The 57,671-nt window shown below is 73.2% G+C and carries 44 protein-coding genes, 1 tRNA gene and 1 riboswitch (1 of these 46 running past the window's edge); of the genes, 14 read left to right on the forward strand and 31 right to left on the reverse strand.

What is annotated here, in order from left to right; translation table 11 throughout:
• Positions 1-148: 148 nt before the first annotated feature.
• Both AB0399_RS26715 and AB0399_RS26720 read right to left on the reverse strand, forming a co-directional pair.
• Positions 149-325, reverse strand: a complete 177-nt coding sequence (locus AB0399_RS26715) for a hypothetical protein (protein ID WP_366413074.1) — start codon at positions 323-325, stop codon at positions 149-151.
• Between the two features lie 26 nt (positions 326-351).
• Positions 352-2,658 (reverse strand): MMPL family transporter, encoded by a 2,307-nt coding sequence (locus AB0399_RS26720; RefSeq protein ID WP_366413075.1) that lies wholly within the window; start codon positions 2,656-2,658, stop codon positions 352-354.
• Between the two features lie 218 nt (positions 2,659-2,876).
• Here AB0399_RS26720 and AB0399_RS26725 point away from each other — a divergent pair, with 218 nt between their 5' ends.
• On the forward strand, positions 2,877-3,458 hold the full coding sequence (locus AB0399_RS26725; protein WP_328464749.1) for a TetR family transcriptional regulator: 582 nt from the start codon (positions 2,877-2,879) through the stop codon (positions 3,456-3,458).
• Between the two features lie 109 nt (positions 3,459-3,567).
• Here the strand turns inward: AB0399_RS26725 and hutI are convergent, their stop codons facing one another.
• The 4 genes from hutI to hutU all read right to left on the reverse strand — a co-directional run bounded on the left by hutI (position 3,568) and on the right by hutU (position 9,375).
• Positions 3,568-4,764, reverse strand: coding sequence for an imidazolonepropionase (gene hutI / locus AB0399_RS26730; RefSeq protein WP_366413076.1), 1,197 nt, complete (start codon positions 4,762-4,764; stop codon positions 3,568-3,570).
• 200 nt (positions 4,765-4,964) lie between these two features.
• A complete protein-coding gene (locus AB0399_RS26735; RefSeq protein ID WP_366413077.1) occupies positions 4,965-6,368 on the reverse strand; it encodes a formimidoylglutamate deiminase in 1,404 nt (467 codons plus the stop codon).
• Positions 6,359-7,558 (reverse strand): allantoate amidohydrolase, encoded by a 1,200-nt coding sequence (locus tag AB0399_RS26740; protein WP_366413103.1) that lies wholly within the window; start codon positions 7,556-7,558, stop codon positions 6,359-6,361. The genes AB0399_RS26735 and AB0399_RS26740 overlap by 10 nt, the downstream gene beginning before the upstream one ends.
• Positions 7,559-7,710: 152 nt before the next feature.
• Positions 7,711-9,375 carry a urocanate hydratase gene (gene hutU / locus AB0399_RS26745; protein WP_329368930.1) on the reverse strand — a complete coding sequence of 555 codons (1,665 nt, stop codon included), beginning with the start codon at positions 9,373-9,375 and terminating at the stop codon, positions 7,711-7,713.
• A 162-nt stretch (positions 9,376-9,537) separates the two neighbouring features.
• On the opposite strand from hutU, the gene AB0399_RS26750 reads away from it, so the two are divergent.
• On the forward strand, positions 9,538-10,875 hold the full coding sequence (locus AB0399_RS26750; RefSeq protein ID WP_329368928.1) for a diaminopimelate decarboxylase: 1,338 nt from the start codon (positions 9,538-9,540) through the stop codon (positions 10,873-10,875).
• Positions 10,876-10,906: 31 nt separating this feature from the next.
• Here the strand turns inward: AB0399_RS26750 and AB0399_RS26755 are convergent, their stop codons facing one another.
• Positions 10,907-11,449, reverse strand: coding sequence for a hypothetical protein (locus AB0399_RS26755; protein ID WP_366413078.1), 543 nt, complete (start codon positions 11,447-11,449; stop codon positions 10,907-10,909).
• Positions 11,450-11,654: 205 nt separating this feature from the next.
• On the opposite strand from AB0399_RS26755, the gene AB0399_RS26760 reads away from it, so the two are divergent.
• The gene (locus tag AB0399_RS26760) at positions 11,655-13,277 is read left to right on the forward strand and encodes an LPXTG cell wall anchor domain-containing protein (protein WP_366413079.1); all 1,623 of its coding nucleotides are present in this window, start codon (positions 11,655-11,657) and stop codon (positions 13,275-13,277) included.
• 97 nt (positions 13,278-13,374) lie between these two features.
• On the opposite strand, the gene AB0399_RS26765 is transcribed toward AB0399_RS26760, so the two are convergent.
• The 4 genes from AB0399_RS26765 to AB0399_RS26780 form a co-directional block, all read right to left on the reverse strand.
• The gene (locus AB0399_RS26765) at positions 13,375-14,403 is read right to left on the reverse strand and encodes a MurR/RpiR family transcriptional regulator (RefSeq protein ID WP_366413080.1); all 1,029 of its coding nucleotides are present in this window, start codon (positions 14,401-14,403) and stop codon (positions 13,375-13,377) included.
• A 65-nt stretch (positions 14,404-14,468) separates the two neighbouring features.
• On the reverse strand, positions 14,469-14,960 hold the full coding sequence (locus AB0399_RS26770) for a hypothetical protein (protein ID WP_366413081.1): 492 nt from the start codon (positions 14,958-14,960) through the stop codon (positions 14,469-14,471).
• A 233-nt stretch (positions 14,961-15,193) separates the two neighbouring features.
• Positions 15,194-17,377: an MMPL family transporter gene (locus AB0399_RS26775; RefSeq protein WP_329368918.1), complete on the reverse strand. Its 2,184-nt coding sequence runs from the start codon at positions 17,375-17,377 to the stop codon at positions 15,194-15,196.
• Positions 17,378-17,596: 219 nt separating this feature from the next.
• Positions 17,597-18,955, reverse strand: a complete 1,359-nt coding sequence (locus AB0399_RS26780; protein ID WP_366413082.1) for an acyl-CoA synthetase — start codon at positions 18,953-18,955, stop codon at positions 17,597-17,599.
• 89 nt (positions 18,956-19,044) lie between these two features.
• Between AB0399_RS26780 and AB0399_RS26785 the strand changes: the two genes are divergently transcribed.
• Positions 19,045-19,464: a hypothetical protein gene (locus AB0399_RS26785; protein ID WP_329368914.1), complete on the forward strand. Its 420-nt coding sequence runs from the start codon at positions 19,045-19,047 to the stop codon at positions 19,462-19,464.
• A 412-nt stretch (positions 19,465-19,876) separates the two neighbouring features.
• Here the strand turns inward: AB0399_RS26785 and AB0399_RS26790 are convergent, their stop codons facing one another.
• Entirely contained in the window at positions 19,877-21,265 is a 1,389-nt protein-coding gene (locus tag AB0399_RS26790) for a cystathionine beta-synthase (protein ID WP_329368913.1), read from the reverse strand.
• Positions 21,266-21,459: 194 nt separating this feature from the next.
• Here AB0399_RS26790 and AB0399_RS26795 point away from each other — a divergent pair, with 194 nt between their 5' ends.
• The 4 genes from AB0399_RS26795 to AB0399_RS26810 all read left to right on the forward strand — a co-directional run bounded on the left by AB0399_RS26795 (position 21,460) and on the right by AB0399_RS26810 (position 26,677).
• Positions 21,460-22,563 carry an SGNH/GDSL hydrolase family protein gene (locus AB0399_RS26795; protein WP_366413083.1) on the forward strand — a complete coding sequence of 368 codons (1,104 nt, stop codon included), beginning with the start codon at positions 21,460-21,462 and terminating at the stop codon, positions 22,561-22,563.
• A 520-nt stretch (positions 22,564-23,083) separates the two neighbouring features.
• Positions 23,084-24,493 (forward strand): NAD(P)/FAD-dependent oxidoreductase, encoded by a 1,410-nt coding sequence (locus AB0399_RS26800; RefSeq protein WP_366413084.1) that lies wholly within the window; start codon positions 23,084-23,086, stop codon positions 24,491-24,493.
• A gap of 398 nt (positions 24,494-24,891) precedes the next feature.
• The gene (locus tag AB0399_RS26805; RefSeq protein ID WP_366413085.1) at positions 24,892-26,367 is read left to right on the forward strand and encodes a cyclopropane-fatty-acyl-phospholipid synthase family protein; all 1,476 of its coding nucleotides are present in this window, start codon (positions 24,892-24,894) and stop codon (positions 26,365-26,367) included.
• 224 nt (positions 26,368-26,591) lie between these two features.
• Positions 26,592-26,677, forward strand: a tRNA-Leu gene (locus AB0399_RS26810).
• A 352-nt stretch (positions 26,678-27,029) separates the two neighbouring features.
• On the opposite strand, the gene AB0399_RS26815 is transcribed toward AB0399_RS26810, so the two are convergent.
• Together AB0399_RS26815 and AB0399_RS26820 are read right to left on the reverse strand one after the other, a co-directional pair.
• Positions 27,030-27,446, reverse strand: coding sequence for a hypothetical protein (locus tag AB0399_RS26815; RefSeq protein ID WP_366413086.1), 417 nt, complete (start codon positions 27,444-27,446; stop codon positions 27,030-27,032).
• 141 nt (positions 27,447-27,587) lie between these two features.
• Positions 27,588-28,460 carry a bifunctional DNA primase/polymerase gene (locus tag AB0399_RS26820; protein WP_329368636.1) on the reverse strand — a complete coding sequence of 291 codons (873 nt, stop codon included), beginning with the start codon at positions 28,458-28,460 and terminating at the stop codon, positions 27,588-27,590.
• 341 nt (positions 28,461-28,801) lie between these two features.
• Between AB0399_RS26820 and AB0399_RS26825 the strand changes: the two genes are divergently transcribed.
• Both AB0399_RS26825 and AB0399_RS26830 read left to right on the forward strand, forming a co-directional pair.
• Positions 28,802-30,805 (forward strand): hypothetical protein, encoded by a 2,004-nt coding sequence (locus AB0399_RS26825; RefSeq protein ID WP_366413087.1) that lies wholly within the window; start codon positions 28,802-28,804, stop codon positions 30,803-30,805.
• Positions 30,806-30,924: 119 nt separating this feature from the next.
• Positions 30,925-31,713: a Bax inhibitor-1/YccA family protein gene (locus AB0399_RS26830; protein ID WP_366413088.1), complete on the forward strand. Its 789-nt coding sequence runs from the start codon at positions 30,925-30,927 to the stop codon at positions 31,711-31,713.
• A gap of 86 nt (positions 31,714-31,799) precedes the next feature.
• Here the strand turns inward: AB0399_RS26830 and AB0399_RS26835 are convergent, their stop codons facing one another.
• Positions 31,800-32,033 (reverse strand): DUF4287 domain-containing protein, encoded by a 234-nt coding sequence (locus tag AB0399_RS26835; protein WP_328464787.1) that lies wholly within the window; start codon positions 32,031-32,033, stop codon positions 31,800-31,802.
• A gap of 134 nt (positions 32,034-32,167) precedes the next feature.
• Between AB0399_RS26835 and AB0399_RS26840 the strand changes: the two genes are divergently transcribed.
• A complete protein-coding gene (locus AB0399_RS26840) occupies positions 32,168-32,494 on the forward strand; it encodes a hypothetical protein (RefSeq protein ID WP_366413089.1) in 327 nt (108 codons plus the stop codon).
• A 63-nt stretch (positions 32,495-32,557) separates the two neighbouring features.
• On the opposite strand, the gene AB0399_RS26845 is transcribed toward AB0399_RS26840, so the two are convergent.
• The 9 genes from AB0399_RS26845 to AB0399_RS26885 all read right to left on the reverse strand — a co-directional run bounded on the left by AB0399_RS26845 (position 32,558) and on the right by AB0399_RS26885 (position 42,777).
• Positions 32,558-33,436: a hypothetical protein gene (locus tag AB0399_RS26845; protein ID WP_329368630.1), complete on the reverse strand. Its 879-nt coding sequence runs from the start codon at positions 33,434-33,436 to the stop codon at positions 32,558-32,560.
• 332 nt (positions 33,437-33,768) lie between these two features.
• Entirely contained in the window at positions 33,769-34,989 is a 1,221-nt protein-coding gene (locus AB0399_RS26850) for an acetyl-CoA C-acetyltransferase (RefSeq protein WP_329368628.1), read from the reverse strand.
• A gap of 317 nt (positions 34,990-35,306) precedes the next feature.
• Positions 35,307-36,260 carry a Ppx/GppA phosphatase family protein gene (locus AB0399_RS26855; RefSeq protein ID WP_366413090.1) on the reverse strand — a complete coding sequence of 318 codons (954 nt, stop codon included), beginning with the start codon at positions 36,258-36,260 and terminating at the stop codon, positions 35,307-35,309.
• Entirely contained in the window at positions 36,257-36,772 is a 516-nt protein-coding gene (locus AB0399_RS26860; protein ID WP_328464797.1) for a DUF501 domain-containing protein, read from the reverse strand. The genes AB0399_RS26855 and AB0399_RS26860 overlap by 4 nt, the downstream gene beginning before the upstream one ends.
• A 116-nt stretch (positions 36,773-36,888) precedes the next feature.
• On the reverse strand, positions 36,889-37,398 hold the full coding sequence (locus AB0399_RS26865) for a septum formation initiator family protein (protein WP_329368624.1): 510 nt from the start codon (positions 37,396-37,398) through the stop codon (positions 36,889-36,891).
• A 99-nt stretch (positions 37,399-37,497) separates the two neighbouring features.
• Complete coding sequence (gene eno, locus AB0399_RS26870; protein ID WP_366413091.1) at positions 37,498-38,844, reverse strand: phosphopyruvate hydratase; 1,347 nt, start codon at positions 38,842-38,844, stop codon at positions 37,498-37,500.
• Positions 38,845-39,042: 198 nt separating this feature from the next.
• A complete protein-coding gene (locus AB0399_RS26875; RefSeq protein WP_366413092.1) occupies positions 39,043-39,750 on the reverse strand; it encodes a transglycosylase family protein in 708 nt (235 codons plus the stop codon).
• A gap of 5 nt (positions 39,751-39,755) precedes the next feature.
• Positions 39,756-39,963, reverse strand: a riboswitch (cyclic di-AMP (ydaO/yuaA leader).
• Positions 39,964-40,254: 291 nt separating this feature from the next.
• Positions 40,255-41,313, reverse strand: a complete 1,059-nt coding sequence (locus tag AB0399_RS26880; protein ID WP_366413093.1) for a transglycosylase family protein — start codon at positions 41,311-41,313, stop codon at positions 40,255-40,257.
• A 171-nt stretch (positions 41,314-41,484) separates the two neighbouring features.
• A complete protein-coding gene (locus AB0399_RS26885) occupies positions 41,485-42,777 on the reverse strand; it encodes a cytochrome P450 (RefSeq protein ID WP_366413094.1) in 1,293 nt (430 codons plus the stop codon).
• A gap of 180 nt (positions 42,778-42,957) precedes the next feature.
• On the opposite strand from AB0399_RS26885, the gene AB0399_RS26890 reads away from it, so the two are divergent.
• Positions 42,958-43,545, forward strand: a complete 588-nt coding sequence (locus AB0399_RS26890) for a Uma2 family endonuclease (RefSeq protein ID WP_366413095.1) — start codon at positions 42,958-42,960, stop codon at positions 43,543-43,545.
• A gap of 53 nt (positions 43,546-43,598) precedes the next feature.
• Here the strand turns inward: AB0399_RS26890 and AB0399_RS26895 are convergent, their stop codons facing one another.
• From AB0399_RS26895 to AB0399_RS26920, 6 genes are all read right to left on the reverse strand, one after another.
• A complete protein-coding gene (locus AB0399_RS26895; RefSeq protein ID WP_366413096.1) occupies positions 43,599-44,300 on the reverse strand; it encodes an endonuclease V in 702 nt (233 codons plus the stop codon).
• A gap of 5 nt (positions 44,301-44,305) precedes the next feature.
• Entirely contained in the window at positions 44,306-45,403 is a 1,098-nt protein-coding gene (locus AB0399_RS26900) for a nucleoside triphosphate pyrophosphohydrolase (protein WP_366413097.1), read from the reverse strand.
• Between the two features lie 128 nt (positions 45,404-45,531).
• Entirely contained in the window at positions 45,532-46,209 is a 678-nt protein-coding gene (locus tag AB0399_RS26905; RefSeq protein WP_366413098.1) for a SurA N-terminal domain-containing protein, read from the reverse strand.
• A 167-nt stretch (positions 46,210-46,376) separates the two neighbouring features.
• Positions 46,377-47,117, reverse strand: a complete 741-nt coding sequence (locus AB0399_RS26910) for an HNH endonuclease family protein (RefSeq protein WP_366413099.1) — start codon at positions 47,115-47,117, stop codon at positions 46,377-46,379.
• A gap of 69 nt (positions 47,118-47,186) precedes the next feature.
• The gene (locus AB0399_RS26915; RefSeq protein ID WP_329368605.1) at positions 47,187-48,719 is read right to left on the reverse strand and encodes a serine/threonine-protein kinase; all 1,533 of its coding nucleotides are present in this window, start codon (positions 48,717-48,719) and stop codon (positions 47,187-47,189) included.
• Positions 48,716-49,462, reverse strand: a complete 747-nt coding sequence (locus AB0399_RS26920) for a hypothetical protein (protein ID WP_366413100.1) — start codon at positions 49,460-49,462, stop codon at positions 48,716-48,718. The genes AB0399_RS26915 and AB0399_RS26920 overlap by 4 nt, the downstream gene beginning before the upstream one ends.
• A gap of 402 nt (positions 49,463-49,864) precedes the next feature.
• Here AB0399_RS26920 and AB0399_RS26925 point away from each other — a divergent pair, with 402 nt between their 5' ends.
• On the forward strand, positions 49,865-51,565 hold the full coding sequence (locus AB0399_RS26925; RefSeq protein ID WP_366413101.1) for a DUF2079 domain-containing protein: 1,701 nt from the start codon (positions 49,865-49,867) through the stop codon (positions 51,563-51,565).
• A gap of 89 nt (positions 51,566-51,654) precedes the next feature.
• Here the strand turns inward: AB0399_RS26925 and mfd are convergent, their stop codons facing one another.
• Positions 51,655-55,251, reverse strand: coding sequence for a transcription-repair coupling factor (gene mfd, locus AB0399_RS26930; RefSeq protein WP_329368599.1), 3,597 nt, complete (start codon positions 55,249-55,251; stop codon positions 51,655-51,657).
• A gap of 224 nt (positions 55,252-55,475) precedes the next feature.
• Between mfd and AB0399_RS26935 the strand changes: the two genes are divergently transcribed.
• Positions 55,476-57,671, forward strand: the 5' portion of a protein-coding gene (locus tag AB0399_RS26935) for an N-acetylmuramoyl-L-alanine amidase (RefSeq protein WP_366413102.1). The gene runs 1,044 nt beyond the window's last position; only the first 2,196 of its 3,240 coding nucleotides appear in the window; the start codon lies at positions 55,476-55,478; its stop codon lies beyond the right edge, outside the window.

Genomic DNA, 57,671 nt, shown 5'->3' on the forward strand with positions numbered 1-57,671 from the left:
TCATCCGACAACACCAACTCGGCCTTCGGCCGACCCGTCCGCACCACAGACACAGCCTACCGTTATGAACAGAACTCCCGACTCAGAACACTAGGGCCCGCCCGCCCCGGCGGCCCACCGGCCCCGCAGAACGCCCCCGGCGGGGTGGTCAGCGGGGCCGGTTGCCGTACTCGGACCTGCTCGTCTCGATCTCCTCGTGGTGCTCGACGGCCCAGCTCGCGAGCGCCGCGCGGGCGGGCGGGATGAGGCTCTTGCCCAGGGCGGTGAGACGTCCCCGCTCCGACCGCCGGCCGTCCCGGTGCCCGCCGGGCACCGGGACGGCCAACCACCCGCTCGTCCGCGCGCCTGCCGCTACCGGCCCGCCACGTTCGACTTCTCCGCCGCCTTCGCCGCCTCGGCGCCGAAGTCCCCTTCGGCCAGCCGCTTTTCGAGGCGCTGCCCCTCGATGTCCGAGTCGGGCACCCAGCGGCCGAACCACTTCGGGTGGTACCAGATCCGCCCGCCGATGAGGGCCATCACCGCGGGGACCAGCGTCAGCCGCACCACGAAGGCGTCGAGGAACACGCCGACCGCGAAGCTGAAGCCGATCGCCTGGATGGTCGGATTGCTGGTGAACATGAAGGCCACGAAGATCGAGAACATGATCAGCGCGGCCGCGGTGACCACCCGGGCCGACAGCGCGGTGCCGCGCTGCACGGCCGCGCGGGCGTCGCCGTGCCGGGTGAACTCCTCCTTGATCCGCGAGACGACGAACACCTCGTAGTCGCTGGACAGTCCGAAGATGATCGCGAGCATGATGATCGGCAGGAAGCTGATCGTCTCGCTCGGGGTGATGCCCAGCAGGTGCCGGCCCCAGCCCCACTGGAAGACCGCCACCTGGGCGCCGAGCGCGGCGGCCATCGACAGCAGGAAGCCGACGATCGACTTCAGCGGCACCAGGATGGTCCGGAAGGCGAAGGTCAGCAGGACGAACGCCAGGCCGACGACGGCGATCAGGAAGACCGGCAGCGCGCTGGAGAGCTTCGCGGACACGTCGATGTTGGAGGCCGTGGTGCCGCCGACGAGGATGTGCGCGCCGGTGCCGGACTCGATCGTCGTCCGGTTGTCGCGCAGGGTGTGCACCAGGTCCTGCGTGGCGGAGTCGTTCGGCCCGGACTTCGGGATCACCCGGATCAGCGCCACACCGTTCTGCGCGGCGATCGGGGTGGCCTGGACGACGTCCGCCTGCCGGCCGAGCGCGGCGGAGATCTTCAGCGTGTCCGACGGCGAGGAGACGTCCTGGGCGACGATCAGCAGCGCGCCGTTGAAGCCGGCGCCGAAGCCCTCGGTGGTCAGGTCGTACGCCTTGCGCTGGGTGTTGTCGGTCGGCTGCGAGGCGCCGGACGGCAGACCGAGCCGGATGCTCGTGGCGGGGATCGCCAGCACGCCGAGCAGCACCACGCCGACGACGGTGACCAGCACCCGGTGGCGTACGACGAACCGCGACCAGCCGGCGCCCGCGGTGCTGTTCGGGTCGGCGGCGGTACGGCGGGCCACCCGCTCGGCGTGCGCGCCGAACTTCGGCAGCCGGCTGAAGCGGGCCACCCGGCGCCCGGCGAAGCCGAGCAGCGCGGGCAGCAGGGTGAGCGCGATGAGCAGCGCCACCAGGACCGAGGCCGCCGCGGCCAGGCCCATGACGGTCAGGAACGGGATGCCGACCACGGTCAGCCCGCACAGCGCGATGATCACCGTGAGCGCGGCGAAGACCACCGAGCTGCCCGCGGTGCCCATCGCCAGTGGCACGGACTCCTCCGGCGGCACGCCGCGCAGCAGGTTGGCGCGGTGCCGGGACAGGATGAACAGGCCGTAGTCGATGCCGCAGGACAGGCCGAGCATCAGGGCGACGGTGGTGGAGGCGGAGGCGATGGTGATGACCGAGGCCGCTGCCGTGACGCCCATCAGGGTGGTGATCACCCCGATGATCGCGCTGATGATCGGCATGCCGGCGGCGGCGAACGCGCCGAAGGTGACCATCAGAATCCCGAACGCGATCACCAGGCCGATCAGTTCGGGCGTCTCGGAGACCTCGAAACGCCAGCCCGGGAAGACGCTGCCGTTGTACTCGACCTCCAGGCCGGCGGCGCGCACCGGCTTCATCACGTCCTGCATGGCGTCGAGGTTGGCGTCCTTGACGTCCGGTGGCTTCGCGGTCCACTGGACCTGGCCGAGGGCGATCCGGCCGTCCTTGGAGACCAGGCGCCCGGTGAACGGGTCCACGGACTTCGACACCTGCGGCACGGACGACAGCTTGGTCATCGCCGTACGGATCTCGTCCCGGGCGGCGGGCGTGGTCAGCGTGGCGCCCTTCTTGGCCGCGAAGACGATGGTGCTCTGCCCGCCGCTGAACGCGGGGAGCTTGGCACTCAGCACGTCGGACGCCTTCTGCGCCTCGGTGCCCGGGATCGTGAAGTCGTCGTTGGTCTTGCCGCCGCTCACCTGGGCGATCGTGACGGCGGCGATCGCGGCCACCAGCCACAGCACGAGAACGAGGACCCGTCGCCGGTAGGAGAAGCGGGCGAGGCGGTACAGATAGCTGGACATAAGTGACTTCCCCACGTCTCCCGTACATCCGAACGGCAGGTCGGCGTGGTTGCCGACCTGCTCGACGACGCTAAGCATTCACTAGCCGCTCGTCAAGTGAATGACTGGCCAGCGGCAGGTGATTCACCAGCCGGAGGCCGGTGAAATCGTCATGCCGCGATCAGCCGGACGACGCGGGCGCGCAGGTGGGGCGGCAGGTCCGGCGGCAGGGCGGCACCTCGGTGTGCGATCTGGTGACGGCGGGTCCGGTGGCTTGTATGCTGCGGACTCAAGGGGGACGAAGGAGGAACGCAGCCATGGCGACGTCGGCCAAGGGCCTGACCAGTCGCGCGGCGCAGGCCGAGCAGACACGGCAGCAGATCCTCGACACGGCCCAGCGGCTCTTCTCGGAACTCGGCTACAGCGCCACCTCGCTCCAGATGATCGCCGACGAGCTGGGTCTGACGAAGGCGGCCGTCTACTACCACTTCCGGGCGAAGAACGACATCCTGCACGCGGCCCTGATGCCCGGCATCGAGCGGATGGGCACGCTGCTGGACGAAGCGGCGGCGCTGCGCGGCCGGCGGGCCAGGATCGAGCACGTGGTGCACGGCTTCGTGGACTTCCTCGTCGCCAACCGGCAGAACATGGTGATGGCCTCCACCGACCCCGAGCGGCCCGTGCACCCGGAGAAGACCCAGGTGCTCACGATGCGCGAGCGCGGCCTCCACCTGCTCTTCGGCGAGCAGCCCAGCGGCGCCGAACGGCTCGCCTACAACGCGGTGTTCACCGTGCCGGACTGCCTGGCCGAGCTGATGGACCTCACCGACCGCGAACTGCGCGAGGCCCTCACCTCGACCCTGCTGCGCATCCTGCGGGTGCCGCCCGCCAGGGCCTGAGCCCCCGGCCGCGCGCAGCGGCGTACGGCCGCGGCATCAGTACCGGCACCGGGACCGGCACCGGCACGCACGGAGCCCGCCGCCGTACGGTCACGGCACCCGCACGCGGTCACAGCGGCGACTGGTCCGGGCGGACCCGCTCGCCCCCCTGCCACACCGCCGCGGTGAGCGGGACGCCGGGCCGGTAGGCGAGGTGCACATGGGTGGGGGCGTCCAGCAGGTGGAGGTCGGCCCGGGCGCCGGGGGCGACCGTCCCGACGTCGGTACGGCGCAGAGCGCGCGCGCCGCCGTGGGTGGCCGCGCGGACCGCCTCGTCGGGGGTCATGCCCATGTCGCGGACGGCGACGGCGACACAGAAGGCCATTGAGGACGTGAACGACGATCCGGGGTTGCAGTCGGTGGACAGCGCGACGGTCGCGCCCGCGTCGAGGAGGCGCCGGGCGTCGGGGTAGGCGGCGCGGGTGGAGAACTCGGCGCCGGGCAGCAGCGTGGCGACGGTCCCGCCGCTCGCGAGAGCGTCCACGTCGGTGTCCGTGAGATGGGTGCAGTGGTCGGCCGACGCGGCGCCGAGTTCGACGGCGAGCAGGACCCCCGGGCCGTGGCCGAGCTGGTTGGCGTGCACGCGCGGGGTCAGGCCGCGGGCGAGCCCCGCTTCGAGCACCGCGCGCGCCTGGTCGCCGTCGAAGGCGCCCCGCTCGCAGAACACGTCCACCCAGCGGGCGTGGGGCGCGCACGCGTCGAGCATCGGGCCGGTGACGAGGGCGACGTACCCGGCCGGGTCGTCGGCGTACTCGGGGGCGACGACGTGGGCGCCGAGGTAGGTGGTCTCCGGGGTCTGCTCGGCGGCGATCCGCAGCGCGCGGGCCTCGTCGTGGACGGTGAGGCCGTAGCCGGACTTGACCTCGACCGTGGTGGTGCCCTGCCGCCGGGCCTCGGCGAGGTAGCGGGCGAGGTTGCGGGCGAGCTCGGCGTCGGAGGCGGCCCGGGTGGCCGCCACGGTGGTGCGGATGCCACCCGCGCTGTACGGGCGCCCGGCCATCCGCGCGGCGAACTCCGCGCCGCGCTCGCCCGCGAAGACCAGGTGCGCGTGGGAGTCCACGAACCCGGGCAGCAGTGCGCGGCCGCCGGCGTCGACCCGATTGTCAGTGGTGGGTGCTTTGCTGGAAGCACCGGTCCAGACGACGCGGTCGCCCTCGATGACGACGGCGGCGTCCTGGATCAGGCCGAGAGGGTTGTCCGCGCTGGTGAGGGAGGGGTCGTTGGTGATCAGGCTGCCGATGTCGGTGATGACCGTGCTGACCGTCATGGCCTGCTCCTTCGTGGTGCTCGCGTGGGCGTGGGCGCCCGCGGTGGCGCGGGTGCCCGCCGGGGTTCGGAGCCGTTTCGCGGGGGCACGGGGGTCCTCCGCGGCGCGGCCGCGACCGGCGGGTTCCGGTGTCCCCGCGGGTCGAGGTGGCGGCTCGGCGGGCGACGACCGGACGGGCTTCGCACGCGCGCGCCCCGCCTTCAGCCGCGCACGGCGGCGATCGCGGTGGCCAGCGCGCCCGCCACGTCCGGCACGAGCAGGTGCCGTCCGTCCGCCACGACCTGACGGCCCGCCACCACCGTGTGCCGGACGTCCGCCGCGGTCGCCGCGAATACCGCGGTCTCGGCGGCGAGCCGGGGCGGTGGCCCCGCGGTACGGACCGAGTCCAGCGCGATCGTGGTGAAGTCGGCGAGCGCGCCCCGCTCAAGGCGGCCCGCCTCGGGCCAGCCGAGGCAGGCGTGGCCGTCGGCGGTGGCCGCGCGCAGCAGATCGGCGGCGGACCAGTGGCCGCGGGTCCGGGTGCGCAGCCGCTCGTCCAGCTCCATCGCGCGGGCCTCCTCCAGCAGGTCCACCACGGCGTGGCTGTCGCTGCCCAGGGTCAGCGGACTGCCGGCCCGCTGAAGCGCGGGCGCGGGGCCGATCCCGTCGGCGAGGTCGCGTTCGGTGGTGGGGCACATGCACACCGTGGCGCGGGCCCCGCCGAGCACCGCGATGTCGTCGTCGGTGAGGTGGGTGGCGTGCACCGCGGTGGTGTTCCGCCCCCACAGGCCCGCGTCGGCGAGCAGCCGGGCCGGGGTGCGGCCGTGCACGGCCAGGCACGCCTCGTTCTCGGCGGGCTGCTCGGACAGGTGGACGTGGACCGGCACGTCCCTGGTGCGCTCCGCGAAGGCGGCGTAGCCGTCGCGGTCGGAGAAGGCCCGCACGGAGTGCAGGGCCGCGCCGATCCTGGCGTGCTCGCCGCCCCGGAGCCGCGACCAGCGGTCGTACCACCGGTCGGCCGTGCCGTCGCCGAAGCGCCGCTGTACGCCTTCCAGCGGGAGGTAGCCGTCCGCTGTCAGGCCGCCGCGCAGGTAGGCGGTGTCCAGCAAGGTGATCCGGATGCCCGCGTCGGCGGCGGCCGCGATCAGTGCCTCGCCCATCGCGTTGGGGTCGGCGTACGCGGTGCCGTCCGGCTGGTGGTGGAGGTAGTGGAACTCGCCGACGCAGGTGATGCCCGCGAGCGCCATCTCGGCGTAGACCGCGCGGGCCAGGTCGAAGTAGGAGTCGGGGGTGAGGTGCAGGGCGGTGGCGTACATGGTCTCGCGCCAGGTCCAGAACGAGGTCGGCGGACGCGCAGCGCCGACCGCCGGGTCACTCCGCCCCGGCGGAGGCGTGCCGGGATCGCCGCCGGCCTGGGCGGTGCCGCGCAGCGCGCGGTGGAAGGCGTGGCTGTGCGCGTTGGCCAGCCCCGGCACGGTCAGGCCGCGCAGCACGGTGGCGGCCGGCGGCGGGGTGACGGCGCCGGTGCGCACCTCGGTGATCCGGCCGCCGTCGGCGGTCAGCAGCACGCCCGGCTCGACCAGCGGGTCGAGCCAGGCGTGCTCCAGCCAGTACGTCACCGGCACGCGAGCCCCTCCAGTACGTCGGCGAGCGCGGTGACGCCCGCGGCGCAGTCGTCCTCGGCCGCGAACTCCGCCGGCGAGTGCGAGACGCCGGTGGGGTTGCGTACGAACAGCATGGCGGTCGGCACCGCCGTGGCGAGGATTCCGGCGTCGTGTCCCGCGCCGGTCGGCAGCACCGGGGCCGGCGTCGCGTCCGCGCCGAGCAGCGCGGCGAGCCGGTCGCGCAGGGCGTGCGCGAACTCGACCTCCGGGGTGAAGGACTCGCGGACCACGTCGACGGCGACGCCGTCGCGGGCGCCGCTGTCCCTGGCGGCCCGCTCGATCCCGGCCACGACCGCGGCGAGGGTCTCCTCGTCGGCGGCGCGGGAGTCGAGCCAGCCGCGGACCAGGGAGGCGATGGCGTTGACGCCGCCCGGTTCCACGGCGATCTTGCCGAAGGTGGCGAGCGCGCCGGCCAGCCGGGCCTGCTCGCGGGCGGCGAGCACCGTGCCGGCGTAGGTCAGCATCGGGTCGTGCCGGTCCTCCAGCCGGGTGGTGCCCGCGTGGTTGGCCTCGCCGCGGAAGTCGAAGCGCCAGCGGCCGTGTGGCCAGATCGCGGAGGCCACGCCGACCGGGTGGCCGCCGAGGTCGAGGGCGCGGCCCTGCTCCACGTGCAGTTCGACGAACGCGCCGACGCGGGCGAGGCGTTCGGGGTCGGCGCCGATGGCGTCGGGGTCGTGTCCGGCCCGCTCCATGGCGCGGGCGAGCGTGACACCGTCGGCGTCGCGCAGGTCGCGCGCGTCCTCGGCGGTGAGCCGGCCCGCGGTCAGCCGGGAGCCGACGCAGGCCAGGCCGAAGCGGGCGCCCTCCTCGTCGCCGAAGTTCACCACCGCGAGCGGCCGGCGCGGCGCGGCGCCCCGCGCGCGCAGCTCGTCGATCGCGGCGAACGCGGAGACGACGCCGAGCGGGCCGTCGAAGGCGCCGCCGTCGGGCACGGAGTCCAGGTGCGAGCCGGTGACCACGGCGTCGCCGGCCGCGGGGTCGCCGAGCCAGGCCCACTGGTTGCCGTTGCGGTCGAGTTCGTAGTCCAGGCCGCGGACGCCGGCCTGCTCGCGGAACCAGGCGCGGCAGTCGGTGTCGGCGGGTGTCCAGGCGTAGCGGCGGTAGCCGCCGCTGCCGGCGTCGCGGCCGACCGCGGCCAGCTCCCGCCACATCGTCTGGAACCCGGGGGCCCGCACCGGCGGCTCCGCGGCCGGGTCATGTCGCCGCCCGGGTGCCGCGGCGGGCCGGTGCCGGTCCTCCGGGCGCTGCGGGTCCCGGCCTTCCGCGCCCGGGTGTTCCGCGCCCGGGCTCCGCGCGGCGTCGCTCATGTGGCGTCGCCTTCCCGCATGGGCACCCGCACGCCCCGCTCCTGGGCCACTTCCTCGGCGCGGTCGTATCCGGCGTCCACGTGGCGGATGACGCCCATCCCGGGGTCGTTGGTGAGCACCCGGCGGATCTTCTCCGCGGCGAGCGGCGTGCCGTCGGCGACGGTGACCTGCCCGGCGTGGATGCTGCGGCCGATGCCGACGCCGCCGCCGTGGTGGATGGAGACCCAGGACGCGCCCGAAGCGACGTTGACCATGGCGTTGAGCAGCGGCCAGTCGGCGATGGCGTCGGAGCCGTCGAGCATGCCCTCGGTCTCCCGGTAGGGGGAGGCGACGGAGCCGGCGTCCAAGTGGTCGCGGCCGATGACGACGGGCGCCTTGAGGGTGCCGTCGGCGACCATCTCGTTGAACCGCTCGCCGGCGCGGTCCCGTTCGCCGTAGCCGAGCCAGCAGATGCGGGCGGGCAGGCCCTGGAAGTGGACGCGTTCGCCGGCCAGCTTGATCCAGCGGGCCAGCGACTCGTTCTCGGGGAACAGGTCGAGGATCGCCCGGTCGGTGTGGTGGATGTCGGCGGGGTCGCCGGACAGGGCGGCCCAGCGGAAGGGGCCCTTGCCCTCGCAGAACAGCGGGCGGATGTAGGCGGGCACGAAGCCGGGGAAGGCGAACGCCCGCTCGTATCCGGCGAGTTTGGCCTCGCCGCGGATGGAGTTGCCGTAGTCGAAGACCTCGGCGCCGGCGTCCTGGAAGCCGACCATCGCCTCCACGTGCCGGGCCATGGACTCGCGGGCCCGCTGGGTGAAGTCGGCGGGCTTCTCGGCCGCGTAGTCGGCCATGTCGGCGAAGTCCATGCCGAGCGGGAGGTAGGCGAGCGGGTCGTGCGCGGAGGTCTGGTCGGTGACCACGTCGACAGGGGCGCCCATGGCGAGCAGTTGCGGCACGACCTCGGCGGCGTTGCCCAGGACGCCGATGGACAGCGGGCGGCGGGCGTCGCGGGCCTCGGTGGCCAGGCGCAGCGCGTGGTCGAGGGAGTCGGCGCGCACGTCGAGGTAGCGGTGCTCGATCCGGCGGTCGATGGCGCGCGGGTCGCAGTCGACGCAGATCACCACGCCGCCGTTCATGGTGACCGCGAGCGGCTGGGCGCCGCCCATGCCGCCGAGGCCGGCGGTGAGGGTGATGGTGCCGGCCAGGCTGCCGCCGAACCGCTTGGCGGCGACGGCGGCGAAGGTCTCGTAGGTGCCCTGGAGGATGCCCTGTGTGCCGATGTAGATCCACGAACCCGCGGTCATCTGCCCGTACATGGTCAGGCCGAGGGCTTCGAGGCGGCGGAACTCCTCCCAGTTGGCCCAGTCGCCGACCAGGTTGGAGTTGGCGATCAGCACCCGGGGCGCCCACTCGTGGGTCTGCATGACGCCGACCGGGCGGCCGGACTGGACGAGCATGGTCTCGTCCTGCTTCAGGCCGCGCAGGGTGCGCACCATCGCGTCGAAGGAGTTCCAGTCGCGGGCGGCCTTGCCGGTGCCGCCGTAGACGACGAGCTTGTCGGGGTGCTCGGCGACCTCGGGGTCCAGGTTGTTCTGGAGCATCCGCAGCGCGGCTTCCTGCTGCCAACCCTTGGCGCTCAGTTCCGTGCCGCGCGGTGCGCGTACCGGCCTCGGTCCGGTCATCGGGCAAGCCTCCTCGTGGTGGCGGCGTGGTGGCGGAAGACGGTGCGCGCGCCGCCGGGCGGCGCACCCGTAGCAAGATATTCACATCCTCGTCTGATGAATACCTCTAGTCAACAGGACCCGGGTGGAAGTCCCGCGCGGGAAGGTGGTGGGATGGCGGGCATGACGGATGAGCTGGGGATACGGCGGGGGCACGCGCTGCGGGCCGCGGTGGAGCAGGGGCTGGCCGGGGAGGCCGAACCGGTGGTCGGGTTGCTGGACATCGCGGGCATCGCCGCCTCGGCGACGGCCCTGCATGCCGCGTTCGCCACCCCTGGTGTGACCGTGACCCATACCTTCGCGGTGAAGGCCGCCTCGCTCGTGCCGGTGCTCGGGCTGCTCGCCGAGTGCGGGCTGGGCGCGGAGGTGGCCAGCCCGGGCGAACTCGCGCTGGCCCGCGCGGCCGGCATCCCGGCGGAGCGGACCGTGCTGGACTCCCCCGCCAAGACCCTCGCCGAACTGCGCGAGGCGCTCGAACTCGGTATCGCGGTCAACGCCGACAACCCCGAGGAGCTGGCCCGGATCGACCGGCTGCGCGAGTCGGCGCCCGCCGGCTCGCCCTTCGCCTCGCCCGTCGGCCTCCGGGTCAACCCGCAGGTCGGCGGCGGCAGCATCGGGGCGATGAGCACGGCCACCGCCACCTCCAAGTTCGGCGTGGCGCTGCGCGACCCGGGCGCGCTGGAGTGGGTCCTGGACGCGTACGCGCGGCGGCCGTGGCTCAACCGGCTGCACACCCACACCGGTTCACAGGGCGTGCCGCTGGAACTGATGGTCGCCGGGGTGCGGGCGGCCTACGAGCTGGCCGAGCGGATCAACGCCGCCGCCGGACGGCAGCAGGTCACCGCGCTCGACATCGGCGGCGGCCTGCCGGTGAACTTCGGCTCCGACGCGACGGTGCCGTCCTTCGCCGACTACGCCGACCTGCTGCGCGCCGAGATCCCCGGGCTCTTCGACGGGCGCTACGGCATCGTCACGGAGTTCGGCCGCTCCCTGCTCGCCAAGAACGGCACGGTGCTGGCGCGGGTCGAGTACGCGAAGTCCGCCGGCGGGCGGCCCATCGCCGTCACCCACGCCGGCGCCCAGGTGGCCACCCGTACGGTGTTCGTGCCCGACTCCTGGCCGATCCGCGTGCTCGCGCTGGACGCCGAGGGCGCGGAGAAGACGGGCGAGCCGGTGGTCCAGGACGTGGCCGGGCCTTGCTGCTTCGCCGGCGACCTCGTCGCCAAGGGGCGCGCCCTGCCGCTGCTGGAGGCCGGCGACCATGTGGCGCTGCTCGACACCGGTGCGTACTACTTCTCCAACCACTTCGCCTACAACTCCCTGCCGCGCCCCGCGGTGTACGGGTACTGCGTCCTGCCCGACGGCGCGGTCGCGTTCTCGCCGGTGCGGGCGGCGCAGACCCAGGAGGAGCTTCTCGCGGAGAGCGGCGCCGGATTCCCGTCCCTGCGGCTGCGGTCGTAAGGACGCCGGGGCGGCGCGGCGCCCCCGGGGGTCAGGCGCGGCGCCTGCCGCCCCCGGGAGCCGCGTCGCCGGCGGCGATCCCCGTGAGCTGGTAGAGCGCGGGGTTGCCGTCGGGACGGAACCACAGCAGGGCGTCGTGGGAGCGCTCGATGCGGGCGACCCGGCGGGACCGCAGCCACAGCCCGGCGCCGACGCCCCCGAGGAGCATGCCCGCCGCGCAGGGCAGGACGACGTTCGCGGCGGCGGCGACCACGAACACCAGCAGCAGCCACCAGCGGCGGCGGCGCAGCCACGCCCGGGCGGTGACCCTGCGGTCCTGGAGGAAGACGGACTTCGCCGCACGCGAGGCGGCCTTGGCGCGTTCGGCGTGCCGGCGGCCGCGGACGAGGAAGGCCGTCACCGCGGCGATGACGAACAGCGCGGCACCAGCCAGCACACCGATCCGGCGGCCGGTCGGGCTGAACGTCACGGCGGTGCCCGGCACGGCCGCGATCACGCCCAGCCACCACAGCCAGATCGCCGCCACCCGCACCGCCACCGCCACCCGCGCCAATGTGTAGGCCCCGCGCACCACGTCGCGCTCCCTCCGTCGTCGTCCCGGCCCGCCGTCCCGGTGGTACGGCGGCGCCGGCCAAGCGCTGGGGAGGGAGACTACTTCGCGATTCTCAGATTTTCGTTAAACCAGATGTCATTCCGCTGAGCACAACCTTTTGCCGGGGCCGAGGGTCGCAAGGGGTGTTCCGTACCACCATGCTCCAAGGGACTTGGGGGAAGATCCCGTGATTCCGCTCCTCAAATGGCGCCGTTCGGCCGCCGCGCTGACCGCCCTCGCGGTCGCGCTGCTCGGCGCCGCCGCGGCGCAGGCGCCCGCGCATGCGGCCGAAGGGCCCACCCTGGCATTTCAGATACAGAAGACCAGCGTGGGGGTGCCGCAGCCGGACAACTCGGGGGACCCGCCGCAGATCAGTTGGGCGCTCGCCCCGCCGAAGAGCGGTCCGACCGTCACGAACGTGGTCGTCTCACTGGACCTCTCCGGGATCAGCTCCTTCATCACCGCCGACAACGGGTACCCGGATGACACCGTCACCTGGAAGAGCGCCGAGCTGGGCGTCGGCGGTACGGGCGGGCTGGTCGACCTCCACGCCAAGCCGGGCGCCGCGCTGGGCACCACGGGCACCGCGGTTCTGTCCGGCACCGCGGACAACGCGACGATCACCCCTCTCACCGTGCGGGTCACCGTCGGCGCGGTCGGGCTGGTGGTCAACAAGCCGACCCAGGTCGACCACGCCAAGCCGGGCGACAGCCTTGAAGCGCCCCTCACCATCGCGAACACCGGGCAGCTCCCGGCCGACGGGGCCGACCTGCGGGTGACCACCACCGAGGGGCTCGGCTACGCGCAGCACTTCTCCAACTGCGTCTACAGCAAGCAGACCATCGACAACGGCTATGCGACGCTGAACAACAACGCGGTCTGCCACTTCGCCACCACCATCGAGCCCGGCAAGAAGTACCGGCTCTCCGCCCCGGTGGGCATCGACGTGACCAGCAGCGCGCTGTGGGACCTGGTCCGCTTCACGGTCAGCCCGAAGCCCGGCACGCCGACCGGCAACAACGTCCGCGCGGACGGCCCGGTGCTCTCGCTCGTGCCGGACGGCGCGGCCCCCAGCGGCGGGACGAACACCTCCGACTGGACGATCGACACCGACAACACCGCGGACATCGCGGCCGGCGGCGACACCGTCAGCGGCAAGCCCGGCGACACGGTGCAGGTCATCGCGTCGATGCGGAACAAGGGCCCGGCCACCGTGGACATCGAGACCAGCGACGACCAGCTCGGCGTCATGTTCGACGTCCCCAAGGGCACCACCGTGGTGAAGATCCCCAAGGCCTGCTACACGTGGGGAGAGGGCGGTCCCCACGACCAGAAGCTCGGGGCGCCCAAGTACATCTGCTGGGTCAACCCGCCGCTGCGGGTCGGCGCGACCGTGAAGATGCCGTTCACTCTGCGGATCGACGCCGACGCGCCCGCGCTCGCCACGGGCACGGTCCGGGCCACCACCGTCTACGACAGCAAGCTGCCCTTCGACCCCGACGTGACGAACAACACGGCCGCGGTGACCGTCCACGTCAAGGGCGGAGCGACGACCACCCCGACCTCCTCGGCCGGCACCACCAGCACGGGCGGCACTTCGGGCGGCAACCACCTCTCCACCCAGACCGGCGCCGGGAGCACGGCCGGCGCAAGCTCCGGCACCTCCGGCTCCACCGGCACGCTCGCCTCGACCGGCGGCAACGGCACCCAGTTGCTCACCTGGCTGGGAGCGGCCGCCCTCGCCTTCGGCGCCGCGGCCTTCGCCCTCGCCCACAGCCGCAGGACCCGCCGCACGACCACCGGCTCCTGACCGGGGCGGCCACGCTCCACACACCAGCAGGACCCGGCAGACCAGCGGCACCGGCACCGGCACCGGCACCAGCACCACCCGCGGCCCGCGGGGGCGTTCACTCCATGAACACCCCGCGGGCCGCGGCATGCGCGTCGAACTCCTCCAACCGCGCCTGCGCGTCCGGCAGGTCGTCGCACATCGACTCCAGCAGCACCCGGCCCAGCAGCATCGGCGCGCACGCCGTGTCGAAGGCCAGCCCGGTGCCGACGGCAGCGGGCAGCAGCAGGTCGCTGTGCGCGGCCACCGGTGCGAACGCGCTGTCCGCGACGGTCACCACGGTCAGCCCGGCCGCCCGCGCGTAGCCGAGCGCGTCGGCCACCTCCCGCGGGTGCCGGGGCAGCGCGAAGCACAGCAGGGCGCTCGCGCCCGCCCGGACCGCGGCGTCGATCCGGTCGGCGAGCATGGTGCCGCCCTCGTCCAGCAGCCGCACATCGGGGTGCACCTTCGCCGCGAAGTACGCGAACCCGCGCGCCTGGGCGCCCGCCGCCCGCAGCCCCAGCACCGGCAGCGGCCTGGACCCGGCCAGCACCGCCCCCGCCCTGGCCACCGGCTCCGGGTCGGCCAGCAGCTCGACCAGGTGCCGCAGGTTCTCGATCTCCGCGTGCACCGCCTGCTGGTACTCGTTGTACGAGGTCGTGCCGGCCGGATCGGGCGCCGGCGCCACCTCGCGCAGGTGCTTGCGCAGCGCCGGGTACCCGTCGAAACCCAGGGCGACCGCGAACCGGGTCACCGACGGCTGGCTGACCCCGGCGAGTTCGGCGACCTCCACGCTGGACAGGAAGGCCGCCTCGTCCGCCTGCCGCACCAGGCAGTGCGCGATGCGCCGCTGGGTCGGGGTCAGCCGGTGCGCCTCGAAGAGCTTCAGCAGCCGCGCGGACGCACCGCTCCCCGCGCTTCTGCCCGCGGCGCCACCACCCGTGGCGCTCCCGCTCCCGCTCGCGCCGTTCACGTCACCGGCGTCGCCGCCGTCGCCGACGTCATTGCCCTCGCCCGCGTCGCCCACGCCGTTCACGCCGCCCGCACGGTCCGCCCCGGCACCGCCGCTGGCACCGTCAGCCTTGTCCGCCCCGTCAGCACTGCCCATGCCCGTCCGTCCCTGGTCCGAACCGCCCGGCCGGGGCAGCCCACGGGCCCCGCCGACCGGTCTATTCACAGGACATGACTCTGCATGAACGTATGCAGTCCGGCAAGCGCGGGCGCTCCCGAGCACCGCCAGTACGGATCGGCGGCCTCGGCGTGCACTCCGTAGACCGCGACCACCTCGATGAGCAGCGCCACCGCGTTGGCGACGCATATGCACAGCGCGAGCGTGCCCTGCCAGGACTCGGCACCCCGTGCGCCGGCCCGCGCCGCCGTGCGGAAGAACAGCACGCACAGCACCGACGCCGCCACCCCGCACAGCAGCGCCGCGTAGCCCACCACGAACTGCGTCCAGGGCACGCCCAGTTGGTGACAGAGCGCCTCCTCCCGCCGGCCCTTCCGGTCGTCCAGCCACACGCCGGCCACCAGCAGCGCCACTCCGAGCAGCGCGAGCCCCGGCGCCGCCAGCACCCGCCGCCGCCACCGCGCCGACGGCAACTCCACCTCCGACGGCCGCCACTCCGGCGCCGCGACCCGCTCCGTTCCCCGCTCCCCCGCCATTTCAGCCTCCCCCGGCAACTCCGCACATCGATCCACCCGTTGGCCCGCCGGAGCGCCCGAACGCCCGCCCGCCCCGGGGCCGGCCCCGTACGACAAACCGTCACCCCGCGCAGCGAAGAGCCCGAATCCGCTCACGCTCCGCAATCAATCCGTGACGGTGTCAGCGTAGCCGAAGGGCCGGACAGGTGTTCCCACCTGTCCGGCCCCTGTGGATAACTCCCGCTCGGCGCTGCCTACCGCCGCCCGGTCTCGTCCAGCTCCGGTGCGTCGTACGAGCCCCCGCCGGCGCCCGCGGCGACCACACCGGCGTCGTCCGAGTCGACGGCGCGGTCCGCGTGACCCGGCCACCAAGCGGCGTGCCCGATCAGCGCGGTGAGGCTCGGCGTGAAGAACATCGCCATCACGAAGGCCGCGACCACGATGCCGAAGGCGATCGCGAAGCCCATCTCGGTGAGGAACGAGTTCCCGGACAGCATCAGGGTGGCGAAGGTCGCCGCCAGGATGAACCCGGCCGAGGCGATCGTCGGACCCGCGTGCCGCAGCGCCTCCGCGGCGGCCTCGCGTGGCTCGCGGCCCTCGCGGGCCTCCTCCCTGAGCCGGGCGATCATCAGGATGTTGTAGTCCGTTCCGATCGCCACCACGAACAGATACATGATGATCGGCAGCATGAAGATCAGCCCGCTGCCGCGGCCGAAGATCAGCACGGTGGCACCGAGCGTCGCTCCGAACCCGAGGGCCACCGAGGCGATCAGGTACCAGGGCGCGACGATGCTGCGCAGCAGCAACCCCAGGATCACCATGATCAGGATCGCGGCCACCGGGAAGACCGTGCGGTAGTCGTGGTTCACGGCCGCGTTGATGTCCCGGTAGATCGAGGACGTGCCGCCGACCACCGCCTCGGTTCCCGGCGGAGCGTTGTCCTTGGCGGCCGTGCGGACGTCACCGACCGCCGCGATGGCCTTGTCGCTCGCGCCGGAGTACTTCAGCGTCAGGTTGAACAGGGCCGTGGTGTGGTCCTTGTTCAGCCCGGTGCTCTGGTCGAAGGTCGCGCTGGCGACGCCGTCGGCCTGGCTGAGCTTCTCCTTGTACGCGGTGAAGTCGACACCGTTCAGCGGCTTGCCGTCGGTGCTGGTGAGGAAGACCGAGGTCGGGTCGGCAGCACCGGCGGAGTACGCCTTCTGCATGCTGTCCTGGACGACCATCGACTCCTTGGTCTTGGGGATGGACCCGGAGGCGAGGTCGTAGTCGGCCTTGTAGCCGAGGGTGCCGAGCGCCAGCAGCAGCATCACCAGGCCGGAGACGATGGCGACCAGGCCGGACCGGCGGCCGAGCATCCGGCCGATCGAGGTGAAGCGGGTGCCGGACGGCTCCAGGTGCCACTTCTTGCCCGGCCAGAACAGCGCCTTCGGCGGGATGAGCGAGCAGATCGCCGGGAAGAGCGTGAGACCGGCGATCAGTGTGACCGCGACCAGGATGGCGAGCGCCGGGCCCAACTGGGTGAGGAAGCCCAGGGTGGACAGGGCCAGCGCCAGGAAGGAGATGATCACCGCGCCGGCCGCCGAGGCGATCGCCTCACCGACCCTGGTGACGCTGTTGATCATCGCTTCCTTGGGTTCGTCACCCGCCCGCAGCCGTTCTCGGTAGCGGAACATGAGGAACAGGAAGTAGTCCGTGCCGACCCCGAGCACCACCACGATCAGCAGCGCGGAGATCGAGCTGTTGGCCTGCAGGCCGAAGAGCTTGGTGGCGTAGGCGATCAGGCCGTTGGACGTGGTGAACACCAGGCCCATCAGGATCACCAGCGGCATGATCGCGATCAGCGGGGACCGGAAGATGATCAGCAGCGTGATGATGATGATGAGCAGCGAGCCGATCAGCGCGACGGCGTCGGAGGTGTTGCCCGCGTCCTGCTGGTCGAGGTTCTGCGCGGCCTGACCGCCGACCTGGACCTTCAGATGGGTGCCCTTGGCAAGGTCCTTGGAGTCCGTGCGCAGCGCCTTCGCCGCGTCGGCCTGCTTCGGCTGCCCCTGGGTCTTCTTGTCCATCTGGACATAGGCCGTGTCGTACTTGCCGTCCTTGGACTCCGTGCCCGCGACGACCTTCTGCACCTGGTCGATGTGCTTGCCGTCCAGGGCAGTGGTGATCTTGGTGATGTCGGCCTTGTCGGCCGCGGTCAGCGGCGCGTTGTCGCTCCGCTGGTAGAGGACGATCGCCGACGGGGTGAAGGCCGCGGGGAACGCCTTCTCCTGGAGGTCCATCGCCTTGATCGACTGGTAACTACTGGGCAGGAAGCTGCTCTCGTCGCTGTTGGACGGCAGGCTCGGCGCAGTAGCGACGATCGCGACGGCGGCGACGAGCCACGCGACGATCGTCCATACGGGATGGCGGACGACTGCGCGTCCGATGCGGTGGAACATGCGGTGCTGCCTCCATGGCAGGACGTATCACCGCCACCCTTTGGAGCGGTTCCCGGGCATCGGCGACCCGAACGGCGCGCGCGCCGGCCGGAGATTTTCATATGGGTGGGTTGTGACCCAGATCTTACTTGCCGCCCGGCAAGGGGCAAACCACCACCCCCGGGCAACTCCTGCGCGTCGCAGCCGCGCGAGCAGAAGGACCCGGTATGACTACCCCGATCACAGCGGCGGGAGCAACCGCTTTTGCGGCTTTCCCATCGCGTTACGCGGCAGTTCACCGAGGAAACGGACCTGCCGCGGCCGCTTGTGCACCGAAAGGCGGGTGGCGACGAAGTCGGTGAGCTCGCTCGCGCTCACCCCGTCGGCGACCACGTAGGCGACGATCTCCTGCCCCAGGTCGGCGTGGGGCGCGCCGACCACCGCCGCCTCGCGCACCGCGGGGTGGGCGAGCAGCGCGTTCTCCACCTCGCCCGCGCCGATCCGGTAACCGCCGGACTTGATCAGGTCGGTGGACGCGCGGCCGACGATCCGGTGCGTGCCGTCCGGGTCGATCGCCGCGATGTCGCCGGTCCGGAACCAGCCGTCGTCGGTGTACGCCGCCGCGGTCGCCTCCGGGCGGCCGAGGTAGCCGTCGAAGAGGGTGGGGCCGGTGAGCTGGAGTTCGCCGATGCCGTCGGCGGACTCGGCGATCCTGGTGGCGATCCCGGGCAGCGGGACGCCGACGGCACCCGGGGCGCGCGGCCCGTCCGCCCGGGCGGAGACGGTGATCAGCGTCTCCGTCATGCCGTAGCGCTCGACCGGCTCGTGCCCGGTCAACTCGGCCAGCGAGGCGAAGACCGGAGAGGGCAGCGGCGCGCTCCCCGACACCAGCAGCCGCGCCCCGGACAGCGCGCGGGCCGCGGCCTCCTCGCGCGCCACCCGGTGCCAGACGGTGGGCACGCCGAAGTAGAGGCTGCCGCCGGCCGCCGCGTACGCCGCCGGGGTGGGGCGGCCGGTGTGCACCAGACGGCTGCCGACCCGCAGCGCGCCGAGCACGCCGAGCACCAGGCCGTGCACGTGGAACAGCGGCAGCCCGTGCACCAGGGTGTCGTCCGCCGTCCACTCCCACGCCCGCGCCAACGCGTCCAGGTCCTCGGCGATCGCGGCCCGGGAGAGCATGACGCCCTTGGGCGGGCCGGTCGTCCCCGAGGTGTAGAGCACCAGCGCCGGCCGCCCGCCGCCCGTATCCGGCTCCCCCGCGTCATCGACCGCCGCGCTGAAGTCGGCGCGCTCCGCGAAGTCCACGGGGAGCAGTTCCGCGCCGGAGTCCCGCAGGACGTGCGCCCGTTCGTCCGGTCCCGCGTCCGGGGCGACCGGCACCACCGGCACCCCGGCGAGCAGCCCGCCCACCACGGCCGCCACCGTCTCCAGCGTCGCGCCGGCCTCCACCGCGAACGCCTCCCGCCCCGACACCCGCCGGGCGACCGCCCCCGCGGCGCCCAGCAGCTCCTCGTAACTGCACGCCCTGCCGTCGACCCGCAGTGCGTCCGGACGGTCCGACCCTCCGTGCAAGGCGGTGAGCAGCGGCACCGATGCCATGGGAATCCTCCTACTGGGCAGCCCGCCCCCAGGAAAACCGGGGGTTAGCCCCAGTGTCGCCCAAGCGCCGCGCCTCCTACGGTTGCCCTATGGACGCCCGCGACCCGGAACTGAAGAAGGAACTCGCCGCCACCTTGCAGGCGCGCAAGACACTCGGCGAGGAATACGAGTCGGAACTGGTCGACTCGTTCATGGAGAAGGTGGCCGAGCGCGTGGACAGCCGCGTCGAGCAGCGGGTGCGCCGCGAGCTGGCCCAGCAGCAGACGTCGTCGGCGCGCGCCGACCGCCGCCCGATCGGGCCGCCCCAGAGCAACCCCCGCTTCGCCCGTTACGGCTTCGCGGGGTTCACGATGATCGCCGCGATCCCGCTCTCCGCGATCGGCGTGGCCAACGCGGGCACCACCGGGCTCCTGATCAGCTGGGCCGGCATCGTCGCGGTCAACCTCGCCCAGGGCGTGGGCAACTTCTTCTCCAAGGACCGCCACCCCGACCGCGACGACTGGTCCTGAGCACATACGGCTCCGCGGCGGACGACCTCGCTGAGAGGGCACCCCTTCGCCCGGGTCGCGAGCGAGCGAGCGGGAAAAGCGGCGAGCGAGCCCAAAAAAAGGGGGCGAGGACCGCCGCACCCCCGGGGCATTGCTGCCCGGGGGGCGGGACGACGGCGGTCCTCGCCGGGACGCGTGCCGGGTCAGGGCCGGGCCTGCGCGTCCAGGGTCACCATGGAGTCCGGGAGCCGCTCCGGAAGCCTTGGCGCCACTTGGGTGCCGATGCGGCCGGGCGAACCGGCCGCGCTTTCGACATCACCCAATCTGCCGGACCCGTGTTAAGCGCGTGCTGCGTGGACGTGTCGCGGGCGTACCAGTTCGCGGAATGCGCGGCCGGAGCGGCGCGCACCGGCCATCCGGTGCGCGGTACCCCTCAGGAACCGCCGTGACCGGCGAGGAAGGCCAGCAGGTCCTGCCGGCTCACGACGTTCGTCGGCTTCCCCTCCACCAGCACGATCGCCGCGTCCGCGTTCTCCAGCACCGTCATCAGGTCGCCGACCCGCTCCCCGGAGCCGACCTGCGGCAGCGGCGGGCACAGGTGCTTGTCGAGCGGGTCGTCCAGGGCGGCGCGCTTGGTGAACAGCGCGTGCAGCAGTTCGCGCTCGACCACCGAGCCGATCACCTCGGCCGCCATGACGTCGGGGTGCCCGGCACCGGGCTTGACCACGGGCATCTGCGAGACGCCGTACTCGCGCAGCACCTCGATCGCCTGCCCGACCGTCTCGTCCGGGTGCATGTGCACGAGGTTGGGCAGCCCGCCGTCCTTGTGCGCGAGCACGTCGACGACCCGCGGCTCGCCCTCGTTCTCGTCGAGGAAGCCGTGCGAGCTCATCCACTCGTCGCTGAAGATCTTCGAGAGGTAGCCGCGGCCGCTGTCGGGCAGCAGCACCACGACCACGTCGTCCGGGCCGAGCCGGGCCGCGACCTCCAGCGCCGCGACGACCGCCATGCCGCAGGAGCCGCCGACCAGCAGGCCCTCCTCGCGGGCGAGCCGGCGGGTCATCTGGAAGGAGTCCTTGTCGGAGACGGCCACGATGTCGTCGGCCACCTCGCGGTCGTAGGCGGTCGGCCAGAAGTCCTCGCCGACGCCCTCGACCAGGTACGGGCGCCCGGAGCCGCCGCTGTAGACGGACCCTTCCGGATCGGCGCCGATCACCTTCACCCGGCCGTCGCTGGCGTCCTTGAGGTAGCGGCCGGTGCCGGAGATGGTGCCGCCGGTGCCGACGCCGGCCACGAAGTGGGTGATCTTGCCCTCGGTCTGCTTCCACAGCTCGGGACCGGTGGAGTGGTAGTGCGACAGCGGGTTGTTCGGGTTGCTGTACTGGTCCGGCTTCCAGGCGTTCGGCGTCTCGCGCACCAGCCGGTCGGACACGTTGTAGTACGAGTCGGGGTGGCTGGGGTCGACGGCGGTCGGGCAGACCACGACCTCGGCACCGTAGGCCCGCATGACGTTGATCTTGTCCGCCGAGACCTTGTCCGGGCAGACGAAGACGCAGTGGTAGCCCTTGCGCTGCGCGACCATCGCCAGGCCGACTCCGGTGTTGCCGGAGGTCGGCTCCACGATGGTGCCGCCCGGACGCAGTTCACCGCTCTCCTCCGCGGCTTCGATCATCCGCAGTGCGATGCGGTCCTTGACCGAGCCTCCGGGGTTGAAGTACTCGACCTTCGCGAGGACGGTCGCCTTGATCCCCGCGGTCACGCTGTTGAGCCTCACCAGCGGGGTGTTGCCGACGAGGCTGATCATCGAGTCGTGAAACTGCACCGTGTGTCTCCGGGTTCTCCGAGATGGTGGCACCAGGTTAGAGCCTGGTGGAAACGCGGACGCTGCGGTCGGCGTTGAGGTGGGTAGGGGTGTCACGTCGACGTGGGAAAGGGATGTCACGCGTGGCGTGCGTCGCGGCGGGTCGGTGCCCGGTCTTCGGCGTGTGGCGGGGGAACGTGTGTGCGCGGTGGCGCATGGTGGTGTCCGGACAGTCCAGGGAGGTGGCCGACTCGATGATGTCCAGGGCGAGGGTGGCACGGCGGATCGCGACCGCGGCGGCGTTCGGCGGTGGCGGGATCAGCCTGCTGAGCGGGGCCGCGGTGGGGCTGCTGCTGACGGAGGCACGGCTGGCCAAGCGGATGGTCGGCGGGTCGGACGACATCCCGCCGCGGGCCGACGGCCGGTACGGGTCGGCGTTCGCCCACCGTACGGACGAGGCTCCGCTCCGGTTGGGCTTTCTGGGTGATTCCACCGCTGCGGGACAAGGGGTGCGGCGGGCCCGGGAGACCCCGGGGGCGCTGCTCGCCTCGGGGCTCGCGGCTGTGGCGGAGCGGCCGGTGAAGCTGATGAACGTGGCGCTGCCCGGCGCCCAGTCCGACGACCTGGACCGGCAGGTCTCGCTGCTGCTGGACTCCACGCTGCCCCCGCCCGACGTCGCCGTGATCATGATCGGCGCCAATGACGTGACCCGCCGGATGCCGCTGTCCACCTCGGTGCGGCTGCTGTCCGACGCGGTACGGCGGCTGCGCGACACCGGCAGCCAGGTGGTGGTCGGCACCTGTCCCGACCTGGGTTCGGTGGAGCCGGTCTACCAGCCGCTGCGGTGGCTGGCCCGGCGCGCCAGCCGGCAGCTCGCGGCGGCGCAGACCATCGCGGTGGTGGACCTTGGCGGGCGTACGGTCTCGCTCGGCGACCTGCTGGGCCCGGAGTTCGAGGCGCGGCCGCGCGAGCTGTTCGGGCCGGACAACTTCCATCCCTCGGCGGAGGGCTACGCGACGGCGGCGATGGCGATCCTGCCGACGCTGTGTGCCTCGCTCGGACTGTGGCCGGAGGCCGACGAGCGGCCGGACGCGCGGCGCGGCGAGGGCTTCCTGCCGGTCGCCGAGGCGGCGGCCGAGGCGGCGTCGGAGGCCGGCACCGAGGTGGCGGCCGCGCATGCCGTCTCGGCGGGCCCGCGCGGGCGGTGGGCGCTGATGAAGCGGCGCCGGCGGCGCCTGGTGGAGCAGGAGCATCCGCAGGACGACAGCGGGGACACGGCCGAGACCTCGGCCGAGGGCGCGGCCCGACGCGGCGCGTGACCGTAGCCGGGACGCGCGGGCGCCTTGCCGGCGCCCTACGGCCGAGCCGGCCCGTGTCCGGTAGCCCCGGTAAGCCCTGGCCCCCTGGAGGCCGGGGCTTACCCGCGCCGCCCAGGCACCCAGGAGGCGGCCCCGCGCGCTCAGTTGAGACCGCGAACTTCCCTGGTGAGCGCGTCGGACGGGGCGCCGGCCCGTCCGGATCATGGGCACGCGGAATCCTTTGTGAAACTCTTCACATGAAGTTCCCGCCCAGTGGGTCAACTTTCCGGCGCCCGGGGCCCCAAATCCCCCTGAATCCCTGGGCCATCCGTGTTTCCGGGGCATTGCGGAGGGGAGAACCACAGCGGACGGGCCGGCGATCGACGCTGCTCAGCGACGTGTATAACGGCTGGTGGCCGCCCTGGGCGCTCGGTTTCCGCGCCACCCTGGGCCGTGAAGGTGCGCAGTGTAGCAGAGGGTGTCCATACCCTTGTGAAGGGGCTCACGAGGTACACCCCCGGACGTGCTGGATACTCGAACCATGAGCACCACGGAGCGTCCACGGATTCTCGTAGTAGGCGGCGGTTACGTCGGCCTGTACGCGGCGCGCCGCATCATGAAGAAGATGCGGTACGGCGAGGCGACCGTCACGGTTGTCGACCCGCGCTCGTACATGACGTACCAGCCCTTCCTTCCCGAAACCGCAGCAGGCAGCATCTCCCCGCGGCATGTCGTCGTCCCGCTGCGACGCGTGCTGCCCGGGGTCGAGGTGCTCACCGGGCGGGTCACGACCATCGACCAGGACCGCAAGGTCGCCGCGGTCGAGCCGCTGGTCGGTGAGCCGTACGAGCTGCCCTTCGACTACCTGGTGATCGCGCTCGGCGCGGTCTCCCGCACCTTCCCTATCCCGGGTCTGGCCGAGAACGGCATCGGGATGAAGGGCGTGGAGGAGGCGATCGGCCTGCGCAACCACGTCCTGGAGCAGCTCGACAAGGCCGACTCCACCACCGACGAGGAGATCCGCCGCAAGGCGCTCACCTTCGTCTTCGTCGGCGGCGGCTTCGCCGGCGCGGAGACCATCGGCGAGGTCGAGGACATGGCCCGCGACGCGGCCAAGTACTACCCGAACGTCAAGCGCGAGGACATGCGCTTCATCCTCGTGGACGCCGCCGACAAGATCCTCCCCGAGGTGGGCCCGCAGCTCGGCAAGTGGGGCCTGGAACACCTCCAGGAGCGCGGCATCGAGGTCTACCTCAGCACTTCCATGAAGAGCTGCGTCGACAAGCACGTGGTGCTCGCCAACGGGCTCGAGGTCGACGCCTCCACCATCGTGTGGACCGCCGGCGTGAAGCCGAACCCGGCGCTGGCCAAGTTCGGCCTGCCGCTGGGCCCGCGCGGTCACGTGGACACCGCGCCCACCCTCCAGGTGCAGGGCACCGACTACATCTGGGCCGCGGGCGACAACGCCCAGGTGCCGGACCTCGCCGCGGGCGAGGGCGCCTGGTGCCCGCCGAACGCGCAGCACGCGCTGCGCCAGGCGAAGGTGCTCGGCGACAACGTGGTCTCCGGGATGCGCGGCTTCCCGCAGCAGGACTACAAGCACGCCAACAAGGGCGCGGTCGCGGGCCTGGGCCTGCACAAGGGCGTCGCGATGATCGTGGTCGGCAAGACCAAGATCAAGCTCAAGGGCCGGCTCGCCTGGTACATGCACCGCGGCTATCACGGCCTCGCCGTGCCGACCTGGAACCGCAAGATCCGGGTCTTCGCCGACTGGACGCTCGGCATGTTCCTCAAGCGCGAGGTCGTCTCGCTCGGCGCGATCGAGAACCCCCGCGAGGAGTTCTACGAGGCAGCGCGGCCGATCCCGGCGCCCGCCGCCGAGAAGAGCACCGGCAGCACCGAGGCCGGCGCGGCCAAGGGTGCCACCGACGCGGAGAAGGTCGCCTCCTAGCAGGGCTCGGCAGGAGCAGAAGCGCGGTTCGAAGGGCGCCCGCCATCCGTGGTGCGGGCGCCCTTCGGCATGCCCGCGCGAACTCCCTTGGCACGCCCGGCCCGTACGCGGTTCCGCGCGCCCGCCCGGGTCCGTGCCGTACGCCTGCCGCGCACCCCTCGCCGCGCGCCTCTCGCCGCGCACCCCTCGCCGCGCGCCCGACGTCGCGCAGCCCCGCCCGGCCCCTCCCGGCCCCGTTCCGCATGCCCGGCCGGCCGGCGCACAGCACCCCTCCCGACGGGCGGCGACGCGCCCGGCAGAGGGGCATTCCACCTCTTCCGGCCCAACTGCGTGTATCCGCAACGTAGATTTCCGCGTCAGGCGCCTCAAGTGCGATTTTCAGTCGTACGCTCAGATCCATGGTTGACGCGGCTCATCGCATCCTCGACATCGCCGAGCACGTTCTCCCCGGCCCGTTCCCGTTGCGCGTACGCGCTTGGGACGGCAGTGAGGCGGGACCGGTCGGCGCACCCGCACTCGTCTTCAGGAAGCGCCGGGCACTGCGCCGGCTGCTGTGGCGGCCGGGCGAACTCGGCCTGGCCAGAGCGTGGGTGGCTGGCGACCTCGACGTCGACGGCGACCTCTACACCGCGCTCGACACGCTCTCCGGGCTGATCTGGGAGCGCGGTGAGCCCGACCCGGCGGCCGGCCGCGGCGAGGGCGTACGCCAGGCCGCAGTCGCCCTGCGCGACCCGGCGACCTACCGGCTGATCCGCAGCGTGCTGTCCCTGGCCGGCCCCGGGCTGCCGCCCTCCGCGCCGCCCGAGGAGGTGCGCCGCCGCAGCGGCCTCGCGCACACCAAGCGCCGCGACAAGGAGGCGATCGCCCACCACTACGACGTGGGGAACGCCTTCTACGAGATCGTGCTCGGCCCGTCCATGGTCTACTCGTGCGCGCTGTGGGCCGATTCCGGCCTCGCCGCCGCCGAGGCGGGGAACGAGGCGGGGGACGAGGTGAGCGACCAGGTCAGCGCCGACACCGCGCGCAGGCGGGCCGCGGCCGCCGCGACCGCGGCGTCGGTGGCCGGCGCGTCCGCCGAGGGCACCGATCCGGTCGGCGCCGCCGGGATCTCCCTGGAACAGGCGCAGTACGCCAAACTCGACCTGGTCTGCCGCAAGTTGGGGTTGCAGGAGGGACAGCGGCTGCTGGACGTCGGCTGCGGCTGGGGCTCCATGGTGCTGCACGCGGCCCGGCACTACGGAGTGCGGGCCACCGGGATCACGCTCTCCGTGGAGCAGGCCGCCTTCGCGCGCAAGCGGATCGCGGAGGCCGGGCTCGCCGACCGTATCGAGATCCGGGTGCAGGACTACCGCGACGTCAAGGACGGCCCGTACGACGCGATCTCGTCGATCGGGATGGCCGAGCACGTCGGCAGCGAGCGCTACCTGGAGTACGCGCGGACGCTGTACGCCCTCCTCAAGCCGGGCGGCCGGCTGCTGAACCACCAGATCGCCCGCCGCCCGCTGCGCAGCGAGGAGGAGTACCGGATCGACGAGTTCATCGACCGCTACGTCTTCCCCGACGGCGAACTCTCCCCGGTCGGCACCACGGTGGGCCGGCTGGAGGAGGCGGGCTTCGAGGTGCGCGACGTGGAGGCGCTGCGCGAGCACTACGGGCGCACCCTGCGCACCTGGGTGGCGAACCTGGAGGCGCACTGGAAGGAGGCCGTCGCCGCGACCAGCGCCGGCCGGGCCCGGGTGTGGCGGCTCTACATGGCCGCGTCCGCGCTGTCCTTCGAACGCAACCGCATCGGCGTCAACCAGGTGATGGCGGTGCGCACCGACCCGGTCGGCCGGGCCGGGCTGCCCGCCACCCGCTCGGCGTGGCTGTCGTGACGCGTTCGACGGCCGTTCGACAAGCCCGAACTCCGGTTGCGGAGAGCGATTTCACGTCACTTGTGCGTGAGGGCTGATGCTGCTGGGATGCCGCCTGTGGTGCGACGAGACCGCAGGCGGCGCCCTGACCACACGTCAGTAACCCCTAAAATAAGACAACATGGCCACTTAGGCGCCCTGTTCACGACTCTCAACCCGGATACGCTTTTCTCTGCGCCCCGCCGGCCCGGATGGTGGAACGCAGACACGGCGAGCTTAAACCTCGCTGCCCTTTGAGGGCGTGCCGGTTCAAGTCCGGCTCCGGGCACCATCTCTCGCTGGTCCCTCCACCAGTGAGAACGGCCGGCATCGGGCGAGACCCTCTGGCGCTGCGGGGCCCCACGGGGCCCCGGCGGCACGGACGGGCCCGGACGCTTCCTCGTCGACACCGCCCCCGAGGCACGCCGGGGCCCTGGCGCATGTCCGCACGGGAACCCTGGACACGTCAGACGGTTGCGTCCGTCGTTACGCCTCCAGACCTGATCAGGGCGTGCTCATCCCAGACGCCCGGGAGTGACTACCTGGTGTCGAGGCAGAGCGCTGACGGGTTCCGGCCTGCTCGCGTCGTGAGGCCCCCGCCCGGGGAGGTCGCGCCGCCCCTTTCACGGTGGTCGTGGGCAGCGCTAGCGTCCTGGCGTATGAACACCGAGCTGGTGGTGGCCTCGCTCTCCGGTGCGGTCGCCCTGTCCAGCATCCTGGTCAGCGCCCGGTTCAGCCGGAAACAGACCGTGCTCGCGGCGCAGTTGGAGCAGCAGGGCGTGGCGCAGTCGAAGCTCGCCGAGCACCAGGACCTCATGAGCCAGCGCCGAGATCCGCTGCTGTGGGCGGCGTTCGACTTCCAGTCGCGCCTGTTCAACATCGTGGACAGGGATTTCCTGAACGTCTACTACACGCACGGCCACGACCGCGATCGCGACTACGCGCTCCGGAGCACTCTGCACGTCGCGGGCGAGTACCTCGGTCAGGTGGAGTTGCTGCGGCGCCGTATCCAGTTCCTGGACCTGGGCAACCGGGAGAGCTCCCGGATCGTCGTCCGGCATCTGACGGCGATCAGCAACGTGCTCAACAGCGACAGCTACGACGACCCCCACTTCCGGATATTCCGGAGCAACCAGCGGGCCCTTGGGGAACTGCTGACCAGCGGCGGCGACGGGCCTGCCCTACGGCTACGCACGCCTGCCTCACGGCTCCACCGACGCGCGCAGCCGGCCCGCGGAGGCGACGGTGGCCGCCGCCTCGCGTTCGCTGAGGCCCGTGTGGACCGCGGCCGTCACCAGCGCCGGGGCCAGCGCGTCGCCGAGGCCGGCGTCGTAGGCACGGCAAGCCGCCCAGAACAGGCGGCCGTTGCGCTCGCCCTCCTGGGAGTCGAGGACGAATCGGATCAGGGCCGCGGCGCGCTTCTCGGCCGGATGGCGCGGGGCCGGCGGGGCGGGCTCGCGGCCGGGCGGCGGCTCGGGCGGGGCGGCCAGCAGGAGCAGTGCGGGCGGCGCGGGTGCCAGCGGGTGCTGCGCGGTGCCGGGTTCCAGGAGGTAGTGGCCGGCGACGGTGCGGGAGCCGGGGCCGACGACGTAGCCGCCGGCGCCGCGTATGTCGATGCCGGGGGCGAGCCGGCCGGCCGAGTTGGGCACCGGGCCGGGCGCGGTCAGCCACAGGTGGCGGCCGCCGCTGGGGGTGAGGACGGTGACGGTCCGCGGCACGGCGAAGTCGTGCCGCTCGGCGAGGGCGTGCAGCGCGGCCATGCCGTCCGTGCCGTGCTTGACGTCGAGGTCGAGGCCCACGAGGTGGTGCGGGGCGCGGCCGCACGCGATGCCGTACCCCGTCGCCCAGGGCGCGAGGGCGAACAGGGCGCGGATGCGGTCGGGGTCGGTGGTCGCGTCGTGCACGCCGTGGCCGGGGCGGCCGCAGGCACCGCGGCAGTCGGTGGCCCGGGGCTCGTCGCGGTGCGGGGAGCGGACGGCGGGGAGTTTCGTGCGGGACAGCGGGAAGACCGGCAGTCCGCGCAGGGCGGTCAGCAGCGCCGTGTGCAGGGCGCGGATGTGGTCGGGGCGTGGCATGGCCTGCTCCCTGATTTTCGAACGCGTGTTCGTCTCCACCCCTCAGTGATACCGCGCCCGGCCGCCGGCGTCCACCTCATACCGGTCGTGTCGGCGACCCGGGCCCGGTCCGCGTCGCCGACACGGGCCCCTGGTCGCCGTACCGCGGGTCACGGTGCCGTCACCCCGGTGCCGCGGCACGGCGGTCGGGTAATACCGTCGGCACTGGCGGCATCGTCGGCGCGCACCGGCCGGAGGACCGCCCGGGACACCGCACGGGGCGACGCCGGGGGGCGACGCCGATGGCGCGGCCCGGGACGCCGGCCGGGTGCGGCCCACGCGGGACCGAGGGGTGGGGGCAGATGGACGAACGGCACACGCACGGCACGGACCCGAACCGGGACGACGGAGCGGAACGCCTGGCCGCGGAGGGCGAGGTGGCACTGGCCCGGCTGATCATGGACGGCGGTGACCTGACGCACGCCGCCGACCACCTGGGCAGCGCGTTCGCCGCCGATCCGCGGCTGCCCGACGCGCACGAGGCGCTCACCGAACTGGCCGGGCGGGCCGGCGGACCGGCCGCTGCCCTGGTGTTCTTCCCGCCGGACCGGTCGTTCGTCGGCGCGGTGGTCTGCCGTGCGCACCTGCTCGCCGCCTGCGAGGAGTGGGGCGAGGCGGTGCTGCTGATCGCGGGCGCGATCCGGGCCCGGTACGACCACCCGTGGGCGCATGTCGCCTGGCTCGGCCAGGAGGCGCTGCCCGGGCTGCTGTCGGCCGACGTGGTGACCCAGGCGCTGGCGCACATGGTCACCGCGCTGCCCGACCCGCTGCCCGAACCGGGCCGCGCGGCGATAGCGCCCTTCCACGAACTCGTCGCCGCCGTGGTCGAACACCACCCGGACGACGCACGGCTGGCCGCGATCGGCTCGGCGCTCGCCCGCCGGATCGGCGCCACCGACCAGGCCGTGGCCTGGGCCGAGCGGGCGCACCGGCTCCAGCCGGACCACATCCCCAGCATCATGCTCGGCTACGCGCTGCGGGCGGCCGGGCGGCCCGACGACGCGCTGCGGGTGTGGCGCGAGGAGATCGCCAGGGACGCCACCGACCTGTCCTTGATGGTCGACATCGCCGAGCTGTACGCCTCCACCGGGCGGGCCGCGCAGGGCCTGCCGTGGGCCGAACGGGCCGCCGCGGCGCGCCCGGACGACCCGCAGGCCGGCCCGGCCGTCTTCGGGGTCCGGTACGCCGCCGACGGCGACGCCGCCCACCTGCTGGCCCTCGCCGACCACCTGCGCGCGCACCCCGACCACTCCTACGCGGCGACCGTGCTGGCCCGGCACAGCGAGTGGCGGCCGTGGCTCGGCGTGGTGGCGGGCGCCACCGAGGCCACCGTCAACGTGCTGCACCAGCTCCTGCGCAGCCCGGACGCGGACGCCGCCCGCGGCCGGCAGGTGCAGCTCACCGCGTCGATGATCGAGCCGCCCAGCGCGGTGCTCACCTTCCTGATGTCCTTCCCGAACGGCGAGGTGGCCGGCCGCTCCGTCGGCGACCCCGACCCGCGCGAGCCGGTCGGCGCGGTCGGCCGCACCCTGTGGGCGTACGACGGCCTGATCGCCCACCCGGCCGTGCCCCCGCCCTCCCCCGAGGCCGCGCGGCTGGTACGGGACACCGCGGCCGCGTCCTGGCCGCACATCCCGGCCGCCTACGACCACGGGGTTCGGCTGTCCGGGCTGCCGCTGGCGGACCTGCTCGGCGTCATGGTCCACCCGCCCGAGCCGCCCGACGACGAGCAGGGCCGCTACCTGCGGGCGTACCGCCCGGAGCTGTGGGTCCGCGCGGTGCAGACCTTCGCCTGCCTCGGGGTCGCCCACCACCGCACCGACGAGCCGTGGCCGCGGTCGATGCGCCGCTCGGTGCTGCTCGACCTGCTCGACGGCCCCGAGGACTGGCTCGCCGAGACGGCCTCCTTCGCGATGGTGGCCACCGCCTGGGTCGACCCTTCCGTGCGCGAGGACGTCGGGCTGCGGGTCACCGAGCGGATGCTCGCCGCGGCCAAGGCGTACCGCACCCGCGAGGTCACCGTGCTGGGCTCGCTGTGCCGCCTGGTGCTGCTGTGCCCGTGGCTGGACGCGACCTATACGGACCTGGCCCGCGACCTGCTCGCCGCGATCGGGCGCGCCGAGCAGGAGCCCGACAGCACGGGCACGGACCCGGATACGGAACCGCCTGCGACCGCGGCCACGGACGAGCGGTCAGGCACGCTCGCGGGCACCGCATCCGACCCGCGGCCGGCCGCGCCCGCGCAGCCCGCCGGCCCGCCGCCGCGGCCCGCCCGCAGGGGTCTCTTCCGCCGCCGGCGGCGCTGAACCGCACCGGCCCCGCCCCTTCTCGGCCCCGCCGCCACCCCTTCTCCTGCCGCCATGCGGCCCTTTTGACCTGCACCTACCCTGGGGGCAGCCGCAGCGCGCGGCATCGGAGGACCGTGATGAAGAGCAGCAACCCCGTGCTGACCGGCCGCGGCTTCACCGAGGGCGGCGGAACCTCCCAGCAGCCGCGGGACCTGACGGCCGCACAGCTGGAGACGATGTACGCCCGCCCCTCCGCCGGGCCCGCGCGGACCGGCCGGATGACGATGGGCGACGTCGTCGCCCGCACCGCGACGACCCTCGGCACGGTCGTACTCGGCGTGCTGCTCGGCTGGTTCGCGCTGCCCGAGCGGTACGGCCTCGCGATCGGCGCCGCGTTCATCGCGTTCGTGCTCGCCATGGTGCAGTCGTTCAAGCGGACGCCGTCGCCCGCCCTGATCATCGGCTACGCCCTCTTCGAAGGCGTCTTCCTCGGCGTCCTCAGCCGCACCTACAACGAGGCGTGGCAGGGCGCTCCGGTCCAGGCGGTGCTCGGCACCGTGGCGGTCTTCTGCGGCATGCTGCTCGCGTACCGGACCCGCCTCATCCGGGTCACCGCGCGCTACCGCAGGATCGGGCTGGCGGTTTCGGTCGCCTTCCTGATCGCGATCGTGGTCAACCTGCTCTTCTCCGCCTTCGGCGGCGGCGACACGCTGGGGATTCACACCGGCGGGCTCGGCATCGCCTTCTGCGCGCTCGGCATCCTCCTCGGCGCCTTCTTCCTCTCGCTGGACTTCCAGCAGGTCGAGGACGGAATCCGGCACGGAGTACCGCAACAGCACGCCTGGCTCGCCGCGTTCGGCCTGACGCTGTCCCTGGTGTGGATCTACCTCGAACTCCTGCGCCTGATCTCCATCCTGCGCGACTGAGCCGGACGGACCCGGACGGACCCGGGCGGAGTCCGGACGGAGCCAGGCGGGGTCCGGACGGACCCGGGCGGAGTCCGGACCAGCCGCTACAGGAGGTTGCGCCTGGCCCGGCGCAGGTCGTACTCGTGGACGAGGGCCTTGGCGTGGCCGTAGGACAGGGCGTGCTCGCTGCGCAGCCAGCTCACGCGTTCGTCGAAGCGGAGGAGGGAGGGTCCGTCGGCGAGGTCGCGCAGCCACTCGCTGACCTCGCGGCCGGTGCAGTGCGGGATGCGGTCGATCAGGTTCCGGTGGGTTTCGTCGGAGATGTGCGTGGGGTACATGGCGCCTCCGGTGTGCGATCCGGTCACCCCACCGTGCCCGAGAGGTCGTTCGTTGGCAACCATCCCGGGCGTGCGGATATCGGTGCGAAGCCGCACCGCGCGGGTGCGCCGGGCGCGCGGGTAGGGTCGCGGTCATGTCCGATCGCACCGCGCTGCACACCGCCGTCGACCGTCTCGCCGGGCGGCTGCGGTCGCTCCCGCAACGCAGGCTCCAGGGCGGAGCCGCCGCCGAGGCACTGGAGTTGGCGCGCTGGCTGGCCGTCCAGGCGGAGACCCTGGAGTTCCCGGACCGCGCGCCGCACCGCATGCCGAACGACGGGATGTTCATCGTGGGCGACCAACTCGCGGTCGCCGGCCATGACTTGGCGATGGCCCTCGGCTCGGTCGAGCCCGACAGGGCCGCCGCGGTCGTGACGGAAGCGCTGGAGCGGGTGGCGCGGGCCGCGAAGAACATCGGATGACCCCTTGGGCGTTCGCGGCGCCCGCGGGGGCGTCGCGGCCCCGGCGCCGGCCGGGCCCGGGCGTTACAGCGACGCCACCACGCGGTCGGCGAGCACGTAGACGGCCTCGTCGCCGCACGCGAAGGTCAGGGCGTAGGCGCCGGCTATCGCGGAGCCGCCGCGCAGCACGGGGACCTCGCCGCGGTCGAGGGCCTCGCTGAGCTTGAGGGCGGTCTCGCGGTGCCCCGGGGTCATGCAGAGCGTGGTGCCGTCGGCGAAGACGTAGACGTCGAGGGTGCCGAGCGGGCCGGGCCGGACGTCGGACAGCGGGATACGTCCGTCGGCGAGGTCGGAGAGGCGGTCCGCGGTCTGGTCCGGGGAGGCGACCACCGGGGAGGGCGCGAAGTCCGGGCCCGAGGGGTGCGGGATCGCGCCGGGCGCGGGGCGGGTGGCGTCGGGGCGGGCGATCTCGGGGGTGTCCGGGGCCTCGGGGTCGGCGGCGGCGTCGAGGGCCGCCTCGAAGGCGACGGCGTCCGGGCCGCCGGGCTCGATCCCGGCGAAGTCGGCCTGCCGGGGCAGGTAGGGCAGCACCGGCGGGACTTCGTAGTCGCGGTGGCCGGCGAGGTCGGCGGGATCGTCCGCCAGGGCGCCAGGGCCGCCGCTGGACGCGCCGAAGGGGCCGCGCGGCAGTCCGGTGTCGCCGGCGCTCTCCCGGGCCTCCTGCTCGGCCCAGAAGGCGCGGGCCTCGGCCAGTTCGCGCTCGCGCTCCTCGGCGAGCGCCTCGGCGACGGCGGTGCGGATGTCGCTCGCGCCGTCCCGGGGCCCGGGAACGCTCAGCCCGGCCAGATCGCGGCGCAGGGCGGACAGTTCGCGGCGGGTGCCGCGGGCGGTGAGCAGGGCGGCGGCGCCCGCGGCCGCGGCGAGTCCCGCGGCGACCAGCAGGACGGTGAAGTTCACACTCACTGAGCTACTCCCGACTGATGCGACCCGAGCAATGCCCACCAGGACGGTGGGCGAAACTTCCCCCTCACTCACTCTGCCGGTAAACCCCTGGCCTTTGCAGTGCGGAACGTCATGAATTGAACAGGTCTGCCCCCTTGCCCGGTTCCACAACACCCGACCTGACCTGGGAAAACGCGAACGCCCCCGGGAAAATCACGTCCCGGGGGCAATTTGATTGCGACTTACGTCACACTGCGTACACAAAGAAGTCGCGTCATCGCGCGCCGTGACAAGGCCCAGCTCAGCCCGGTTCGGCGCGATTCGATGCTCAGCTCGGCCCGCTTCTGCTCGGCTCAGCTGAGCCGCTCGATCACCATCGCCATGCCCTGGCCGCCGCCGACGCACATCGTCTCCAGGCCGAACTGCTTGTCGTGGAACTGAAGGCTGTTGAGGAGCGTGCCGGTGATCCGGGCGCCGGTCATGCCGAAGGGGTGGCCGACCGCGATGGCGCCGCCGTTGACGTTCAGCCGGTCGAGGTCGATGCCCAGGTCCCGGTAGGAGGGGATGACCTGCGCGGCGAACGCCTCGTTGATCTCCACCAGGTCGATGTCGCCGATGGCCATGCCCGCCCGCTTGAGCGCCTGCTTGGACGCCTCCACCGGGCCGTAGCCCATGATCTCCGGGGACAGCCCGGAGACGCCGGTGGAGACCACCCGGGCCAGCGGGGTGACGCCGAGCTCGCGCGCCTTGGTGTCGGACATGATCACCAGGGCGGCGGCGCCGTCGTTGAGCGGGCAGCAGTTGCCGGCCGTCACGGTGCCATCGGGGCGGAAGACGGGCTTCAGGCCCGCCACGCCCTCCATGGTGACGCCCGCGCGCGGCCCGTCGTCCTTGGCGACCACGGTGCCGTCCGGCAGCGTCACCGGGGTGATCTCGCGCTCCCAGAAGCCGTTCTTGAGCGCCTCCTCCGCGAGGTTCTGCGAGCGGACGCCGAACTCGTCCTGCTCCTGGCGGCTGATGCCCTTCAGCGCCGCCAGGTTCTCGGCCGTCTGGCCCATCGCGATGTACGCGTCGGGCACCGCCCCGTCCTGGCGCGGGTCGTGCCACTGCCCGCCACCCTCTTCGGCGCGCTTCTCGGTACGCGCCCGCGCCTCGTCGAAGAGCGGGTTCATCGTGTCGGGCAGGCTGTCGGAGTTGCCCTTGGTGAAGCGCGAGACCATCTCCACGCCCGCCGACACGAACACGTCGCCCTCGCCCGCCTTGATGGCGTGCAGCGCCATCCGCGTGGTCTGCAGCGACGAGGAGCAGTAGCGGGTGACGGTGCAGCCCGGCAGGTGGTCCATGCCCAGTCGCACGGCCACGATCCGGGCCATGTTGAAGCCCTGCTCGCCGCCGGGCAGGCCGCAGCCGAGCATCAGGTCCTCGATGTCGCGCGGGTCGAGCTGCGGCACCTTCTCCAGCGCGGTCCTGATGATGGTGGCGGCCAGGTCGTCCGGGCGCAGTTCCTTCAGCGAGCCCTTGAAGGCACGCCCGATGGGCGAACGGGCGGCTGAGACGATGACGGCTTCGGGCATCGCGACACTCCTCTTCGAGGCGGCGGGACCGCCGGCCGGCCGGCGCGGCGTGGGGCCGTCGCCGGGCCCCCTGGGAAGTTACCCGCACGTAGCGGAGCGCGTCACCAGGCCGCCGCTGTGATGCGGGATACTTTCTGAGCGCTTGCTTACCCGCGGACGCCTACGCCATACCCGTTTTCGCCCCGCTCAATCCGCGCAAGCCGATCAAGCCGCGCGACCGCCGACCCGCCGAACCCGCCGAACCCGCCGAACCCGATCAACGCTCGACCCGCTCGACCCGCTCGACCCGCTCGACGCTCAAGAACCGCGCGACCCGCTCAACCCGCCGCCGCGAACGCGATGCCGTCGAGGATGTCGTGCTCGCTCACCACGACCTCCTTCGCGCCGGTGCGCTCCATGATGCGCAGCAGCACCAGGGCGCCCGAGGCGATCACGTCGACCCGGCCCTCGTGCATCGACGGGATCGCGGCGCGCTCGGCGTGGGTGGCGGCCAGCAGCCGGCCGGTGATCTCGCGGACCCGCTCGACCGGGACCCGGGAGTGGTGGATCGCGGCCGGGTCGTAGGCGGGCAGGTCCTGGGCGATCGCGGAGATCGTGGTGACCGAACCGGCCAGGCCCACCAGGGTGCGGGCCCGGTCGAGGGGGACGTCGGCGGCCGCCTGGTCGAGGGCCGCGTCGATGTCGGCGGTGATCGCGGCGACCCGCTCGGGGGTCGGCGGGTCCACCACCGCGCCGTCCACCAGCAGATGGCGCTCGGTCATCCGCACGCAGCCGATGTCGACCGAGCGGGCGGCGGTCACCTCGCGGTCGCCCAGCACGAACTCGGTGGAGCCGCCGCCGATGTCCACCACCAGGTAGGGCGGGGCCAGGTCGGGGGCGCCGGTCAGTTCGCGGGTGGCGCCGGTGAAGGAGTACTCCGCCTCCTGGGCGCCGGAGATCACCTCCGGGCGCACCCCGAGGAGGGCGACGACACCGTTCACGAAGTCGTCGCGGTTCTCCGCGTCGCGCGACGCGGAGGTGGCCACGAAGCGGATGTGCTCCGGCGCCACCCCGTGCGCGCCGATCACCTCGGCGTACTCCCGGCAGGCCTCGAAGGTGCGCTCCAGCGCCTCCGGGGCGAGCCGGCCGGTGCGGTCCACGCCCTGCCCGAGCCGGACGATCCGCATCCGCCGGTCCAGGTCGGTGAGGCCGCCCGTGGCCGGGTCGACGTCGGCGACCAGCAGCCGGATCGAGTTCGTGCCGCAGTCGATCGCGGCCACCCGTACCGTCACTTGGCGGTCCCCTCACCGGTGCAGGGGCCCTTGGCCCACCACTCGGGCAGCAGCGCGAGCGTCTCGTCGCCGAGCGGGTTGACGCCCGGGCCCGCGGCCAGCGAGTGGGCGGCGAGCACGTGCAGGCACTTGACGCGGTCGGGCATCCCGCCCGCGCTGGGGAAGCCGGGCAGCACCTCGATGGCGTCGCGGCGGGCGAGGTAGTCCTCGTGGGCGGCGCGGTAGGCGGCGGCCAGCTCCTCGTCCTCGGCGAGCCGGGCGGTCATCCGCTTCATCACGCCCTCCGCCTCCAGGGTGCCGATCGCGGAGGCCGCGCGCGGGCACGTGAGGTAGTACGTCGTCGGGAAGGGACTGCCGTCCTCCAGCCGGGGCGCGGTCTCGACGACGTCCGGGTTGCCGCAGGGGCATCGGTGCGCGACGGCGCGCAGGCCGCGCGGCTCGCGGCCGAGCTGCGCGCGCACGGCGGCGATGTCGGACTCGGTGGGCGGGGTCTGTTCCGGGGTGGTGTCCATGAGCCGTTCTGCTTTGCGGTGTGCGGGAGTTCGGGAGGCGGGGGTCGGGACGGGCGGCGAGGCGGGCGGCGGGACGGAGCAGGACCGCGGGCCGGGGCCCGCGGGGGCTTCGCCGGTCAGCGCCGGGGGGCCGCTGCCGCGTCGGCCTGGTCGACGCCGTCCCACATGTTGTCGTACCACGGGCGGTGCGCGGCGGCCTCGTCGGTGGCGCGGCGCTCGGCGGCGGGGTCGGGGTCGCCGGTGCCGGCGGTGCCCGCGACCGAGTAGCCGGTCTCGCCCGGCAGCACGAAGTGCAGGTGCGCGCGGGCCTGGGTGCGGACGTAGTCCGGGTCCTGCCAGCGGGCCTTCTCCTCGCGCAGCTGCTCGACCTTCCGCTTCGCCTGCTGCGCGGCGCGGCGCTGGTCGGCGATGTCGGAGCGCTGGGCGATGTACTGCCGGGTCGGGTAGGCGAGCGCGACCACGAGCGCGCACAGCACCAGCGCCAGCAGCGCCGCGCGCCCGGTGAGCTTGTTGCGCCGCACCGGCCGCCGGGCCGCGGCACGGTAGACGCGCGCCTGCGCCTCCTGGCCGATGGCCTTGAGCCGGGCCGAGGTGGTGAAGCGGTCAGAGAAGCGGTCCGACCCCACGCCGTGACTCCCCTCGCCGTCCTGCTGACGGTCAGATGCGTACGTCCCCGCCCCACGGTACGGGACCGGGTGCGGGGACGTCCGCAGGCTGACGGGACGTCAGCCGCCGAGCGGTGGACGGCCGCCGGGAGCCCCGGGGGGCGGCGCGGGCGGCCCCGGCGGCGTTGAGCCCGTGAAGGGCGGGGAGGCGGGGCGGCCGGCGGAGACCCCGGGGGAGTGCCGGCTGAGCGCGATCCGCAGCAGCTGGTTGTACTTCGCGACGCGCTCGGAGCGGGCCGGGGCGCCGGTCTTGATCTGGCCGCAGTTGGTGGCAACGGCGAGGTCGGCGATGGTGACGTCCTCGGTCTCGCCGGAGCGGTGCGACATCATGCACTTGTAGCCGTTGCGCTGGGCCAGCTCGACGGCGTCCAGCGTCTCGGTCAGCGAGCCGATCTGGTTCACCTTCACCAGCAGCGCGTTGGCCGTGTCGTGGTCGATGCCCCTCTGCAGGCGCTCGGGGTTGGTGACGAACAGGTCGTCGCCGACGATCTGCACCTTCGCGCCGAGCCGGTCGGTGAGCACCTTCCAGCCGTCCCAGTCGTCCTCGAACAGCGGGTCCTCGATGGAGACCAGCGGGTAGGAGGCGACCAGGTCCTCGTAGTACTCGGTCATCTCGGCGGCCGACTTCTCGCCGCCCTCGAACTGGTACTTGCCGTCCTTGTAGAACTCGGACGCGGCCACGTCGAGCGCGAGCGCGACGTCCTGGCCGGGCGCGTAGCCGGCCTGCTTGATCGCCTCGACGATGAGGTCGAGGGCCTCGCGGTTGGAGCCGAGGTTCGGCGCGAAGCCGCCCTCGTCGCCGAGGCCGGTGGACAGGCCGCGGGACTTCAGCACGCCCTTGAGGGTGTGGTAGACCTCGGCACCCCAGCGGACGGCCTCCGAGAAGGACTCGGCGCCGATCGGGGCGATCATGAACTCCTGGATGTCGACGTTGGAGTCCGCGTGCGAGCCGCCGTTGAGGATGTTCATCATCGGGACCGGCAGCACGTGCGCGTTCGGGCCGCCGAGGTAGCGGAAGAGCGGCAGGTCGGACGCCTCGGAGGCGGCGTGCGCGACGGCCAGCGACACACCGAGGATGGCGTTGGCGCCGAGCGAGGACTTGTCCGGGGTGGCGTCCAGGTCGAGCATCGCCTGGTCGATGAGGCGCTGCTCGGTCGCGTCGTACCCGACCAGCTCGGGGCCGATCTGGTCGCTGACCGACAGGACCGCCTTGCGCACGCCCTTGCCCTGGTAGCGGTCGCTCTCGCCGTCACGCAGTTCGAGGGCCTCGAAGGCGCCGGTGGAGGCGCCGGACGGGACCGCGGCGCGGCCGGTGCTGCCGTCGTCGAGGCCGACCTCGACCTCGACGGTGGGGTTGCCTCGCGAGTCGAGGATTTCCCGGGCTACGACGACGTCGATGGACGGCACGTTGTCTCCTTCTGAGATGTCTTCTCGTCTTTATCAGGACGAGCCTAACCGGCTTCCCCACCCGCGTTGGCGGAAGGCCCGACCCCTGAGACGGCCGGCGGCCGCGGTCCCGCGGGAACGCGCCGGCCGGGCGCGCGCGGTTCGGTGCGCGCGCCCGGCCGGGGCGGTGGGGACCTTCGTTCCGGTGTTACCCGGTGTTCAGCTCAGGTGCAGGTGCTGGCCCGGGTAGATCAGGTCGGCGTCCTTGACGATGTCGTGGTTGAGCGAGAACAGCTTGTGCCAGCCGCCGGACACGTGGTGCGCGGCCGCGATCTTGGAGAGGCTGTCGCCCTTGACCACGGTGTACTCGCCGTCGCCCTTGGGGATGCTGGTCGGCGCGGCGTGCCGGGTGGTGCTGCGGCTGCTCTGCGAGGTGCCGGTGTGCGTGCTGGTCGACGTCGACTTCGAGGGAGCGGACGCGGCCGGGGTGGACGGCGTGCTCGACGACGAGGAGGAGGACGACGAGGACGACGAGCCGGACGGGTTGATGTCCGGGGACGGGCCACCGGAGGTCAGGCCGCCGGCCGACGCGCAGGACCAGGCACCCGGGCCCTGCATGGCGAGCAGCTTCTCGGCGATCGCGATCTGCTGGTCCTTGGTGGCCAGGTCGGCGCGCGGGGCGTACTGCAGACCGCCCGCACCCTCCCAGCTGGACTGCGAGAACTGCAGGCCGCCGTAGTAGCCGTTGCCGGTGTTGATGGACCAGTTGCCACCGGACTCGCACTGGGCGACCGCGTCCCAGGTGGCGACGGAGGCGGCGGAGGCGGACGTGCTGGCGATCAGCGGAACGGTGATCGCGGTGCCGGCGACTCCGGCGAGCGTGGCGATGCGGACAAACCTCTTCGAGGCACGACGGTGCTTACCCATGTTGTTATAGCCCTCACCGACGCCTACGAGGTGAGCTGTCGGGTTCGGACGTGAGTTGCCCGGCCGCGCCGCCTCAGGCGGCGATTCGGCTTCACCCCGAGCCGGACCGTGCTGCCGCGGTGGCCGCGACGGTCGCTGTCCGTCGCCGCGGCGTGCGGCTGGTCCGGCGGAAGACCTTGGGTCCCCCGCTCCTGCCTGCGGCGCTTTCGCGTCGACTGTTCCCGTGGGGCGGCGGCAGGACTCGGCGTTCCGCTCCGAACGGGGCCCGCTGTGGCGAGCGCTTAGACGTTAAGCACACCGCACCGGGTTCTTCAAACATTCCGGCGGCGGGCTCCAACTGCGCGCTCACGCTCGGCGGGTGGATATCGGCGCAGGTCGGGAGGGTGGCATTCGCGAGTTGACGATCGAACGGCCGAACGGGGCCGCGAGACCCTTGTCACATCGGCGGCGGCAGCCGGGAGTTGATACGTCCGGTTTGTCTTCCGGCCGCCACGCGCCTTCCGCTCAGCCGAGGTTGAGGATCTGTCCCGGTTTGATGAGGTTGGGGTCGTCGCCGATGAGGGCGTGGTTGGTCTCGTAGAGCTGGTGCCAGCCGCCGGCGACGTGGTGCGCGGCGGCGATGCCGGAGAGCGAGTCGCCGGAGCCGACCTCGTAACCGTCGGTGGTGCTCTTGCCCTCGGCGGGCTGCCCGGTGGACGGCTTGGTCCGGTGGGCACCCTGGCTGCCGCCGCCGCTGCCGCCGCTGTTCGCGCCGTCGGAGGCGGGGGTGGGGTCGGCGGTCGAGAAGACCTCGGTCCTGGTGGCTCGGTCCTGGGCGGCCAGTTCGTCGTCGGTCGGGTCGTACGGCTTCCCGTGCCGTCCGGAGCCGGTGGTGGGCGTGCCCGGGTCGGTCGGCGTGCCCGTGGTCGGCGTGCCCGAGCCGGTCGGCGCGGTCGGCGACGTGGTGGGCGTGCCGGAGCCGGACGGCGGCGTGCTCGGGGTGCCGGTGGTGGGCGTGCCCGGGTCGGTCGGCGTGCCCGTGGTCGGGGTGCCCGAGCCGGTCGGCGTGGTCGGCGACGTGGTGGGCGTGCCGGAGTCGGACGGCGCGGCGGTCGCACCGGAGCTCGGCTGGATGCCGGTGGGGCCCGACGGGTCGGGCACCGGCGTGGCGGTCGGGTCGACGTCCGGCGTCGCGGTGTCGATGAGCAGCCCGGTGGTGAGCTCGCAGCCCGGCCACGCGTTGGGGCCGAGGTCGGTGAGGATCTTCTGGGCGACGGTGATCTGCTGCGCCCGGGTCGCGAGGTCGGGCCGCTTGGCGTACGCGTCGCCGCCGTACTGGTCCCAGGTGTCCTGGGTGATCGCCAGACCTCCGAAGAAGCCGTTGTCGGTGTTCGCGCCCCACACGCCGCCGGTCTCGCACGCCGCCACCTTGTCCCAGGTGGTCGCGTCGGCCGCCTGGGCCGAGCCGGCGCTGATCAGGGGGAGCGCGATACCGACGCCTGTCGCGGCGGCGGTCGCCACGGTCACCACTGCCGCCGGGGCCTGCCGGGGGCGTCGGTGCCGGCCGTTACCGGACGAGAGCATGCGGTCGCCTTTCGTTCAAGCCGTAAGCCATTTCCGTGGGCCCTGCCACGCGTCGTGCCATGGGCCACGCGGTACACGCCTTGCGTTGACCGCAGAACGTAGCGGGCTTGGCCAGTGCGTCACAAGTCGGTGTAGCGATCATCACGTCGCGATCACGGTGCTGACGCCGCGTCACCTGACGGGCGTGGCCTCGGCGGTGAACTCCACCGGCAGGGTACGCAGTCCACGCATGATCAGGCCACCGCGCCAGCGCAGTTCGGCCGGTTCCACGGCCAGCCGCAGGTCCGGCAGGCGGGTCAGCAGCGCGGCGAACGCGGTCCTCGCCTCCAGCCGCGCGAGCGGCGCGCCCAGGCAGTAGTGGATGCCGTGCCCGTAGCCGAGATGCGGGTTGTCGCGGCGGGCGAGGTCCGGCGTGTCCGGCGCGGCGAACCTGGCCGGATCGCGGTCGGCGGCGGCCAGCACCACCAGCACGGGGTCGCCGGCCGCGATCGGCCGGCCGCCGATCTCCAGCGGCCCGGTGGCGTACCGCCAGGTCGCCATCTCCACCGGGCCGTCGTAGCGCAGCAGTTCCTCGACCGCGGACTCCAGCAGCGCGCTCTCCCCGGCCGCCAGCGACTCCTGGAGGGCGGCGCGCTGCGCGGGGTGGGCCAGCAGGGTGTGCACACCGTTGCCGATCAGGTTGACGGTGGTCTCGAAGCCGGCGAAGAGCAGGATGAAGGCCATCGCGGCGGCCTCGTTCTCCGTCAGGTGCTCGCCGTGGTCGCTCGCCCGGATCAGCCCCGAGATCAGGTCGTCGCCGAGGTCGCCGCGCTTGCGGTGGATCAACTCGACGAGATACGCCCGCATCTTCTTCACCGCCCGGGCCACCCCGCCGCGCGGCCCGCCGCCCTGGCCCGGCACGGCGTGACGCACCATCATCCCGGCCCAGTCCCGGAAGTCGTCCTGGTCCTGCCTCGGCACCCCGAGCAGGTCGCAGATGGCGTGGATCGGCAGCGGGAAGGCGAACTCGTGGATCAGGTCCGCCTCGCCCCGCCCCGCGAAGGCGTCGATGAAACCGTCCGTCAACTCGCGTACCCGCGGCTCGAAGACCGCGACCGTACGCGGCGTGAACGCCTTCGACACCAGGCGGCGCAGCCGGGTGTGGTCGGGCGGGTCGATGTTCAGCAGATGCGTCGTCAGCTCCGCGGTCCGCTCCCCCGGGATGCCGGTCCTCCCTTTCGCGAGCGACTCCCCCGCGTGGTGCACCGGGTTCTTGCTCAGCCGCCCGTCGGCCAGCGCCTGCCGCGCGTCGGCGTACCGCGTCACCAGCCACGCCCCGACGCCGCTGGGCAGCGTCGTCCACCGCACGGGCGCGTGCTCGCGCAGCCACGCGTACGCGGGGTAGGGGTCGGTGGCGAACTCCCAGGAGAACAGTTCCGGCTGCGCCGGGGGCGTGCCGTGCGACGGCGGGGGTAGGTCGGTCACCCCCTGACCGTATCGGGCGCCCTCGCTTGCGCCGGGCCCGGGCGGACGATGCCACCGGGGCAACATTTCCCCTGGTCAGCGCGGTCCCGGCGGGCTCGGTTCACCCTTTCGGGTGAGGGATCGTCGTCCGGCCTGGGTACGCTTTCCGTACGCGCCAAAATCCGTCGCATGGGAGCGCTGATGAGCACCGCAGCCGAAGGCGATCAGGGCACGGGCTTCACCTGGCCCGAGCCGCCGCCCGGTGGGTGGACCGCGGACGACCTGGACCGCATTCCGGGCCTCCCGGCACACACCGAGATGATCGACGGAGGGCTGTTCTTCGTGAGTCCGCAGACTCATTTCCACATGGCGACGCTGTGGCTGCTGGAGTACGGGCTGCGTACGCAGGTGCCGGAGGAGTTCTACGTCGTACGCGAGATGACGACAAGACTGGGCGAGCGCGACCGGCCGGAGCCGGACTTGATGGTGGTGCCGCGCCGGGCGAGAAAGGGGCCCGAGCAGACCTCCTACGAGCCTGCGGACGTCAGGCTGGCCATCGAGGTGGTCTCGCAGGAGTCGGTGGAGCGGGATCGCACGGCGAAGCCCCAGAAGTACGCCCGGGCCGGCATCGAGCACTTCTGGCGCGTTGAACGCAATGGCGAGGAACCAGTGGTCTACGTCTACGAACTCGAACCCGCCAGCGGCACGTATGTCATCACCGGCATCCACCACCATCAGCTCAAGGTGGCCGTCCCGTTCCCCATCGAGATGGAACTGACCCTGGACTGATCGGGGACGACCCGGGACCACCGCGACGGAACGACCGGCGGGAACCGGTGTCGTCATCCGGCCGCTGCCGCCAGTTCGTCCCTGCACAGCCGGTCGGACTGGCGGGTGGTCTCGGGGAGGCGGTAGCGCGGGGACAGGTCCAGGACGCGGGCGCAGGCGGTCGGCAGGTCGATCAGATGGCCGGTGGAGACGTAGACCGGCTTGACGCCGCTCTGGGTGCGCAGCGCGCGGCCGACCACCTCGCCGTCGTCCACCAGGTCGGCGTGGTCGCCGCGGTCCGGGCCGAGGGCGGCCGGGTCGTGCCGCCCGGTGAAGGGGGTCTTGGCGACGCCCGCGGTCGGCAGGCCGGTGAGCACCCCGAGGTGGCAGGCGAGGCCGAAGCGGCGCGGGTGGGAGCGGCCGTGCCCGTCGCACAGCAGCAGGTCGGGGGTGGTCGTCAGCTTGCGCAGCGCGGCGACCAGGGCGGGCAGCTCGCGGAAGGCGAACAGGCCCGGAACGTACGGGAAGGCGGTGGTCGCGACGGCGGTGGCGCGCTCGACCACGCCGAGGGTCGCCGTGTCGATCACCACGACGGCGGCCGCGACCAGGTCGCCGGTGCCGCGCCCGTCGCCGGCGTAGGCGACGTCGAGGCCCGCGACCAGGCGGGGCGCGGCCGGCCCGGGGCCGCGGTGGTCGGCGAGCGGCCGCAGCCGCTCCTGGAGTGCGAGGGCTTCGGCCTCGCCGGCCGGCCAGGCATAGGGGACGTCCAGCCGCACCGGCGTCAACCGCCTTCCACGGTACGGCCGGTGGTGTCGGCGGCGTCCGCGTCCGCGTCGCCCGACGGACCGGTACCGGTACCGCTACCGCTACCGGTCTGCGCCGCGCGACGCGCCTCCGCGGCCTTCGTCGCGGCCCGGTAGCGGCGTGCGGCCTGCCGCAGCGCGCGCTCCGGGTCGATGCCCGCGGACTGCGCGGCGGCGGCCTCCGCGAGCAGGTGGTCGCCGAGCGCGGTCTCGTCGCCGGCACCGGGCGCGGCCGGGACGGCGGGCAGCGGGAGTCCCGCGGCCCGCGCGCGGCCGGCGAGCTTCGCCGCGAGCGCGAGGGCGGGGGCGGCGACCGGGACGCCCTCGGTGACGGACTCCCGGGCCTTCTCGGCGCCCTTGCGCCGCAGCCAGATCGCGCGGACCTCCTCCGGGGTCCGGGCCTGCTCGTCGCCGAAGATGTGCGGGTGGCGGTGGATCAGCTTGGTGATCAGGCCCGCGGCGACGTCGTCGATGCCGTACGGCTCCTCCGGGTCGCCCTCGGCGATGGCCGCGTGGAAGACCACCTGGAGCAGCACGTCGCCCAACTCCTCGCGGACGGCGGTCCGGTCGCCCTCCTCGATCGCCTCGACGAGTTCGTACATCTCCTCGATGCCGTACGCGGCGAGGTCCTCGTGGGTGCGGGTGCTGCTCCACGGGCACTCGGCCCTGATCCGGTCCATCACCCGCACCAGGTCGAGCAGTCGCGCGCCGGGCAGGTCGTACGACCCCGGCAGCAGCTCCAGTTCGGGCATCGCGACCCGGCCGGAGCCGCCCAGCCGGGCCAGCTCGTCGGTGACGGCCGGGTCCGCGCCGGCGTCCGGCGGCAGGTACACCACGGTGCGGCCGCCCGCGGTGGCATCCACCAGTTGCTGCCCGGTCGGCGCCGCCGTCTCGACGGTGACGCCGGCCTGCCGCAGGTAGGGCAGCTGCGGGTGGTCCGGGTCCGCGCACAGCACGCGGTCGGCGTCGCGCAGCACCTGCCACGCGGGCCAGGAGAGCAGGCCGGGCGCGACCCGGTGGCTCATGGTGAGCAGCACCAGGCGCCCGGGGGGCAGGGCGGCGGGTTCTTCGGTCACCCCTCGAACGTACCGCGCGCCGCCGGCCCGGCGATCACCCGCCCGGCGATCGACGGGGCGGGCGGCCGGGCGCGGGCGGGCGACGAGGCGGTCAGGGTCCGGCGGAGCGCTCAGGTCCGGCGAGGCGCTCAGGCGACGTCGGTGGGCGCGGCGGTGTCGTCGGGGCTCGTCACAGGGGTCTTGTCGATCACCCACGGGTCCTTGACCTTGCCGATGGACGCGCTCTTGCCGTCCCAGACGCCGTACCGCGGGTTGATGTGCACATGGAGCGACTTGGCGGTCTGCACCATGTAGTCCTCCAGCGCCTTCTCGCCGCCGTCGCTGCCCGGCTGGTACCCGAGCGCCGCGATGATCTTCGTGATCGCGATCTTCTCGTGCAGGTAGCTGTTGATCTGGTCGGGCGGCGTGCCGTACTGCGCGAGCATGCCGGCCTCGTAGCTCTTCTGGGAGCCGCCGGCGAGCTGCTGCACCTCGGCGTCGTACTCCCGCTGCACCTCGCCCGCGGACACCGTCAGCCCCTTGTCGGCGAGCGCCTTGTCCACCACCTGGGTCTGCACGATCACGTTGAGCACCTGGGTCGGCAGCTGGGTGGCGCCGGACACCGCCTGCGCGGCCTGCGGGTTGCCGTTCGCGGCCGTCCGCAGGTCCGAGACGCGCGCCTGCACGGTCGACACGGTGACCCGCTGGTCGCCGACCACCGCGGCCGCGCCCGTGCGGTTGGGCCCCGACCCGCACGCGGTCAGCGCGGGCGAGGCCAGCAGCAGTGCGACTGCGGCGGTGGAGACGGCGGTACGGCGGCGGACCATGGGTGCCTCCCGGCGGGTGACGGCGGGGAACAGCGGGGAGGTTCTCCTCGCGTCTCGCGTCTCGCGTTCCTGGCGTGATGGATGATCGAGCACGAGGATATTGACCAACGGCGGCCGATATCCAGCACTCTGCACAACGTGATCCGGGCCGGGAGGGTTGCGGCCGGTCAGCCGGTGGGAAGCAGCTGCTTCGGGCAGGTGTTCAGCACCTTGCGCATGGCGGCCTGCTCGGCGGAGGTGACCGAAAGGCCGTACTTCTTCTTCACGGCGACCTGGCGGGCCACGTAGGAGCAGCGGAACGACGTGTTCGGGGGCAGCCAGGTGGCGGTGTCGCCGTCGCTCTTGCGGCGGTTGGTGGAGGAGTCGACGGCGAGCAGGTTCAGCGGGTCGTTGGCGAAGTCCTCGCGGCGGTCCTTGGACCACTGCTGGGCGCCCTTCTGCCAGGCGTCGGACAGGGCCACGGCGTGGTCGATGTCGACCTTGCTGGCGCCGCGCTTGTAGACGATCCGCGTGCCGGTGTACGGGTCGGCGAGGGTGCCGCCGGTGATGACGCAGTCCTTGGTGCCGGCCCGGTACGTCTTCTTGGTGAGGTCGCGCTGCAGTATGTCGTCGCGGGTGTCGCAGTGGTTGTGGTCCACGTCGGCCCAGGCGGGGCCGAATTGGTCGCGGGAGTAACCGGTCTTCGGGGCACGGCCCTTGACCTTCAGGGCGTTCGCGGCGGCCAGCGCACTGCCGTGGGCGGCGCTCGGGGTGGCACCCGGATCGCCGCCGGTGGCACCGGTGTTGCCGCCGCCGCTCGCGCTGCTGGTGGGGTCCGCGCCCAGGCTGGTGTCCTTGCACCCGGCGACGCCCAGCGTCGCGGCCAGTACCGCCGTGCAGGCCAGCGCCCGCGTCCTGCGTATGCCCATCGATCACACCTCGGAAGTTCGCTCGTCCGGGGCGCCACCCGCCCCTCCCGCCCTGCCGAACGGCAGGTCCTACCCCTGAACCTGCCCCAACCAGGCGAGCGTACGGCGCACTTCCGCCGGGAAGGGGTGGTGGAGTCCGCGCACCCGCTCGGCGTCGTAGAGCAGGCGGGTCAGCACGTCGCGGGCCGCGTGCCGGTCGCCGACGGACAGCAGCAGGTGCCCGATCCGGCGCCGGATCTCCAGCGGCGGCCCGGGGTCGGTGGCGGCCCAGCGCTCGAAGTAGGGCAGCAGGACGCGGTATTCGGACAGCGCGGAGGTGGTGTCGCCCAACTGCTCCAGGCACTGCGTCGCTTCGTAGCGGTACTGCAGGGCCTGCCGGTCCGCGCCGCCGTACTGGGAGGCGAACTCCTCGGACAGACGGCGCAGTTCGGGCAGCGCGCGGCGGTACTGGCCGTCCTCCATCAAGGTGGCGGCGTACTGCTTGCGCAGGCTGCGCAGCACCGGGGAGTGCTCGCCGTGCTTCTCGGCGGCGGCCGGCAGCAGCCCGCCGAGCACGTCCACGGCCTGGGTGATCCGGCCCGCGGCCAGCAGCCGGCGCACCTCGTCGACGGCTGCGGCCAGGTCGGGGCCCGCGGAGTTCACCGCCGGCGGGTAGGCGGGGCGTTCGGGCAGCGGCGCGGGCGCGGGCTTGTCCGGCCAGGGGGCGTGCGGGCGCAGGAACGGCCGGGTGGGGTCCATCGGGCCGAGCGGCGCGGAGCGGGGCCCGCCGGGCGGCACCAGGGCGACGAGCTGCCGGAAGGCGTCCTGCGCGTCCTCCGGGCGGTCCTGCGGGTCCTTCGCCAGCAGCCGCAGCACCAGGGCCTCCAGCGGCTCGGGCACCTGGGGGCGTATGCGGCGCAGCGGCGTCGGCGGCTCGTACAGGTGGCCGTGCAGCACGCCGAGCGCCGTCGGCGCCCCGAACGGCACCTCGCCGCCGAGCAGTTCGTGCAGCACCACGCCCAGGGCGTACAGGTCGGTGCGCGGGCCGATGGCGCCGCCCATCGCCTGCTCGGGCGCCATGTACGCGGGGCTGCCGATCGGCGAGCCGGTGTGGGTGAGCCGGGTGGTGTCGGTGTCCATCACGGACGCGACGCCCAGGTCGAGCACGGTGACGGTGCCGTCGGTCCTGATCATCACGTTGCGCGGCTTGAGGTCGCGGTGGACGATCGGGACGGCGTGCACGGCCGACAGCGCGGCGCACAACTGCGCGCCGACGGCGACCGCCCACGGCCACGGGTAGGGCGTGTGCGCGGCCAGGTGGTCGCCGAGGTCGCTGCCCTCCACGTACTGCATCACCAGATACAGCTCGTCGCCGTCGGCGCCCGCGTCGTGCACGGTGACCAGGCCGGGGTGGTCGACCTGGGCGGTGACCCGGCACTCGCGGTCGAAGCGCTGCCGCAGCTCCTCCACGTTGTCCCCGCCGGCGACCTTGTCGGGGCGCAGCAGCTTCACCGCGACCCGGCGGTCCAGCCGCCGGTCGTACGCGGTCCACACCTGCCCCATGCCGCCCTGGCCGATGATCGCGGCCAGTTCGTACCGCCCGGCGATGAGCCGACCGGTCACCTGGCCCCCTCGCCCTCACCGCTGTCCTGGCTGTCGCCGCGCTCCTTGCGCAGGAAGTCGCTCAGCTCGTCGAGTTCGGCCCGGACCTGGTCGATGCGGGGGGCCGGCGGCGGGGTGGGACGGGGCACGGGGGTCGGGGTGGCGGGACGGTTCGCCGGCGGCGGGGTGGCCGGGCGGGAGGGCGACGGGGTGGACGGGCCTTGGTTCACCGGCGCGTTCGGCACGCTGGGCATGCTCGGTATGTTCGGCGCGCCCTGCATCGGGGCCGGGTGGGCGGCCGGACCGGGGTACTGCCGCGGGGCCGGGTAGCCCTGGTGCGGCGGGGGCACCATCGGGCCGCCGGTGCCGTAGCCGGTGGCGTACGGGTTCGGCTGCGGGTAGCCGGCCGCGGCGGGCCACCCCTGGTGGCCGGTGCGGTACCTGAGGATGTCGGCGACCAGGAAGTACACCGCGCCGCCGAACATGCAGATCAGGATGAGGGTGCCGCCGGTGTTGGCCTGCCAGTCGTTGTCGTCGTCGGACAGCCCGAAGCAGACCACGGCGATCACCGCCATGCCGACCGCGACGGCCAGCATCAGCCAGTCGGAGGTGCGCTTGCGCAGCACCGCCAGGTACAGCATCGAGCACCACGCGAGGAAGCCCAGGGTGACCACCGGCAGCACGGTGAGGATCACCCGCAGCACGACGGCAGTCGTGGGGTGTGCGGGCTTGGGCCCCTGCGTCACCGGACCTGGGCCGTACATGTGGGTGCTCCTGGGTCGTCGGGCCACGGACGGCGGGCGGTGACTGCTCGACGTCCGCCGCCACACGGACACCGCGGGTGCCCGCGCCCACCCATCGGCGAACACCCTGTGAGCGTATCGGCCGCAGAGCGCGGCCGTCCCCCGCTCACCCCCGACCTGTGGATAACTATTTCGGCCGGCCCGGTTCCCCGGCGCGGCCCGGCGTCCGCGGACCGTCCGAGCTTCGCCCGCGCCTCGCCCGCGCCTCGCCCGCGCCTCGCCCGCGCCTTCGCCCGCGGACGCCGGGGCGGGGACCGTTCGCGGCACCCGGTCGGTGCCCGTGCCGCGCGGGGTCCCGCCGGCACGGTGTCGTCCCGTATCTTTTCCGGCAGACCCCGACCCCGCTTCCGCTGGAGGACGACGATGGACAGGGCCGAGGCCGTCATCCCGGCGCAGGAGGCCGACGCCGAAGCCGATGCCGTGGCGGGCGCGGGCGCGGGCGCGGCGAAGGCCGCCGGCGGGGCCGGCGGCACCGGGCTGCGGCTGCGCAGGTTCGGCGCCGGCGCGGACCCCTACGTGCTCGCGGTCGTCTTCTTCGCCGCCTACACCGCGCTGTCGGTGACCCGCTACCGGCAGTTGCTCACGATGTCCTGGGACCTGGGCATCTTCGAGCAGGCGATCAAGTCCTACGCCCATCTGCACGCGCCGGTCGCGGACCTCAAGGGCCCGGGGTTCAACATCCTCGGCGACCACTTCAGCCCGATCACCGCGCTGATCGCGCCCTTCTACCGGGTCTTCCCGACCCCGGTGACGCTGCTGGTCGCCCAGGCGCTGCTGTTCGCGGTGTCGGTGATCCCGGTGACCCGGGTCGCCGGGCTGCTGCTCGGGCGGGGCCGCGGGCTCGCGATCGGGGTGGCCTACGCACTGTCGTGGGGCGTGCAGAAGGCCGTCCAGTTCGACTTCCACGAGATCGCGTTCGCGATGCCGCTGCTGGCCTTCTCCCTGGAGGCGGTGCTGCGCAAGCGCTGGGCGGCGGCGATGTGGTGGGCGGTGCCGCTGGTCTTCGTCAAGGAGGACATGGGTGTCACGGCCGCCGCGATCGGTGTGATCGTGTGGTGGCGCACCCGGGAGGAGCGGGGCGCCGAGGCGGTGGACGCGGCGCGCGCCGACACGGACCACGGTACGGACACCGGCGCGGACACCGGCACCGCGCCGGGCGAGCCCGCCGCGGAGTCCGGTACCGGTCCCGCCACCGCCGGCCCCGGTTCCGCCACCGACCCCGGCACCGAGGGCGACGGCCGCACCGGTCACGGCGCCCACGGCGGGCGGCTGTCCGACGCCCTGCGCTTCGGCCCCTGGGCGATCGGCCTGGCCGGCTTCGGGGTCGCCATGTCCGCGCTCGCCTTCGCCGTGATCATCCCGGCGTTCAACAAGACCGGCGGGTACGACTACTGGAACAAGCTGAACGGCAACGGCGCCCCGATGCCCGGGCACATCCCGTTCGACACCGCGGCCCACACCCTGCTGTGGATTCTGCTGCCCACCACCGGGCTGCTCGCCCTGCGCTCCCCGCTGATCCTCGCCGCGCTGCCCACCATCGGCTGGCGGTTCGTCTCGCACGACGACCACTACTGGGGCACCGACTGGCACTACAGCGCGGTGCTGATGCCGGTGGTCATGCTCGCCCTCGTGGACGCCGCCGTGACCTCTCGGCGCAGCCCGCGCCCCTGGCTGCGCTCCTACGCCTCCGGGCTGCCCGCGGCCGCGGCCGGCGCCGCCCTGGCGCTGACCTTGACCCTCCCCCTGGCATCGCTCAGCCACTCGGCCACCTACAAGGTCGACGCCCGCACCAAGGCGATCGAGCACACCCTCGACGAGATCCCCGACGGCGCCACCGTGGAGGCGAATGTCGGCCCGATCAGCCACCTGGTGCACCGCACCACCGTGTACTGGGTCGGCGACACCCAGGGCGTCACCCCGCAGTACATCGCGATCGACAACACATCCGGCTGGGCCGGCGACCCGGTGACGTACGCCAAGCAGCTGCACCCGGCCGCCACCTACAGCATGGTCGCCGACAACCAGGGATATGTGGTGCTCCACCTCACATCGGGCGGTCGGTAGGGCGAGCCGGTGGAACGGGCCGGTACCACGCCGAGGCGCCCGCCGTACCGCGGGCGCCTCGTGCAGCCGGGCACCCGGCTGCCCCGCGCCTAGTTGTCGAGCACCGTGGTCAGGAACTGCGCGGTCCACTGGAGCAGTTCGCGGCCCACCACCGGCTTCCCGCCGATCCGGGCGGTCGCCGGGCGCGGCACCAGCACCTGCTTCGTGGCGTGCCTGATCACCGAGCGCGGGTAGATCCGGCCGAGCCGCAGCTCCTGGGACTCCCGCAACTCGACCGGCCCGAAGCGGACGTTGCCGCCCTGGAGCGTGATGTCGCCGACGCCGACCTTGCGGGCCAGTATCCGCAACGCGGCCACCAGCAGCAGGTTCTCCACCGGCTCGGGCAGCTTGCCGTAGCGGTCGGTCAGCTCCTCGCGCACCGCGGCGATGTCCTCCTCGCTGTTCGCGGCGGCGATCGACCGGTACGCCTGGAGCCGCAGCCGCTCGCCGGGCGCGTAGTCGTGCGGGACGTGCGCGTCGACCGGCAGCTCGATCTTCACGTCCAGCAGCTCCTCCTCCGGCTCACCGCCGCTCTCCAGCGCGTTGCGGTAGTCCGCGACGGCCTCGCCGACCATCCGCACGTACAGGTCGAAGCCGACCCCCGCGATGTGCCCGGACTGCTCGCCGCCGAGCAGGTTGCCCGCGCCGCGGATCTCCAGGTCCTTCATCGCGACGTACATGCCCGCGCCCATCTCGGTGTGCTGGGCGATGGTGGCCAGCCGCTCGTGCGCGGTCTCGGTGAGCGGCTTCTCCGGCGGGTACAGGAAGTACGCGTAGCCGCGCTCGCGGGAGCGGCCCACCCGGCCGCGCAACTGGTGGAGCTGGGAGAGCCCGAAGGTGTCGCCGCGCTCGACGATGAGGGTGTTGGCGTTGGCGATGTCGATTCCGGACTCCACGATCGTGGTGGACACCAGCACGTCGAACCGCTTCTCCCAGAAGTCCACCACCACCTGTTCGAGCTGCGACTCCCCCATCTGCCCGTGCGCGGTGGCGATCCGCGCCTCCGGCACGATGGCGCGCAGCCGCGCCGCGGCCCGGTCGATGGACTCCACCCGGTTGTGGATGTAGAACACCTGGCCCTCGCGCAGCAGTTCGCGGCGGATGGCGGCGCCGATCTGCTTCTCCTCGTAGGGGCCGACGAACGTCAGCACCGGGTGGCGCTCCTCGGGCGGGGTGGTGATGGTGGACATCTCGCGGATGCCGGTGACCGCCATCTCCAGCGTGCGCGGGATCGGCGTCGCGGACATGGTGAGCACGTCGACGTTGGCGCGCAGCTTCTTGAGCTGCTCCTTGTGCTCGACGCCGAAGCGCTGCTCCTCGTCGACGATGACCAGGCCGAGGTCCTTGAACTTCGTCTCCGACGAGAAGAGCCGGTGGGTGCCGATCACCAGGTCGACGGAGCCCTCCCGCAGCCCCTCCAGGACCGCCTTCGCCTCGCTGTCGGTCTGGAACCTCGACAGCGCGCGGACGTTCACCGGGAACTGGGAGTACCGCTCGGCGAAGGTGCCCATGTGCTGCTGCACCAGCAGGGTGGTCGGCACCAGGACCGCCACCTGCTTGCCGTCCTGGACCGCCTTGAACGCGGCGCGCACCGCGATCTCGGTCTTGCCGTACCCGACGTCGCCGCAGATCAGCCGGTCCATCGGCACGGACTTCTCCATGTCCGACTTGACCTCGGCGATGGTGGTCAGCTGGTCGGGCGTCTCCGCGTACGGGAAGGCGTCCTCCAGCTCGCGCTGCCAGGGCGTGTCGGGGCCGAAGGTGTGGCCGGGCGCGGCCATCCGCGCGGAGTACAGCCGGATCAGGTCGGCGGCGATCTCCTTGACCGCCTTCTTCGCGCGCGCCTTGGTCTTGGTCCAGTCCGCGCCGCCGAGCCGGTGCAGCGAGGGAGCCTCGCCGCCCACGTACTTGGTGACCTGTTCGAGCTGGTCGGTGGGGACGAAGAGCCGGTCGCCGGGCTGGCCGCGCTTGGCCGGGGCGTACTCCACCACGAGGTACTCGCGGGTGGCGCCCTGGACGGTGCGCTGCACCATCTCCACGTAGCGGCCGACGCCGTGCTGCTCGTGCACGATGTAGTCGCCGCCGGTGAGGGTGAGCGGGTCGATGGTCTTGCGGCGCCGCGACGGCATCCGGCCCATGTCCTTGGCCGTGGAGCGCTGCCCGGACAGGTCGGTCTCGGTGAGCACCGCGAGCTTCAGCGCGGCGTCCACGAAGCCGTGCTCCAGCGAGCCGGTCGCCACGTGCACCACGGAGGGCGCCAGCATGGCCGGGTCGGTCAGCTCCGGGTCCAGCCGGGCCGCGATGCCCTCGCCGCCCAGCACCTCCACCAGCCGCGCGGCCGGGCCGTGGCCCTCGGTGACGTAGAGCGTGCGCCAGCCCTCGGCGAGCCAGCCCTTGGTGTCGGCGAGCGCGCGGGCGGTGTCGCCGCGGTACAGCTCGGGGGCGTGCATGCCCAGCCGCAGGGTGTCGCCGAACTCCAGCTCGGGCCCGAGCGAGGGGCGCTCGTCGTACGGTCCGGCGGGCGCGGCGCCCTGCTCGTCGGCGGCGAACGGGCTCACCGACCACCACGGGGTGCCGAGGCGGCGGGCGTGCTCCCGGATGTCGGCGATGGACCACAGGGAGGCGGCGCCCAGGTCGATCGGCGCGGCGCCCCCGCCCGCCGAGGCCGCCCAGGACGCCTCCAGGAACTCCCGGGAGGTCGCCACCAGGTCCGCGGCCCGGGTGCGGACCCGTTCCGGATCGCAGACCACCGCCATCGAACCGGCCGGCAGCACGTCGAGCAGCAGCTCCATGTCGTCGACCAGCACCGGGGCCAGCGACTCCATGCCCTCGACCGCGATGCCCTCGGCGATCTTGCCCAGCAGCTCGTCCAGCTCGGGGTGCTCGGCCGCCAGGGCCGCCGCCCGGGCCCTGACCTGCTCGGTCAGCAGCAGCTCGCGGCAGGGCGGCGCCCACAGGCCGTGCTCGGCGACTTCCAGGGAGCGCTGGTCGGCGACCTTGAAGTAGCGGATCTCCTCGACCTCGTCGCCCCAGAACTCCACCCGCAGCGGGTGCTCCTCGGTGGGCGGGAAGACGTCGAGGATGCCGCCGCGCACCGCGAACTCGCCGCGCTTCTCGACCAGCTCCACCCGGGCGTACGCGGCCGCCGCCAGTCCGTCGACCACGGCATCCAGATCCGCGCTGCCACCGCTGCGCAAGGACACCGGCTCCAGGTCGCCGAGCCCCTTGACCTGCGGCTGGAGCACCGACCTGATCGGCGCGACCACCACCTGGACCGGGCCGGCCACCACGTCGTCGGCGTGCGGATGGGCCAGCCGGCGCAGCACCGCCAGCCGCCGGCCCACGGTGTCGCTGCGCGGGGACAGCCGCTCGTGCGGCAGCGTCTCCCACGACGGGTACTCCGCCACCGTGTCCGGCGGCAGCAGGGAGCGCAGCGCCGCGGCCAGGTCCTCGGCCTCGCGGCCGGTGGCGGTGACCGCGAGCACCGTACGGCGCGCGCGGGCGGCCAGCGCGGCGACCACCAGGGGGCGCGCGGCGGGCGGACCGACCAGGTCCACCTGCGGGCGGTTGCCCGCGGCGGCGGACTCGACCGCCTCGGCGAGAGCGGCGTCCTCGACGACGACGTCGACCAGACCGTTCAGACTCATCAGGGTTCCGTCCCGAAAGAAGAGGGCCCGAAAGAAGTGGGCAGAGCAACGCGAAGCGCCCGACACGTCGCACGGGCCGGGGGTACCTCCAGCGTACGACGTACCGGTGACAGCCACCGCCGGACTGCTCCTGGCGCCTCCGCGCCCGGGGAGCGTGCTGCTACGTTGCCAGCTTCGGGCCCGGCACACCGGGCCCCGGAAACCGAGGATTGTGGGGAGGGGCCTTGAGAGAGGCAGATCAGGGGCGCCGCGGGGGGCCGCGCGGAGCGTGGACGGTGGCGGTGGCCGCCGTCGTCGCGGGCGCACTGTCCTGGACGGGTGTGGCGCAGGCCGCACCGGCCAGGAGCGGCGCGAGCGCCGCGGGCAGCACGGCGGGCAACACAGCCGGCACCGCGCGCGACACGCTGCAGGGGGACTTCGCGAGCGCCGCGAAGGAGTTCCAGGTGCCCGAGGGCCTGCTCATGGCGGTGGCCTACCACCAGTCGCTGTGGGACACGCACGCCGGAGCACCCAGCACCACCGGCAACTACAACGTCATGGGCCTGACCCATGTGGACACCGCCGCCCTGCGGGCCGCGGGCACCGCGCCGGACACCGGCCAGCGCGGTGAGGGCGGCAGTGCCGCCCCGGCCGCGCCGCGCGCCACCGCCACACCGTCGGCGGCCGGCCCGACCGCCGCCTACCGCACGCTGGACGCGGCGGCCGCGCTGACCGGGACGTCGCAGGCGCGCCTGCGCAGCGACCCGCTGCAGAGCGTCCGGGGCGGCGCGGCGCTGCTCGCGCACTACGAGAAGCAGCTGGCCGGCTCCCTGCCGGCCGACCCGGGCGCCTGGTACGGCGCCGTGGCCCGCTTCAGCCAGTCCACCGACGCCCAGGGCGCCGGCCAGTACGCGGACCGCGTCTACACCACGCTGCGGGCCGGGGCCTCGCGCACCACCGCCGACGGCCAACTGGTCACGCTCGCGGCCGAGCCGGCCGTGGCGCCCAGGACCTCGGCCCTGAAGGACCTCGGCCTGCCGTCGGCGACCGCGGAGGCCGCCCAGGAGACGAAGGCCGGCGCGGCCGGTACCGCCACCCCCGCCGCGAACCCGACGCCCGAGTGCCCGTCCGGCCTGACGTGCAACTACGTGCCGGCCGCCTACAAGCAGACCGACCCGAACGACAAGTCGAAGTACGGCAGTTACGACCTGGCGAACCGCCCGGCCGACGGCAACTCCATCAAGTACATCGTCATCCACGACACCGAGGGCAGCTACAGCAGCGCGCTGGGCATATTCCAGGACCCGACGAAGTACGCCACCCCGCACTACATCGTGCGCTCGTCCGACGGGCTGGTCACCCAGGTCGTGCAGACCAAGAACGTGGCCTGGCACGCCGGCAACTACTACATCAACGCGCACTCGATCGGCATCGAGCACGAGGGCATCGCGATCTCCGGCGCGTCCTGGTACAGCGAGTCGCTCTACGAGTCGTCGGCGGCGCTGGTGCGCTACCTGGCGAACCGGTTCGACGTGCCGCTCGACCGGCAGCACATCCTCGGCCACGACGACGTGCCCTCGCCGCAGACCGCCCAGCTCACCAGCATGCACTGGGACCCGGGCCCGTACTGGAACTGGTCGCACTACCTCGACCTGCTCGGCGCCACTCCCGGTGGCGGCGGCACCCCGGTGGTGGGCGGCGAGGTCACCATCGACCCGCCGTTCACCTCGGCGAACGAGCCGACGGTCACCGGCTGCAGTTCCAACCCGTGTGCCGCGCAGCCGACCAGCTTCGTCTACCTGCGCACCTCGCCGTCCTCGTCGGCCGCGCTGATCGGCGACTCGGTGATGGCGGCCAACAAGGTCGCCAACGGCACCACGCAGGCCGCCGACGTGACCGACAAGGCGGTCGCCGGGCAGTCGTTCGTCGTGGCCGGCGTCCAGGGCGACTGGACGGCGATCTGGTACGGCGGCCAGAAGGCGTGGTTCTACAACCCGGGCGGGCGGTTCGCGGTCGCGAACGGCAACACCGCGCGCCATGTGGTCACACCGGCCGGCAGCAGCGCGGTCCCGGTGTACGGCCGGGCCTACCCGGAGGCGTCCGCGTACCCGTCGGTGATCGCCGGGGTGGCGAGCGAGGACACCCAGATCGTGGCGCCGCTGGGCTACACGATCCCGGCCGGCCAGTCGTACGTCGCGGACGACCCGGTGAACGCGGACTACTACTACGCCAAGAACATCGACCAGAGCGCGCCGGGCGACCAGACGCGGGTGGTGGGCACGACCGTCTACTACCCGATCCGGTTCAATCACCGGCTCGGCTTCGTCAAGGCGAGCGACGTCACGGCGGGTTCGGCGGTGGTTCCGCCGGCCGGGACGTTCACCGCTGCGGGCCCGACCCGGATCATGGACACCCGCAACGGCACCGGCGTGACCAAGGGC

Origin of the sequence: Streptomyces sp. NPDC088194, assembly GCF_040702025.1 — a bacterium.
Taxonomy (GTDB): Bacteria; Actinomycetota; Actinomycetes; order Streptomycetales; family Streptomycetaceae; genus Actinacidiphila.

What these genes read in the sequence shown, in the direction of transcription:
- AB0399_RS26720 (WP_366413075.1), bottom strand. Translation starts at nt 2,658, where the DNA reads ATGCTTAGCGTCGTCGAGCAGGTCGGCAACCACGCCGACCTGCCGTTC.
- AB0399_RS26725 (WP_328464749.1), top strand. Translation starts at nt 2,877, where the DNA reads ATGGCGACGTCGGCCAAGGGCCTGACCAGTCGCGCGGCGCAGGCCGAG.
- hutI (WP_366413076.1), bottom strand. Translation starts at nt 4,764, where the DNA reads ATGACGGTCAGCACGGTCATCACCGACATCGGCAGCCTGATCACCAAC.
- AB0399_RS26740 (WP_366413103.1), bottom strand. Translation starts at nt 7,558, where the DNA reads ATGTGGCGGGAGCTGGCCGCGGTCGGCCGCGACGCCGGCAGCGGCGGC.
- hutU (WP_329368930.1), bottom strand. Translation starts at nt 9,375, where the DNA reads ATGACCGGACCGAGGCCGGTACGCGCACCGCGCGGCACGGAACTGAGC.
- AB0399_RS26750 (WP_329368928.1), top strand. Translation starts at nt 9,538, where the DNA reads ATGACGGATGAGCTGGGGATACGGCGGGGGCACGCGCTGCGGGCCGCG.
- AB0399_RS26765 (WP_366413080.1), bottom strand. Translation starts at nt 14,403, where the DNA reads ATGGGCAGTGCTGACGGGGCGGACAAGGCTGACGGTGCCAGCGGCGGT.
- AB0399_RS26770 (WP_366413081.1), bottom strand. Translation starts at nt 14,960, where the DNA reads ATGGCGGGGGAGCGGGGAACGGAGCGGGTCGCGGCGCCGGAGTGGCGG.
- AB0399_RS26775 (WP_329368918.1), bottom strand. Translation starts at nt 17,377, where the DNA reads ATGTTCCACCGCATCGGACGCGCAGTCGTCCGCCATCCCGTATGGACG.
- AB0399_RS26780 (WP_366413082.1), bottom strand. Translation starts at nt 18,955, where the DNA reads ATGGCATCGGTGCCGCTGCTCACCGCCTTGCACGGAGGGTCGGACCGT.
- AB0399_RS26785 (WP_329368914.1), top strand. Translation starts at nt 19,045, where the DNA reads ATGGACGCCCGCGACCCGGAACTGAAGAAGGAACTCGCCGCCACCTTG.
- AB0399_RS26795 (WP_366413083.1), top strand. Translation starts at nt 21,460, where the DNA reads ATGGTGGTGTCCGGACAGTCCAGGGAGGTGGCCGACTCGATGATGTCC.
- AB0399_RS26800 (WP_366413084.1), top strand. Translation starts at nt 23,084, where the DNA reads ATGAGCACCACGGAGCGTCCACGGATTCTCGTAGTAGGCGGCGGTTAC.
- AB0399_RS26805 (WP_366413085.1), top strand. Translation starts at nt 24,892, where the DNA reads ATGGTTGACGCGGCTCATCGCATCCTCGACATCGCCGAGCACGTTCTC.
- AB0399_RS26815 (WP_366413086.1), bottom strand. Translation starts at nt 27,446, where the DNA reads ATGCCGGACGACGATCCGGGAGCTCTCCCGGTTGCCCAGGTCCAGGAA.
- AB0399_RS26820 (WP_329368636.1), bottom strand. Translation starts at nt 28,460, where the DNA reads ATGCCACGCCCCGACCACATCCGCGCCCTGCACACGGCGCTGCTGACC.
- AB0399_RS26825 (WP_366413087.1), top strand. Translation starts at nt 28,802, where the DNA reads ATGGACGAACGGCACACGCACGGCACGGACCCGAACCGGGACGACGGA.
- AB0399_RS26830 (WP_366413088.1), top strand. Translation starts at nt 30,925, where the DNA reads ATGAAGAGCAGCAACCCCGTGCTGACCGGCCGCGGCTTCACCGAGGGC.
- AB0399_RS26835 (WP_328464787.1), bottom strand. Translation starts at nt 32,033, where the DNA reads ATGTACCCCACGCACATCTCCGACGAAACCCACCGGAACCTGATCGAC.
- AB0399_RS26840 (WP_366413089.1), top strand. Translation starts at nt 32,168, where the DNA reads ATGTCCGATCGCACCGCGCTGCACACCGCCGTCGACCGTCTCGCCGGG.
- AB0399_RS26850 (WP_329368628.1), bottom strand. Translation starts at nt 34,989, where the DNA reads ATGCCCGAAGCCGTCATCGTCTCAGCCGCCCGTTCGCCCATCGGGCGT.
- AB0399_RS26860 (WP_328464797.1), bottom strand. Translation starts at nt 36,772, where the DNA reads ATGGACACCACCCCGGAACAGACCCCGCCCACCGAGTCCGACATCGCC.
- AB0399_RS26875 (WP_366413092.1), bottom strand. Translation starts at nt 39,750, where the DNA reads ATGGGTAAGCACCGTCGTGCCTCGAAGAGGTTTGTCCGCATCGCCACG.
- AB0399_RS26880 (WP_366413093.1), bottom strand. Translation starts at nt 41,313, where the DNA reads ATGCTCTCGTCCGGTAACGGCCGGCACCGACGCCCCCGGCAGGCCCCG.
- AB0399_RS26890 (WP_366413095.1), top strand. Translation starts at nt 42,958, where the DNA reads ATGAGCACCGCAGCCGAAGGCGATCAGGGCACGGGCTTCACCTGGCCC.
- AB0399_RS26905 (WP_366413098.1), bottom strand. Translation starts at nt 46,209, where the DNA reads ATGGTCCGCCGCCGTACCGCCGTCTCCACCGCCGCAGTCGCACTGCTG.
- AB0399_RS26910 (WP_366413099.1), bottom strand. Translation starts at nt 47,117, where the DNA reads ATGGGCATACGCAGGACGCGGGCGCTGGCCTGCACGGCGGTACTGGCC.
- AB0399_RS26920 (WP_366413100.1), bottom strand. Translation starts at nt 49,462, where the DNA reads ATGTACGGCCCAGGTCCGGTGACGCAGGGGCCCAAGCCCGCACACCCC.
- AB0399_RS26925 (WP_366413101.1), top strand. Translation starts at nt 49,865, where the DNA reads ATGGACAGGGCCGAGGCCGTCATCCCGGCGCAGGAGGCCGACGCCGAA.
- mfd (WP_329368599.1), bottom strand. Translation starts at nt 55,251, where the DNA reads ATGAGTCTGAACGGTCTGGTCGACGTCGTCGTCGAGGACGCCGCTCTC.